Origin of the sequence: Niastella yeongjuensis, assembly GCF_900110245.1 — a bacterium.
In the GTDB taxonomy this organism is placed as follows: Bacteria; Bacteroidota; Bacteroidia; order Chitinophagales; family Chitinophagaceae; genus Niastella; species Niastella yeongjuensis.
The window spans coordinates 1-49,985 of record NZ_FOCZ01000027.1 but is presented as its reverse complement, the minus strand read 5'-3'; the positions used below and the strand labels follow the sequence as shown (position 1 = coordinate 49,985).

Annotated in this window: 41 protein-coding genes; 15 read left to right on the top strand and 26 right to left on the bottom strand. The window is 44.3% G+C overall.

The features are described 5' to 3' along the window. Both BMX95_RS34060 and BMX95_RS34055 read right to left on the bottom strand, forming a co-directional pair. Nucleotides 1-263: ISAon1 family transposase N-terminal region protein (locus BMX95_RS34060; RefSeq protein ID WP_090519593.1), on the bottom strand; the 263-nt coding region annotated here is incomplete at its 3' end. A gap of 743 nt (nt 264-1,006) precedes the next feature. Further along, the gene (locus tag BMX95_RS34055; protein ID WP_081202433.1) at nt 1,007-1,852 is read right to left on the bottom strand and encodes an N-acyl homoserine lactonase family protein; all 846 of its coding nucleotides are present in this window, start codon (nt 1,850-1,852) and stop codon (nt 1,007-1,009) included. A gap of 256 nt (nt 1,853-2,108) precedes the next feature. On the opposite strand from BMX95_RS34055, the gene BMX95_RS34050 reads away from it, so the two are divergent. The 3 genes from BMX95_RS34050 to BMX95_RS34040 are packed head-to-tail and all read left to right on the top strand — an operon-like array spanning nt 2,109 to nt 4,632. Then, on the top strand, nt 2,109-3,041 hold the full coding sequence (locus BMX95_RS34050; protein WP_165759008.1) for a sensor histidine kinase: 933 nt from the start codon (nt 2,109-2,111) through the stop codon (nt 3,039-3,041). Further along, nucleotides 3,038-3,748, top strand: coding sequence for a LytR/AlgR family response regulator transcription factor (locus BMX95_RS34045; protein WP_081202435.1), 711 nt, complete (start codon nt 3,038-3,040; stop codon nt 3,746-3,748). Before BMX95_RS34050 ends, BMX95_RS34045 begins: the two co-directional genes overlap by 4 nt. Before the next feature lie 11 nt (nt 3,749-3,759). Further along, a complete protein-coding gene (locus tag BMX95_RS34040) occupies nt 3,760-4,632 on the top strand; it encodes an alpha/beta hydrolase (RefSeq protein ID WP_081202436.1) in 873 nt (290 codons plus the stop codon). A 53-nt stretch (nt 4,633-4,685) separates the two neighbouring features. On the opposite strand, the gene BMX95_RS34035 is transcribed toward BMX95_RS34040, so the two are convergent. The 3 genes from BMX95_RS34035 to BMX95_RS34025 form a co-directional block, all read right to left on the bottom strand. Continuing rightward, entirely contained in the window at nt 4,686-5,138 is a 453-nt protein-coding gene (locus BMX95_RS34035; RefSeq protein WP_081202437.1) for an SRPBCC family protein, read from the bottom strand. Nucleotides 5,139-5,449: 311 nt separating this feature from the next. Continuing rightward, nucleotides 5,450-6,997 carry a DHA2 family efflux MFS transporter permease subunit gene (locus BMX95_RS34030; protein WP_081202438.1) on the bottom strand — a complete coding sequence of 516 codons (1,548 nt, stop codon included), beginning with the start codon at nt 6,995-6,997 and terminating at the stop codon, nt 5,450-5,452. Nucleotides 6,998-7,090: 93 nt separating this feature from the next. Beyond that, nucleotides 7,091-8,083, bottom strand: a complete 993-nt coding sequence (locus BMX95_RS34025; RefSeq protein ID WP_081202439.1) for a GlxA family transcriptional regulator — start codon at nt 8,081-8,083, stop codon at nt 7,091-7,093. Nucleotides 8,084-8,344: 261 nt separating this feature from the next. On the opposite strand from BMX95_RS34025, the gene BMX95_RS34020 reads away from it, so the two are divergent. The 3 genes from BMX95_RS34020 to BMX95_RS34010 are packed head-to-tail and all read left to right on the top strand — an operon-like array spanning nt 8,345 to nt 13,619. Continuing rightward, nucleotides 8,345-8,683: a DUF4907 domain-containing protein gene (locus BMX95_RS34020; RefSeq protein WP_081202440.1), complete on the top strand. Its 339-nt coding sequence runs from the start codon at nt 8,345-8,347 to the stop codon at nt 8,681-8,683. A gap of 42 nt (nt 8,684-8,725) precedes the next feature. After that, entirely contained in the window at nt 8,726-12,571 is a 3,846-nt protein-coding gene (locus BMX95_RS34015) for a Kelch repeat-containing protein (protein WP_081202441.1), read from the top strand. A 28-nt stretch (nt 12,572-12,599) separates the two neighbouring features. Continuing rightward, nucleotides 12,600-13,619, top strand: coding sequence for a PorP/SprF family type IX secretion system membrane protein (locus tag BMX95_RS34010; protein WP_081202442.1), 1,020 nt, complete (start codon nt 12,600-12,602; stop codon nt 13,617-13,619). 6 nt (nt 13,620-13,625) lie between these two features. On the opposite strand, the gene BMX95_RS34005 is transcribed toward BMX95_RS34010, so the two are convergent. The 4 genes from BMX95_RS34005 to BMX95_RS33990 form a co-directional block, all read right to left on the bottom strand. Continuing rightward, nucleotides 13,626-14,510 (bottom strand): helix-turn-helix domain-containing protein, encoded by an 885-nt coding sequence (locus tag BMX95_RS34005; RefSeq protein WP_081202443.1) that lies wholly within the window; start codon nt 14,508-14,510, stop codon nt 13,626-13,628. 73 nt (nt 14,511-14,583) lie between these two features. Continuing rightward, the gene (locus BMX95_RS34000) at nt 14,584-15,402 is read right to left on the bottom strand and encodes an SDR family NAD(P)-dependent oxidoreductase (RefSeq protein WP_081202444.1); all 819 of its coding nucleotides are present in this window, start codon (nt 15,400-15,402) and stop codon (nt 14,584-14,586) included. A gap of 112 nt (nt 15,403-15,514) precedes the next feature. Next, complete coding sequence (locus tag BMX95_RS33995) at nt 15,515-16,432, bottom strand: helix-turn-helix domain-containing protein (RefSeq protein ID WP_081202445.1); 918 nt, start codon at nt 16,430-16,432, stop codon at nt 15,515-15,517. 25 nt (nt 16,433-16,457) lie between these two features. Next, nucleotides 16,458-17,321, bottom strand: coding sequence for an aldo/keto reductase (locus BMX95_RS33990; protein ID WP_081202446.1), 864 nt, complete (start codon nt 17,319-17,321; stop codon nt 16,458-16,460). 209 nt (nt 17,322-17,530) lie between these two features. Here BMX95_RS33990 and BMX95_RS33985 point away from each other — a divergent pair, with 209 nt between their 5' ends. The 5 genes from BMX95_RS33985 to BMX95_RS33970 all read left to right on the top strand — a co-directional run bounded on the left by BMX95_RS33985 (nt 17,531) and on the right by BMX95_RS33970 (nt 24,571). Further along, nucleotides 17,531-20,944, top strand: a complete 3,414-nt coding sequence (locus BMX95_RS33985; protein ID WP_081202447.1) for a glycosyltransferase family 117 protein — start codon at nt 17,531-17,533, stop codon at nt 20,942-20,944. 216 nt (nt 20,945-21,160) lie between these two features. Beyond that, a complete protein-coding gene (locus BMX95_RS33980; RefSeq protein WP_081202448.1) occupies nt 21,161-22,258 on the top strand; it encodes a vWA domain-containing protein in 1,098 nt (365 codons plus the stop codon). A 33-nt stretch (nt 22,259-22,291) separates the two neighbouring features. Continuing rightward, a complete protein-coding gene (locus BMX95_RS33975) occupies nt 22,292-23,815 on the top strand; it encodes a sigma 54-interacting transcriptional regulator (protein WP_081202449.1) in 1,524 nt (507 codons plus the stop codon). 97 nt (nt 23,816-23,912) lie between these two features. Next, the gene (locus BMX95_RS34765; protein ID WP_133053979.1) at nt 23,913-24,224 is read left to right on the top strand and encodes a hypothetical protein; all 312 of its coding nucleotides are present in this window, start codon (nt 23,913-23,915) and stop codon (nt 24,222-24,224) included. Continuing rightward, nucleotides 24,197-24,571 carry an NHL repeat-containing protein gene (locus BMX95_RS33970; RefSeq protein ID WP_081202450.1) on the top strand — a complete coding sequence of 125 codons (375 nt, stop codon included), beginning with the start codon at nt 24,197-24,199 and terminating at the stop codon, nt 24,569-24,571. Before BMX95_RS34765 ends, BMX95_RS33970 begins: the two co-directional genes overlap by 28 nt. A 606-nt stretch (nt 24,572-25,177) precedes the next feature. Here BMX95_RS33970 and BMX95_RS35220 read toward each other — a convergent pair. After that, a complete protein-coding gene (locus BMX95_RS35220; RefSeq protein WP_165759009.1) occupies nt 25,178-25,351 on the bottom strand; it encodes a hypothetical protein in 174 nt (57 codons plus the stop codon). A 108-nt stretch (nt 25,352-25,459) separates the two neighbouring features. Then, entirely contained in the window at nt 25,460-26,479 is a 1,020-nt protein-coding gene (gene murB, locus BMX95_RS33965) for a UDP-N-acetylmuramate dehydrogenase (protein ID WP_081202451.1), read from the bottom strand. 22 nt (nt 26,480-26,501) lie between these two features. On the opposite strand from murB, the gene BMX95_RS33960 reads away from it, so the two are divergent. Continuing rightward, a complete protein-coding gene (locus BMX95_RS33960; protein ID WP_081202452.1) occupies nt 26,502-27,170 on the top strand; it encodes an NAD(P)H-binding protein in 669 nt (222 codons plus the stop codon). 185 nt (nt 27,171-27,355) lie between these two features. Further along, complete coding sequence (locus BMX95_RS33955) at nt 27,356-28,066, top strand: hypothetical protein (protein WP_081202453.1); 711 nt, start codon at nt 27,356-27,358, stop codon at nt 28,064-28,066. A 78-nt stretch (nt 28,067-28,144) separates the two neighbouring features. On the opposite strand, the gene priA is transcribed toward BMX95_RS33955, so the two are convergent. From priA to BMX95_RS33940, 3 genes are all read right to left on the bottom strand, one after another. Then, nucleotides 28,145-30,610, bottom strand: a complete 2,466-nt coding sequence (gene priA, locus BMX95_RS33950; protein WP_081202454.1) for a replication restart helicase PriA — start codon at nt 30,608-30,610, stop codon at nt 28,145-28,147. Between the two features lie 159 nt (nt 30,611-30,769). After that, on the bottom strand, nt 30,770-31,516 hold the full coding sequence (locus BMX95_RS33945; RefSeq protein WP_081202455.1) for a lysophospholipid acyltransferase family protein: 747 nt from the start codon (nt 31,514-31,516) through the stop codon (nt 30,770-30,772). 70 nt (nt 31,517-31,586) lie between these two features. Further along, nucleotides 31,587-32,057 carry a DUF4258 domain-containing protein gene (locus BMX95_RS33940; protein WP_081202456.1) on the bottom strand — a complete coding sequence of 157 codons (471 nt, stop codon included), beginning with the start codon at nt 32,055-32,057 and terminating at the stop codon, nt 31,587-31,589. A 158-nt stretch (nt 32,058-32,215) separates the two neighbouring features. Between BMX95_RS33940 and mtaB the strand changes: the two genes are divergently transcribed. After that, nucleotides 32,216-33,502 (top strand): tRNA (N(6)-L-threonylcarbamoyladenosine(37)-C(2))-methylthiotransferase MtaB, encoded by a 1,287-nt coding sequence (mtaB, locus tag BMX95_RS33935; RefSeq protein WP_081202457.1) that lies wholly within the window; start codon nt 32,216-32,218, stop codon nt 33,500-33,502. Between the two features lie 205 nt (nt 33,503-33,707). Then, complete coding sequence (locus BMX95_RS33930; protein ID WP_081202458.1) at nt 33,708-35,198, top strand: PAS domain-containing protein; 1,491 nt, start codon at nt 33,708-33,710, stop codon at nt 35,196-35,198. Here the strand turns inward: BMX95_RS33930 and BMX95_RS33925 are convergent. From BMX95_RS33925 to BMX95_RS33865, 12 genes are all read right to left on the bottom strand, one after another. Continuing rightward, nucleotides 35,195-35,626 carry a response regulator gene (locus BMX95_RS33925; protein WP_081202459.1) on the bottom strand — a complete coding sequence of 144 codons (432 nt, stop codon included), beginning with the start codon at nt 35,624-35,626 and terminating at the stop codon, nt 35,195-35,197. The two genes, BMX95_RS33930 and BMX95_RS33925, sit on opposite strands and share 4 nt — an antisense overlap. Before the next feature lie 157 nt (nt 35,627-35,783). Beyond that, nucleotides 35,784-37,322, bottom strand: coding sequence for a sensor histidine kinase (locus tag BMX95_RS33920; RefSeq protein ID WP_081202460.1), 1,539 nt, complete (start codon nt 37,320-37,322; stop codon nt 35,784-35,786). Nucleotides 37,323-37,554: 232 nt separating this feature from the next. Beyond that, nucleotides 37,555-38,430: a DUF4249 family protein gene (locus BMX95_RS33915; RefSeq protein ID WP_165759010.1), complete on the bottom strand. Its 876-nt coding sequence runs from the start codon at nt 38,428-38,430 to the stop codon at nt 37,555-37,557. Nucleotides 38,431-38,456: 26 nt separating this feature from the next. Further along, a complete protein-coding gene (locus BMX95_RS33910; RefSeq protein WP_242673189.1) occupies nt 38,457-40,910 on the bottom strand; it encodes a TonB-dependent receptor in 2,454 nt (817 codons plus the stop codon). Between the two features lie 338 nt (nt 40,911-41,248). Beyond that, a complete protein-coding gene (locus BMX95_RS33905; protein ID WP_081202462.1) occupies nt 41,249-42,949 on the bottom strand; it encodes a glucosamine inositolphosphorylceramide transferase family protein in 1,701 nt (566 codons plus the stop codon). A 30-nt stretch (nt 42,950-42,979) separates the two neighbouring features. After that, nucleotides 42,980-44,074: an acyltransferase family protein gene (locus BMX95_RS33900; RefSeq protein ID WP_165759011.1), complete on the bottom strand. Its 1,095-nt coding sequence runs from the start codon at nt 44,072-44,074 to the stop codon at nt 42,980-42,982. A 383-nt stretch (nt 44,075-44,457) separates the two neighbouring features. Next, on the bottom strand, nt 44,458-44,811 hold the full coding sequence (locus BMX95_RS33895) for a hypothetical protein (RefSeq protein WP_242673190.1): 354 nt from the start codon (nt 44,809-44,811) through the stop codon (nt 44,458-44,460). A gap of 173 nt (nt 44,812-44,984) precedes the next feature. After that, complete coding sequence (locus BMX95_RS33890) at nt 44,985-45,257, bottom strand: hypothetical protein (protein ID WP_081202464.1); 273 nt, start codon at nt 45,255-45,257, stop codon at nt 44,985-44,987. Nucleotides 45,258-45,292: 35 nt separating this feature from the next. Continuing rightward, nucleotides 45,293-45,640 carry a hypothetical protein gene (locus BMX95_RS33885; RefSeq protein ID WP_081202465.1) on the bottom strand — a complete coding sequence of 116 codons (348 nt, stop codon included), beginning with the start codon at nt 45,638-45,640 and terminating at the stop codon, nt 45,293-45,295. 1,295 nt (nt 45,641-46,935) lie between these two features. Continuing rightward, nucleotides 46,936-47,532 (bottom strand): hypothetical protein, encoded by a 597-nt coding sequence (locus BMX95_RS33875; protein ID WP_133053980.1) that lies wholly within the window; start codon nt 47,530-47,532, stop codon nt 46,936-46,938. 412 nt (nt 47,533-47,944) lie between these two features. Next, nucleotides 47,945-48,415, bottom strand: a complete 471-nt coding sequence (locus BMX95_RS33870) for a hypothetical protein (protein ID WP_081202468.1) — start codon at nt 48,413-48,415, stop codon at nt 47,945-47,947. A 3-nt stretch (nt 48,416-48,418) separates the two neighbouring features. After that, the coding region (locus BMX95_RS33865) for an RHS repeat domain-containing protein (protein ID WP_143067630.1) at nt 48,419-49,985 on the bottom strand (1,567 nt) is incomplete at its 5' end.

The following is a 49,985-nucleotide window of genomic DNA, read 5'->3' as shown; positions in this document are numbered from 1 at the left end:
GTAGACTGAACTTCCCAGCGGCGGCGCTTTATACTCAGTTCTACTTTGTTTTCACGAATCGGAAAATCCTGTACTCGAACTTCGGGGTAAAATCCTTTGGAGTGAAGCGTTTGGCCTGCATATTCGGCCGGAGCAATGTTCTTTTCTTCTAAAAATAAGACTAATCCTACTTTATCTTTTACAAAATGGGTTATATCAAAATACTCAAGTGTCCCTGCTGGTAAAAAATAGCCTAGTAATTCTTTTTCCTGATCCTTTTCCAATGTTTCTCGTCCGTTTTATTGGCTGCAAAACAACGACTTTCTCCTAATTCCCCCAACTTTTCAATCTGATCCTCAATTTGCCCTTCAGCTTATTATTTGACAACTTCAGCCTATTGAATCATGCAATGAACTTTTGAAGTCACGTCTTTGCCTCATTGAATGACACATTAGGCAAAGTAACCTTCATAATAAGTTATGCGATAGTTACAATGAGTTATTTCTTAATCAAAATAAGTTATGTAGGAGTTACAATCAGTTAAGTACAAACGACAATTGGATCGGGCGAGCTTACAATAAAAACAAGGGATCATGCAATGGATTTATGGAGGCTATCATGCGATTTATGGAGGCTGTCATGCGATTTATGAGGGCTATCAGCTGATTTATTGAGGCCTTCAACCATTTTATTGTAACTATAAAACAGCATATTGCCACATAAACTCATTTATTCTGTGAAATAATTGAAACAAGTCGCCAAAAAATGGACGCGGGAGGCATTGAACTCAATTATTGGAGCTGCAAACTGATTTATTGGACCTGTCAGTTAGAATATTGGCATCTCAACCTGAACTAAGAAGGCAACCTCACATTTTAAGACGGCTTACCGCCTAAATAAGCAGGCTTTCTTAAGATCGGAGATGGTTTTCGCTTTTCGGCAGAGGCAATACATTTACCAATTATCTCCATCAATTGATCAAAGAATGGCCAAAATAAAATATTACCCATCATAATAGACTTATAGCTCAATCAATCTTCACCACCCCTTCCTTTACAACCGGAAAATTTGAAAATACTTTCCCATCATGACCGGGAATAATATACCTAGGATTAGTCACCAACGTTTTCATTCTTTGCATGGCATTTACATATCCTGCGGGGTCATACGTACCACCTGCTGCTGCCGGTTGCATATGTTCCAAACTGTAATATACCCAGATATTATCGGAAGCCAAAATTACTTTATTAGTACCCGTTTCAACCAATACATACTGAGAATTGAATGTGTGTCTTGAACCGGTAAATACTTTTATCCCGGGAATTATTTCCTGGCTATCGCCATTAACCAGCGTTAATTTACCTGCCAGATTTCTATCGATCAATTTTCTTACATCTCTTTTATTAAATCCGCCAGCAGAGCCGCCTTTTTGCCAGGCAGCCCCAACATAATAGTAAAAATCATCCTGCTGCATCCATACCTGCGCATTGGGGAACAGATCAAGCCCATCTATGTGGTCCCAATGTGGATGACTTAAGATGACATCAGTTATGTCAGCTGGTTTTAATCCCAATTTTTGCAAGGTTGAATCGGGCCGTACATAGTTTACAATGGCAAATTCTTTTGCATTGGGTATATCGTTTAAAAACCCTACATCAACTAATATATTCCTGCCGTTTCCTTTTATTAACCAGATCATGAAATCGATCTGCACACTGTCATTCTTAGGCCCTTTGTCAACCCAGTCAGCTATTGGCCAAGGGTGCGCAGATGATGCAAATTTCAAAGCATACACTTCGTATTGTTTCGTTTGCGACCATACCCCATTTGAAGTAAATAAAGTGATAAGGACAATCAGAATAACGTTTTTCATTAATATATAAATTAGTGGATTGAAGATAATCTTTTACCGGGTTTTATGGACTGTTATTGATAAATAGGAGGTTTTCATCAACTGCCAGGCCAGTTTCATCAATACGAGTTGCCGCTCCACAGTGGTGTCCATAACTTTACATCCGAAAATTAACCTATTTATGATAACCGGAGGGGTGCGGCGGATTATTAGTCATATATCATTCTGGCTCGTTTATTTTCTTTTTTGGACGGGTTACTGTATGTACAGTTTTGATATGCCTTTTTTGTGGGGTTTAATGGTTACCGCCACTTACTTTGTTGCAGAGGCAAGCACCTTCTATAGCTGTTTATACTGGCTGATACCCCGTTTTTTAATGACGAGACGTTATATAGCATTTGCCGGATCACTGTTGGTTGTTTTTATAGCAGCGACATCCCTTACTACTTTTTGCCTGATGCCGGCACTCCAGTACATCTTTAATGAACAGGCCCCCGGCACACGCAGTATGCTCTTGTATAATACACTGGCTAATTTTTATACCCTGTGTCTGTTAATTGCTGTCAAATCCATAAAAAACAAGATCCAGACCGATCGTAAAACGCAACTGAATGAAAAAATGCGCACGGAAAATGAATTGCGATTTTTACGTTCGCAACTGAACCCACATTTTTTATTCAATGCCATTAACAGCATTTACATCCTGATCCGAAAAGACCCTCAGGCAGCATCCGGCACCCTGGCGCGATTTGCCGACATGCTGCGTTACCAGTTATATGAATGCAAAACTGAAGAAATACCAGTCGAAAAAGAAGTGGCTTACCTGAACAACTATATAGAAATGGAAAAATTGCGCAAAGGCAATATGGTAACCACGTATTACCAGGTAGACGAACAGGTAAACAGGTTTTCAATTGTACCCCTGATCCTCATTCCATTTGTTGAAAATGCATTTAAACACGTATCCACCTTTACCGATAAAGACAACCAGATAGACATTACTCTTACTTTTAGCCCTCCCCTGTTTAAACTCCACGTAGCAAATACGGTTGATGATACGATCACCGGCATGGAAGACAAAACCTACAGTGGCATAGGACTGGAAAATGTAAAACGCAGGCTGGAGCTTTTGTACCATGGCCGGCATCAATTACGCATTACCAATACAGGTAGTAAATATGAGGTACTTTTAAGTATACAAATAGCATGAATATACGTTGCATTATAGTAGACGATGAGCCCCTTGCCAGAGATGGCATGGAGCTTTTGGTAGCAGAAGCAGGCTTTTTGCAGCTGGTGGCAACATGCAGGAGTGCCATGGAAGCGAATGCCATACTCGCAAAAGAACAGATTGACCTTATCTTCCTGGACATACAAATGCCCAAAATAAGAGGCATTGATTTTTTAAAGACACTTACGGTAAAACCGCTGGTGATCATCACCACCGCCTATTCTGATTTTGCGCTGGAAGGATTTGAACTGAATGTACTCGATTATCTGGTAAAACCCATTACACCCGAGCGTTTCTTAGTATCTGTGAACAGGGCCCGGGAACTCATGAGTATCAAACAAACAGCAACTCAGGATGGCGCCCCTGATTATTTTTTTATCCGCGCCAACAACGGTTATGAGAAGATCCTTTACCAGGAAATATTATTTATTGAAGCGACGCAAAACTACAGCACCATTCATACTACGCGGGCAAAATTCATGACACTCACCACCCTTCGCACACTGGAAGAACAGTTGCCGGTAGGCAAGTTCCTGCGTATACAAAAGTCTTATATTGTTGCCATTGATAAGATCCAGTCTTTTACCGGCAATGAAGTCACGCTGCAGCAATACAGTCTCCCTGTAAGCAAGAACTATAAAGAAAAACTGATGACGCTTATTGACCAGCGACTCATAAAAAAATAAATTCAATTTTTATGGAGCAATTCGTATTGCCTATGTCCCTTCGGGTATCAGCATTCCTATTATCGAAATTGGGTTTGGCTTTACCGGGTGTGACCGCCCGTCTGTTCCTTTCCATGTACAGCCGCCCGCCAAAACGAAAGCTGCGGGAATCACAGTTGGCCGTTGGAAGGCTCGCAGCCTCAACGCAAATGACCTTTAGCCGTTATCCTTTTGATGAACGGGCTATCACTGTACAGATCTACAGGTGGGGGCAGTCAGACAAAAAGGTGCTGTTACTGCACGGATGGGGAGGAAGCCCGTTTGATTTTAAACAAATGATAACAACACTGGTAAATGCCGGTTATGAAGTAATAAGCTGGGATGCGCCAGCCCATGGTGCGTCAGCAGGTAAAGAAACAAACATTGTACAGTGGATGCATACGCTTGAACAGTTACTGGCACGCATTGGCCCTGTACATGCAATAATTGGCCACTCCCTTGGCGGTTTAAGCGCTGCGCTGGCTTTAGTGCACAAAAAATTACAGGTACCCCGGCTGGTAATGATTAGCGCCGCGGTAAGTGCTCCTGAATTCTTCCAGCAAACATTTCAGCAATTTGGCATTCCCAATAAGGTGATGCCCAAAGTACACCAACTCGTCGTAAAAAGACTGCAGTTCGACCTGCTGCAGCTTGATCTTTTCAAACATATCGATAAAATAAATGCCAAAAATATCCTGGTGATCTATGATGAGAACGACGGAGTTGTCAAAAAAGAGCAAATTGTAAACTTCCTGAATCAATCGACCGCTATACAATCTTTCTGTATCAAAGGGGAAGGGCATTACCGGATCATGCGGAATGATGAAGTATTGAAAAAAGTAGTAAACTTCATGAACATAGATTAGCAGAAAAGAAAAAAAGGGCAATAAGAATTTTTACTTACAGCCCCGTTATTATCTTACATACCGTCCGGGATATTGGGTTCTACCAGTTTGATCAGTTTATCCAGCGAATCCTGCCAGCCCAGGTAACACATTTCAGCGGGGATCTGAGGCGGAATGCCTGTCTGTTCAACCTTTAATTCGGTACCTGCAATGGTTTTCTTAATCCAAACCGAAGTGATCATTTCACCTGGCAGATTAGGATCGTCAAATTTATCGGTGTATTTCAAAAACTCATTCGGTTTAACTTCTACGTAAGTACCACCAAACGAATGACCATTTCCGGTTGTAAAATTGGTGAATGACATTTTGAAAGTGCCGCCGGTTTTTACATTCATCTCTTGTACGGAACAAAGAAATCCATAAGGAGGTAACCACGAGGCGATTGCCAGGGCTTCGGTAAATGCGCGGTATACCTTTTCCGGTGATGTCTTGATCATTCTGTGCAACGAAACTGAATTGTTTGACATAAAATTTGTTTTGTTCTCACAAAGATGCACCGAAAACAGGACTTGCATGGAGGGCGATCAGGACAAAATGAGGGTTATTTGCGACACGGATTGCCCCAAAAGGAAATTATTGCAAACAGAGGTCAGTTATTTAGATATACTTTCTCTTTGTGTTTTGACATGCTGAGGTAAGAAGTAAGAAGTAAGAAACTCGCGAGCTTCGTATCTCCTACCTCTTACCTCCTACCTCTTACCTCCTACCTCCTACCTCCTACCTCCTACTTCATGTCTCTTACATTGAAGGATTCTCTTTTCGAATAATGGTACTCCTATTAATGATCAGAGATCACCACATTTGCCATGGCCCTTTTTTTAGTGCGAACAAACAACAACAGGGGCATGGTAATAACGAAAAGTCCACCGAGGAAAAAGAACGCATCAAGATAACTAAGCATGGACGTTTGTTTTACCACCTGTGCATTGAGCAGCCCGATTGCCTGGGCTTTTGCTTCAAAAAAACCAGCCCCTTTCGACTGAAAATAATGTACTGCGTTATTAATACGCTCCGTTACCTCCGGGTTTTCAATGGTGATATTGGAAACCAGGTCAGTCCGGTGAACGGCTGTGCGCCGGGTATAGTACGTGTTAATGACAGCAATCCCAAAAGAGCCACCCAGCTGTCGCATCATATTATTGAGCGCTGCGCCCTGAGGTATATCTTTTGGCTGTAACGATGACACAGCCAGCGTGGTAAGCGGTACCGCCAAAAATGCCATACCCACCGACCGGAAGATCAGTGTGGTACTAATGTATCCTTCCGAAGCATCGAGGCTCATATGGGCCATATGCCAGTTAAAGTATATAAACGAGATATAACCGGCAGCCACAATAAATACGGGTGAAAGGCCCCGCTGCATGATCTTCCCCGAAAACACCAACGCCAATACCGCTAACAGGGCACCAGGAAGCATCATCAATCCGGTTTGTAAGGGTGTAAAACCTAATAACCGCTGCGCTATAACCGGTGTTATAAAAATAGAGCTGTACAACCCAACACCCGTAATAAAGGTCAGTACTGCCGCAATGCTTAATGTTTTACTGCGCAACACACCCAGGTCTACCACAGGATTGGATATTTTCAATTCCCAGATAACAAAGGCGGTCAGTGACACTACTGCAATCACTGTAAACCACGCAATGTATGCAGTGGCAAACCAGTCTTCTGTTTCACCCCGTTCCAGCACTGTTTGTAAAGTTCCAATACCTACGGCCAGCAATAAAATGCCCGTCCAGTCGATCTTTTTCACTACTGGTTTTATAGCCGGCTCTGTAAGCAATTTATAACAGGAAATGATAGCCAGGATCCCAACCGGTACGTTTACAAAAAAGATCCAGGGCCAGGAATAATGGTCTACAATATAACCACCCAGTGTAGGGCCAATGGTGGGACCAATAAAAACGCCTATGCCAAAGATGGCGCCGGCTGTTGCCTGTTTCTCCCTGGGAAATTGTTCAAAGATCACTGCCTGTGATACGGAAAGCAATGCACCTCCCCCCAATCCCTGTACGAAACGGAAAAAGACCAGCGTCCAGATATCAGTTGCCGAGCCGCACATGATGGAGCAGATCGTAAAAATGAGGATCGAGGTGATGTAATAGTTTCGCCGGCCAAACTTAGCCGTTAAAAAACTGGTAATGGGAATGATGATTACATTGGCAATGGAATACGATGTAACTACCCAGGAAGTGTCCTCGAGGGTGGCGCCCAGGTTGCCACTCATATGCGACAGGGCCACGTTTACAATCGTAGCATCTATCAGTTCCATTACTGCCGCCAGCAGCACAGTTACGATCAGCAGGTTTTTTCTTAGTGGTGTCATATGTCTGCTTTATACCAGTTGGTATATTTTTAGTTATAGCAATAACCTCCCGATACCCGCAAAGGCCAGGTTCAAAACAGGTTCAATAAAGTATTAAGCTTCTTTCAGGGAAGTTCTGAACGAACGCCTGTAATCAGAAGGTGTGGTCATGAGGTGGCGTAAGAATGTTCGTCGCATAGAGACCAGTCCGCCCAAACCACATAAGTCAGCAATTCGTTCAATGGAAATATCAGTGTCTTCCAGGTATTTGCGCGCCGCTTCTACCCTTAGTTTTTCTATAAATTTTGCCGGCGGCATACCGGTCTGTTTGGTAAACACGCGGGTAAAGTTCCGGGTGCTCATATTCATCTGTTCCGCCACCTGGTTTACATCCAGTTTTTCGTGTAAATGTTCGGTGAGCCAGGTCTGTGTTTTTTGCGCAATGTGTTGGGAATCGTAAGTCGGTAACAAATTGCCAAATTGTGCCTGGAACCCGGGCCGGTTCAAATAAAAGACCATGCGTTTGGCTACACTGCCCGCTATATCCTTCCCAAAATCCTGTTCAACCATTGCCAGGGCCAGGTCAATCCCCGAGGAACCGCCTGCTGAAGAATACACATGCCCATCCTGCGTATACATAGGATCGCCGTTCACCTGTACTTCCGGATATTCCTGCTTTAGTTTATCGGCGTAGAACCAATGGGTGGTTGCTTTTCGTCCGTCTAAAATGCCGGCTTTTGCCAGGGCAAAGGCGCCGCTGCAGACCGAAGCGATCCGCCGGGTATTTCTCTCATCCCGCGTAGCTAACCAGTCGTAAAAATCTTTCAATGCGGGCTGACTGGAATCGCGGGCGTCATATCCACCAATGATAAGGGTATCGATAGGGGTATTTATGTCCATTACCGCCTGCTGGCAAACGATGCTCATCCCCGTGCCCGTATCAATTTTTTTATCGGCCGTAGCAGCTGCTACCACCACCTCATAGCCATCGGTGATGCCGCGGCTTTCAAGGATCTTGTTGGCGATGAAAAAAACATCGGTAGGCCCGGCAATCACAACGAGCATATTACTGCTGATGGTTACAATTACAACCTGTTTCCTTGCCATAATACAAAGCTAGTAACTGTTTGCCTTGTCTTAAAGGACATAATTCATACATTTTAGGCCATCGCTCTATGGCCGACAAATGTTTCAACGTTAATCAAATACCAGATTTTTTACATACAAATTGTTCCCATTTGCATACAGCTACCCGCAATTCACATACTTTTCATTTACATATATCATTTCGCAGACTATCTTGCATCGGATTTTGTAGCAACCTATTATTGCTGTTGATCAGTACTTTACATTTATCAATTTACCCCCATGAAAAAATTGGTTACCCTGTTTGTATGCACTGGTTTCTTTAGTGCCGTATCGGCCAGCAATATCCTTCCAAAACCACCTGCCGACAGTACTCCTGTGGCCAAAAAATACCATTACCAGGTTTTTAAACAGGCCAACAACAGTTTTGGTTATGATATCTACTCGGGTCCTAAAAAAATGATCCACCAGGAAACCGTTCCCGGTCAAACCGGTAATACAGGTTTTACCACTGCAGCCGCTGCCACCAAAGTAGCCGGACTGGTAGTGAGCAAATTGCAACAAAACATTTTTCCGCCAACCGTTTCAACGGAAGAACTGAAACAATTGCATGTACTGTAACATGTCTTAAGCCCAACTAACATCAACATTCCCCATAACCACATGAAAAAGTTTTACTCTTTCCTGTTTACGCTATTCATTACATGGATGTTGTTTTTGCAACAGGCAACTGCGCAATGCATAAAACCTGTTGTGATCAGCAAAGCCGCCACGGTTTGCCCGGGCGGAACAACCACCCTGTACATTAAAATGGACCCCGCGTTAACCTATACCTGGTCAAACGGCAACGTGAACACTGCTTCCATAATAGTGGGTGCGGGTACGTACACTGTCACTGTTACTGACGGCGGCGCCTGTAACCTGACTTCAGATCCGGTAGTGATAAAAGAAAAAGCGTTATTGCCACCGGTGATCCCGGCCGATACGCCGGTGTTGTGTTCGGGACAAAGCCTTACGCTGTATGCCGACACGGGGAATATCTGGGTGCGAAAACGGGATTTTGACATAGCCGTAGGCGGTCGTACCGAAGGTGTAAGTTTTGCGATTGGTTCAAAGGGATATATTGGAGGAGGAACCAATAGCGGTACTTTTCGTTCAGATTTCTGGGAATACGATGAAGCCACCTCAACCTGGACACAAAAGGCAGATGTTCCCGGTACTGGCGGACGCGTATTTGCGACCAGTATGGTTATTAACAATAAAGGGTATGTAGGCCTGGGCAACAACGGTACTACCACTTTTGGTGATTGGTGGGAATATGACCCCTTTGCAAATACCTGGACGGCCAAAGCCGGTTATCCCGGTGGTGCTACCACTGCGGCGGCAGGTTTTTCGGTTGGTAATAAAGGGTATGTAGGCTTAGGGGCAAAGTCAGGTACTTATCCGCTTACTTTTTGGTCGTATGATCCGGCAACCGATACCTGGGCCCCTATTGCTGACTTTCCAGGCACTGGACGAAGGGAGCCAGTTGCATTTAGCCTCAACAATAAAGGTTATGTAGCTACCGGCTGGTTACTAGGCGGCGCCAATAACGCCAACGACTGCTGGCAATATGATCCTGTTCTAAACACATGGTTCGCAGAGGCTAATCTGCCAGGCCAGGGCCGGCGTACCGCTGCGGCTTTTACCATTCAGGAGCATGCTTACATAGTATGTGGCTTTGCCAACGTTATTGGCTCTACTGCAGAGCTATGGGAGTTTTATAACGGTGTCTGGGCCAAGAAATCTAATTACACCGGGCCAGCTCAATGGGGCCCCGCAGCTTTTGGCTTTCACGATAAGGGCATTGTATGTTTTGGCTCGGTTGGCAACAGACAGATCTGGGAATACCATCCCACTAATACCGTTCAATGGCCAGATGGGTCAACCCAATTATCTTTCACCGTAAATTCACCTGGTAATTACAGCGCCACTATAAGTGATATAGAAGGTTGCACACTCAGCACTGCGCCGCTTACGGTTACCGCAGCCAATTTTACCACAACGCCTATCAGGGTTTCAGCAGCAGGTACCACTTTTTGCGAGGGTACGCCTGATACCTTATTTGCAGGTGGTGATATATGGACACAGAAAGGCGACTTTCCGGGAGGGTCTACAGTATACGCTTCCGGCTTTACGGTTGGTTCTACCGGTTATTTTTGTGGAGGCAGTGCGGCCCCCAATCAGGTTTGGAAATATGACCCTGTAACCGATACCTGGGCGCAACAGGCCAATATGCTACAGGCAATAGGCGTTGCCCCTGCCATTACATGGAATGGCAAGGGATGGATCCTGGGCAGCACAGACAAAACCATGTATATGTACGACCCTACCTACAATTCATGGGTAAAAAAGTCAACCGGTCCCATTAACGTAACAAACAGGGTGCAGGGCTTTCTTTTAAATGACAAACTGATCATTGCCGGTGGATTGAATGGCAGCACTACGGTAGCTGAAGTATGGGAATACGATCTGGTGAAAGATACCTGGACACGCAAAAATGATATGCCGTTCGGCATGAGCTATGCACCAGCCTTTGCATTGAATGGCAAAGGGTATCTTATCACCGGCAACTCTACCCGCAGTAATCCTGCCGCTCCTCAATCGGCGGATTGTTTACAATACGACCCAGGTTCCGATACCTGGACCATCCTGCCTGATTTTCCCGGTGGACCACGTGGCGGCGGCATCGGTTTTACTGATGGCCATAAGGCTTATGTGGGCACAGGAAATAATGGTCCTATCAAAACCGACATGTGGCAACTGGATCCGGCTACCCTCACCTGGGCACGCATAGCCGATATTCCCCGCGGCCGCTACGGCACCGTTGCCATGGTAATTGGCCACCATGCCTACATTTCAACCGGTGCACAAAACACCGGCGGCAATGTAGATGTATGGCAATATGAAATGCCTTATAATTACCTGTGGGCGACCGGAGAGACAACCCGCTATAAAAAGATCACGCAAACCGGCGATTACAGCGTGCAGGTGAGTAACGATAATGGGTGTTCGGCCTCAACCGGCCCGGTACATGTTACCGTTCAACCCAAAACAGTGATCGGCACACCGCCTCAACCCATAACCATCTGCGATGCCGCAGCTACCGGGTTCTCCGTAAGCGCTACCGGCACCAACATAACTTACAAATGGCAGTACAATGGCGGCGATATCAATGACGGCAGTTTGTACAGCGGTACCACCACCAATGCATTGGGCGTTGCCAATGTAAACGGACTGGGCACTGGTCTGTTTCAATGCGTGGTTACGGGTACCTGTGGAACTGAAACCAGCACAGCCGCCCTGCTTACCGTAAATCCTTTACCGGCAAAACCGGTTATTACACCGGGAAGCACTACTACATTCTGTAATGGTGGCTCTGTCATCTTAACCAGCTCAGCCCTGGCAGGCAATGCCTGGTCAAATGGTAATACGGGCCAAAGTTTGCCGGTTACCGCATCAGGCGCTTTCACCGTGAAAGTAACGGATGGCAATGGTTGTACATCGCCGCTCAGTGATGCAGTGGTGGTTACGGTAAATTCATTACCAGCCAAGCCGGTTATTGCAGCCAGCGGCACCACCACTTTTTGTCAGGGCGGTGCAGTTACCTTAAGCAGTCCTTCGGCCGCTACTTATACCTGGTCGAATGGTAGTGCCAACAAACAAATTTTAATTACGCAGGCAGGCACGTATACGGTACAGGTAGCAGATGCCAATGGCTGTCAATCGCCTGTAAGCGATGCCGCCATAGTAACAGTGAACCCGATCCCTGCGCAACCTGTTATTACCGCCAGCGGACCGCTGTCTTTCTGTGATGGCAACAGTGTTACACTTTCAACTGCTGCCACTACTGCGTACCAATGGTCAACCGGCAGCCATGCAGCCAATATTACGGTAAACAAAAGCGGCAATTATTCGGTTCGCATTACAGACAACAACGGTTGTACGTCTCCGGTGAGCGATGCCATTGCAGTAGCAGTGAACCCCTACCCTTCGGGCGCTATTTCTTCCGCAGGTCCGATGATGGCAGGCAATACCCATTACTTTCAATTAACGGCGCCTGCTGTAAACAATGGCACATATGCCTGGAGCACGGGCGATCATTCCGCGGTAGCCAAAGTAACCCAATCGGGTTTGTATAAAGTAGCTGTTACTACTGCACAGGGCTGTGAGAAAGATTTTCAGATCAACGTACAGTTGATCGATCTAACCCAGGTGCCCAATACGTTCTCGCCCAATCATGATGGCATCAATGATTACTGGACGGTAAAAGAGCTAATCCAATTCCCTAACGCCATGGTGCAGATCTTTAACCGCAACGGCAATAAAGTTTTCGAGGCAAAAGGACCGGGTCTTAAATGGGATGGCACCAGCGGCGGCCATGAACTGCCGGCCGGCGTGTATTACTATGTGCTCGATCTGAAAGATGGCAGTCAACCCGTCAATGGCTGGATCAACCTGTTAAAATAATAACCACTACTCACCTAAACCTTCACATATGTTTCGCATAAACAACCATATAAAAACAGCAGCTGTATTGGGGCTGATGATCACTGGCTGCCTGTCTGCCGGTGCACAAAGCCGGCCGCAAACCACCCAGTATGTACTGAACTACTTTTTATCCAACCCGGCCATGACAGGTCTGGAGAATTATGCCGACATCCGCATTGGCCATCGCCGCCAATGGAACGGCATTCAGGGTGCTCCGGTTACCACCTGGGTTACCGCCAACCTGCCATTGGGGTATTCTGTTGAACAGGCCCCACCCCAATCGTTGCCCGAAGAAGACGACCGGGAAACATTTTTTAAACTACTGCCCGTTGAACGCCATCATGGTATTGGCATGGTGGCCTACCAGGACATAATAGGCCCCTATGTTTCCAACTGTTTAGATCTCTCATACGCCTGGCACTTACCGCTGACCGATGAGATAGCGCTTTCGGCGGGTTTGTCGGCCGGGTTTCAGCAATTGCGATATGATCCGTCGAAAAACATCTATCCCGATCAGGCGCTTGACCCGGCGGTGTTACAGGATTTCGGCACCAAATGGTCGCCCGATCTGAACATGGGTATTATGTTGTATTCAGGCCGTTTTTTCGCAGGCGTCTCTGCACAACAGCTTATACAGTCTACATTTATCAATACACAAAACTCCTTGTCTACTTACAAAAGACAGTATATACTCAGCGGCGGTTATAATATTATGCTGAATGAATACGACAACACCCAGTTATTGATCTCAGGTTTGTTACGCAGCGATTTTTCAAACCCTGCCGGCTGGGACTTCAACGCCAAATGTATGATCGCAAATACTTTTTGGGTAGGTGCCTCCTATCGTTACCAGGATGCCATCTCGGGTATGGTTGGTTTGCACGTAGCCCGTAATTTCAACGTATCGTACGCATACGACTATACGTTATCACCCCTGAAACAGTTCAGCAATGGCTCACACGAATTGATGCTGGCTTTTCAGATCTTTAAATTTGATGAACGGGTTAACCCGAGAGTGAATTGGTAAGGGAAGTCAATTTATCAACCCCTTTTTATATTGATTCGGGCTGATACCCGTTTCCTTTTTGAACAGTCTTGAAAAATAAGGCAGGTTTTCAAAACCTAAGGCATAGGCTATTTCTGAAACACTTTGATCATCGGTTTTGAGCCGGTTCTTGGCTTCGTTGATCAAATAGATATGGATCAGTTCGATGGCGGTTTTGCCGGTTTCCTTTTTCAGCAGGTCACTCAGGTAACGGGGTGATAAGTTGAGTTGTGCCGCCAGTACGTTTACAGAAGGCAATCCTTCCTCGAGCCCGTTTTTAAAATAGGCGCCCAATACATCGTTGAACTTAGAAACTGTTTTGCCCGACAACTCTTTGCGGCTGATGAATTGCCGTTTATAAAACCGCTGCGAATATTTCAGAATGGAGTCGATGTGTGTGAGAATAATATCCCGGCTGTACTCATCGGTATTATTGAAGTATTCCGTTTCTATTTTACCATACAGGTCCCACATGGTCTTTTCTTCAGTTGGTGACAGGTGCAGCGCCTCATTGGCTTCATAATCAAAGAAACCATATTTATTGATCTCACTGTGCAGGAAGTGCCCGTTCAGAAAATCTTCATGAATGAAGATGATAAATGCGTTGTCGTCATACTCCACACTTTTGAATTCAATTACCTGGCGGGGTTTTATAAAGATCATGCTGCCGCAATCGGAATCGTACTTGGTGCGGCCATACAGGATGGTACCGGCCCTCAATTTCTTGAATCCGATCATGTAAAAATCAGAAGTGAATTCCCTGTCGCCCAACCCACAGGTCCTTTCACACCTGTAAATGCTGAACAGCGGACTTTCCGGCGGCGGGAATGCATTGAAATGATGTATATCGGCCAGTTTTTTAAAATGCTCCATGATTGATACAATTACACAAATCTACGCCGAAAGTACAGCGTAGATTGCGATGTTACAAGTCTATAAAATTAAGTTACTTTCCATGGGCTTTGTCAGCCACTTCCTTCCAGGTGTCCCATTCGGCCATACGGCTTTCGTAGTTTTGTTTAACCAGTGGGTAACTATATTTACCAAGGAATAAACGCAAAGGCGGATTGTTACTGTCTATCAATTTCAACATGGCAGGGGTTGTTGCCTCAGGAATCCCGAACATGTCATCGGAAAGTGCAGCATAAAATGCGGTCTTTACTCCTTCATATTCAGGCATAGCAGCTGCATGTGATGCGGAAGAACCTCCCCAGTCGGTTGAATAAGAATTCGGTTCAACCAGGGTAATATTAATACCGAAGCCCTTTACTTCGGTGGCCAGTGTTTCGCTCACCCCTTCTACGGCAAATTTCGAAGCATTGTATACGCCGAGCACAGGAATACCAATCAATCCGACAACACTAGATACCTGAATAATATGGCCATGCCCCTGCGCACGCATAATGGGCAATACAGCCTGGGTAAGCCACAGTAAACCAAAGAAGTTGGTTTCCATTATGCTGCGGGCATCTTGTTCACTGGTTTCCTCCACACTGCCAAACAAACCATAACCAGCGTTATTGATCAACACATCGATGCTGCCAAAATGTTCCTTTGCTTTTTGAATAGCGGCATAACCCGCAGCGCGGTCAACTACATCCAGTTGCAGCGGTAAAATATTATTACCATATTTTTTTACAAGGTCATCCAGCGACTTTATGTCGCGTGCGGTTGCTATTACTTTATCGCCTCTTTGTAATAATGCTTCAGCCCATAATTTACCAAAGCCACGGGAGGCGCCGGTAATAAAGATTGTTTTTGCCATTGTTATCAACGTTTATTTGTTGAGGCAAAACTAGAAACAGGCAGGCAGGGCGATTTATACAGATGTAGGGAACATTGATACATTTTTACAGATCCACCGGAATAATGGCCAATCAATTCATTTTGCTCCGGTATTCGGTGGGCGACTGGTTGGTTTTATTCCTGAACAATTTGCTGAGGGATTGTGGTCTTTCAAAACCGAGCGTATAGGCAACTTCTGCAATGGAGAGGTTTGTAGTTGCCAGCAGGATCTTTGTTTTTTCTATTACTTTGTTCTGGATATGGCCCTGGGTACTTTGTCCGGTAATGGCCCGCAGCAGATCACCAAGGTAACCGGGCGACACGTTGAGTTTGCCGGCGAGGTACTGCACACTGGGCAGGCCAGTCGAAATGGCTGATCCGCTTTCAAAATATTCTTCCAGAATCTGGTCGAACCGGGCCAGCAGGTCGTTATTGGCGGGTTTGCGGGTAATGAACTGCCGGTTGTAAAAACGCTGACAGTATTGAAGCAGCAAAGTAATGTGCGTGATCATCACATCCTGGCTCAGGGTATCTATAGTGGCTTCATATTCCCGTTCTATCTGCAACATAATACCTTCTACCAGTTTTTCTTCTTCCTCGGATAAGTGTAACGCTTCATTCAGATCATAAGAAAAAAAGCCATAGTCTTTTAATGTGGCAGCCAGCGGATACCCTTTTAAAAAATCGGGATGGAACAGCAGGCAAAAACCTTCGTTGGCCGGAATGACGCCCACAGCGGAACCTAATAATTGTCCGGGTCCGATGAATGACATCATGCCTTCATCAAAATCATAAAAGCTTTGGCCGTAACGCATCTTCCCCTTGAAATTCTTCTTGATGGCAATACTATAATAAGGCGCGGAATAATAATTCAGTGTTTCTTCATCGCGCAGGCCCATTTGTTCGAACCGGAAAAAACTCACCAGCGGATGCCTGGGTTTTGGCAACCCAAGCACCCGGTGAATTTCAGAAATAGATTGAATGATATGTGGTGCCGTATATTTCAACATATAAATTTACCAAAATTAATGGCCGTTAAGCAGGGCGATACAATTCATCCAGTTTCTGTTTATCAGCTGCCGAAAGCGACAGGGATGCCGTTTTCATATTTTCTTCGAGGTGCGCTACATTGGAAGTCCCTGGAATAAGCAGGATGTTATTCGAGTGGTGGTATAACCAGCTCAATGCCACCTGGTGTTTCGTTGCCTTTAACCCGTCGGCCACCTGTTGCAAGGTATCAATACCGTGCACATCGCCGCCAGCCATAGGGAACCAGGGAATAAAGGCAATGCCCTGTTGTTCGCAATATTTCAGCACCGGTTCCCATTCCCGGCTATCGACACTGTATTTATTCTGTACAGAAGCCACCTTAAAGAACTGCTGCGCCAGTTTGATGTCTTCTACGCCGACTTCCGACAGGCCCAGGTGCCTGATCTTGCCGGCCTGCTGTGCTTTTTGTAAAAACGCAAAACTGATCTCAGCGGGCACTCCCGGGTCGATACGGTGTAGCTGATACAGGTCAAAGCGTTCCAGTTTCAACCGGCGTAAACTGCCTTCGAGCGCGTCCTGCAAATGCTGGGGACTGGCGTCATAATTAAAGTCGTACCAGGGACCAAAACGTACCAACCCGCCTTTTGTTCCAATTACCAGGTTTTTCCGGTAGGGATGCAGGGCTTCGGCGATCAGTTGTTCGGAGGTAAAAGGACCGTACTGATCGGCCGTGTCGATAAAGTTTACCCCTAGTTCTACCGCCCGGCGAAGGACATCGATGGAATTTTGCGGGTTTTCGGGCATTCCCCAAACCTGGGGGCCGGTAATACGCATGGCGCCAAAACCTATCCGGTTCACTTCCAGGTCGCCGCCCAATAAAAACGTGCTTTTAATCTGCTTGTTCTCCATAATCAATCATTTATGGAGTCAAAATTCGGCCTGAAAAACAGGGTGCACGTTCCCGGATCGCGGGACCTTGTTTCCGAATCGCGGTTCCTGCACAATTATTTTCTAAAAATGGGCTCTAACCCCCAAGAAATCTAATAGTTAACAAAAACTTTGAGCTAGAAACTTAAAACTAAGACCATATATTTGCCCATTCTTTAAACCAACACTTTATGAATTTTAACCGAGTGAACAACATAGTGGGTTGGGTCGTGTGCCTGATTGCTTGTAGCGTATACGTGCTCACTATGGAACCAACCGGCAGTTTCTGGGACTGCGGTGAATTTGTCAGCAGTGCCTATAAACTTCAGGTTCCACACCCCCCTGGAGCCCCGCTCTTTATCCTGCTGGGCCGTTTTTTCATTATCCTTTTTGGCGACAATCCTACCAATGCCGCACTCGGCGTGAATTTCATGAATGCCATCGCCAGTGGCTTCACCATATTATTCCTGTTTTGGACCATCACCCATTTTGCCCGTAAACTGATAAAACAAGATGGTGTTGATTTAACCAAAAACCAATTGATCACTATTATGGGTGCCGGTGCTGTGGGCGCCCTGGCCTATACGTTCTCCGATTCTTTCTGGTACAGCGCCGTTGAAGGTGAGGTGTACGCATTGTCGTCCCTGTTCACCGCCGCGGTTTTCTGGGCCATCCTGAAATGGGAACACGAAGTAGACACAGAAAACAAACTCGACGGTCATAAATTCTCCCGTGCCGACCGTTGGCTGATATTAATATTTTATCTGATGGGATTGTCAATTGGGGTGCACCTGTTGAACCTGTTGACCATCCCTGCCATCGTAATGGTTTATTACTTCAAACGCTATAAAGTAACTACCTGGGGAACCGTGGCCGCCTTCTTTATGGGTTGTGTGATCACCGGTTTGGTACAGGTAGCTATTATTCAATGGTCTATCAAAGGCGCCGGTCTTTTTGACCAGTTCTTTGTAAACAGCCTGGGTACCCCATTCTTTGTAGGATTCGGTACTTACTTTGTACTGCTTGCTGCATTACTGGTGCTTGGTCTGTTGTTTACCGATGCGCAGATCCAAAAATTCACTGTTTTCGCCATCTGGTTATCTGCTATCATCTTATTATTCTGTTTCCCCTTCATCCATGGCGGTGGAACCTTTGTTTTATTGTTAGTAGGATTAGGGGTGCTGATTGGTGTTTGTTATTATGTAAAACAAAACATCATTTCCTTTTTAAAGATCGGTCTTTGGTCTACCATCTTCCTCATACTGGGTTATTCAACTTACTTCACTACCCTGGTGCGCTCTTCAGCCAACCCGTCGGTAGATATGTACAATGTTGACAACCCCGTGAGCCTGGTGGGCTACCTGAGCCGTGAACAATATGGCGACTGGCCCATTCTGTACGGTCCTGACTTTGTTTACCGCTCGCCATTTGTTACAACCGGCGATCTGTATGTAAAAGGAACCGAAGACGGAAAAGACAAATACGTGGCTGCCGGTAAAACCCGCAAACAGGATTTCAGCGCTGCACCAAGCGAAGAAGATAAACAAGGTTTGGCCCAACAACACCCGGATTGGGATGTTGACAAGATCGGACCGCACATTTTCCCCCGCATGTGGGACAATGGCAATGAGCGTAACCAGGAGTATGTGTACCGTACTTTCGGTGGTTTAAGTGGCGACGGACAACCCTCATTTTTGAGTAACATCCGCTACTTCCTCGACTACCAGTTCCGCTGGATGTACTGGCGTTATTTCATGTGGAATTTTGCCGGTAAACAAAACGACCTCCAGGGCTTTGGCAACCGCCGCGATGGTAACTGGAACAGCGGTATCAACTTTATCGACAAAAGATTTGGCCACAGTACGCCAGATGAACTGCCCGATACAGCCGGTTCTACCAACAAAGCCAACAACAAATTATTCTTCCTGCCATTTATATTAGGTGTATTAGGGTTTATCTATCACCTGAACCGCAACAAACGCGACTGGCTCATCAACTTCCTGTTGTTCTTCTTTACAGGGTTGGCCATCGTGGTTTACCTGAACCAATCAGGCCAACAGCCACGTGAACGTGACTACGCGTATGTAGGTTCGTTCTATGCTTTTGCAGTTTGGATAGGTTTAGGTGTTATTTGGGTGAGAGAACAACTGGGTAAATACCTGAAAGGTGGTGTTACTGCAGAATATGCCGCAGTAGGTCTTTGCTTACTGGCCGTACCGGTGTTGATGGCTTCGCAGGAATGGGATGACCATGACCGTAGCAAGAAAACACTGGCCCGCGACATTGGTAAAGATTACCTGGAAAGCTGTACCAAGGATGGTATCCTGATCTCCTTTGGTGATAACGATACGTATCCGCTGTGGTATGCACAGGAAGTGGAAAAGATCCGTCCAGACCTGCGCGTGATCAACTACAGTCTGTTGGGAACCGACTGGTACATCAATGAGCTGCGTTATAAAGTAAATGAAAGCGCGCCTACCGACGTGATCTTTACACCGCAACAAATTGAAGGAGACAAACGCAACGTGGTATTCACGCCTTCTTACCTGAGCCGCGTGAACGCACAATTGCTGACTGGATACGATCAGAACAAATACTACGATCTGTACGAGATCCTGAAAAATGTTACCGCCAGCGACGATCCTAAAAATACTGTTCAGTTCAACGATGAAGACCTGGGCAACATTATACCAGTGAGCAAAGTGAGCGTGCCGGTTGATGTGGAGTGGGTGAAAAAGAACATGCCGCTGAATCCCGGCGACAGCGTGGTAAGCGAACTGAAACTCGACATCAAACGCAGCTACCTGCAAAAGAATGACCTGGCTGTACTGGCCATTATTGCGGGCAATAAATGGAAACGTCCTATTTACTTCACTTCTACACAGGAGCTGGAAGACCTGGGACTGGAAAAATATGTTCGTATGGAAGGGCTCTCCTACCGCCTGGTACCTGTTGAAGGCACCAACGTGGAACTGGATGTTTCCTACAAAAACCTCACTGAGAAATTTGCATATGGCAATGCTGTCAAACCAAACGTTTATTTCGATGAGGAAAACCGTCGTCACCTGAACAGCATTCGTCAGGCGCATGCGTTCCTGGGAATGGCATTGGTTGATGCTGGTAAAATGGACTCAGCCCGTAAGGAATTACGCAGATACGACAGCCAGGTGCTGGAAAGCAACCTGCCTTATGGTATGACCTCCAACCGTGGCAATTTCCACAACCGCGTTACCATGACGTACCTGTACGCAGCGTACCGCAGTGGTGACCTGGAACTGGCTAAAAAAGTAAGCAAGTCGGTTAAAACTGACCTGGAACAACAAATGAAATACTATCGTTCATTAGGCGATGAAGGTGGCAATAACGAAAGCCTGGCCATGAACGCCGCCGGTTATTTGAACAATAAAGGCGGATTGTTGTCAGAAAAACAGGAAGTGTTTGCACAAGACATCGTATCGAGCTACCAAATGATGATGCAAATGTCTGACTGGGAAAAACAATTCGGTGGTGCCGGTGCCGGAAGCGGCAAAGGCGGCGTTGAAAATGCTCCTACTGAATTAAAAGCGGCAGATTCACCAAAAGCCGTGGATACAGCAAAACCTTAAGAAGGTTAAAATAAACAGATTACGCGTGCCACGGTTTGAAACCGTGGCACGCCTGTTTTAAAGGGCTATGCAACAATTGCTGCCGTAGTTTGTTGTAGTGTTAACAAAAATTACATACGTCAATGAATGAATTATAATGCTTAAATTGGGTTAATCAAGCCCTGGCGATACCGAGGACAGCAGATCAATTCATTGTACCTTAAAACATTATTAGCAGTGATAGGACACCATTTCACCAAATTCGATCCCCGTGGGGAAGGCAAAACGAAGTTTGAGCAATTGCTGGATGTTTTTATGCAATTGCTTACCTATACCAATGGCGATGTTAGTGAAGCACTGGACTGGATGAACCAGCTTGATAAAGAGTATGAGCTTACGAACAACGAGTATGGCATGGGCGATTTTATTGATGAATTAAAAGAAAAAGGTTACATCCAGGAGAACCAGATCAACGGCGAGATCAAGATCACCTCCAAAACAGAACAGGGCATTCGCAAAAAATCGCTGGAAGAAATATTCGGCAAACTAAAGAAAACCAAAACCGGCGATCACCATACGTTTAAACCCGGCGGCGGTGATGAGATCAATCCCGAAACCCGGCCCTTTCAGTTTGGCGATACCCTGGAACAGATCGATTTTACCGCCAGCATTCGCAATGCGCAGATCAATCACGGCATCGAGAGCTTTAATATGCAGGAAGATGACCTCGCCATTCGCGAAACAGATTTCAAATCACAAACTTCCACTGTACTGATGATCGATATTTCGCATTCGATGATCCTGTATGGCGAAGACCGCATTACGCCGGCTAAAAAAGTAGCCATGGCACTGAGCGAACTGATCACTACTAAATATCCCAAAGACACACTCGATATAGTAGTGTTTGGCAACGATGCCTGGCCAGTTGAAATAAAAGACCTTCCCTATTTACAGGTAGGTCCATACCATACCAACACCGTAGCCGGTTTGGAAATGGCGATGGATATTTTGCGCCGTCGCAAAAATCCCAACAAACAGATCTTTATGATCACCGATGGGAAACCCACCTGTTTAAAAATCGGCAAACGCTATTACAAAAACAGCTTTGGGCTCGACCGCCGGATCACCAACCGTTGTTTGAACCTGGCCGCACAATGCAAAAAACTAAAAGTGCCAATTACCACATTCATGATCGCTACAGATCCGTATTTACAACGGTTTGTACAGGAATTCACCGAAACCAACAGTGGCAAAGCGTTCTTCGCTTCGCTCGACCGGTTAGGCGCCTTTATATTCCGCGATTTTGAAAATGGAAAAAGAAAGACGGTATATTAACATATCAGACAGATTACGAAACGAACTATTACTATGAGCATACCAACAATAAAAACCCTGGGTGAACTTAAAAAGAGTGGCTATCAACCAAAGTCGGTTAAGGATGAGATCAGAAAGAATCTTATAGGTAAATTACAAAAACACGAAAGCACGTTTAACGGCATTATTGGTTATGAAGAAACCGTTATTCCCGATGTAGAAAGAGCATTGTTGTCACGTCATAACATTCTGTTCCTTGGTTTACGCGGACAGGCAAAAACGCGTATGGCCCGGCAAATGATCGAATTACTCGATGAATACATCCCCGTAATCGAGGGCACTGAGATCAACGATGATCCGTTGAATCCCATCTCCATTCATGCCAAGGACCTGATTGCACAATATGGCGACGACACGCCTATTCACTGGGTTCACCGCAGCGAACGCTATGGTGAAAAACTGGCTACTCCCGATGTAAGCGTAGCCGATCTTATTGGCGACATCGACCCCATTAAAGCTGCTAATTTACGATTAAGCTTTGCCGATGAACGCGTGATCCACTATGGTATTATTCCCCGCAGCAACCGAGGCATCTTCGTCATCAACGAAATTCCCGATTTGCAAGCCCGTATACAGGTAGCCCTCTTCAATATTCTGGAAGAAGGTGATGTACAGATCCGTGGGTTCAAACTGCGGATGCCGTTAGACATCTTATTTGTATTCACTGCCAATCCGGAAGACTATACCAATCGCGGCTCTATAGTAACGCCGTTGAAAGACCGGATTGAAAGCCAGATCCTGACGCACTATCCTAAAACCATCGACACCGCGCTCACCATTACCGAACAGGAAGCCGATATTTTAAAAGAGCAGCAGGCCAAGGTACAAATGAGTGACCTTGTAAAAAGACTGATAGAACAGATCTCATTTGAAGCCCGCTCCAGCGAACTGGTTGACAAAAAAAGCGGGGTATCGGCCCGGTTAAGTATCTCCGCATTTGAAAATGCCGTGAGCTCTGCCGAACGCCGTGCGTTGATCAATAAAGAAAACCACACACAGGTATGGCTCAGCGATCTGATCGGTTTGATCCCTTCCATTACCGGTAAAATAGAACTGGTGTATGAAGGCGAACAGGAAGGTCCTTACCAGGTAGCCATGAACCTGCTCGATAAAGCCATTCGCTCGCAATTTATCCAGTACTTTCCCAATCCGGAAACGCTTAAGAAAAAGCGCAACCAACAGGCCGCCGAAGAAAATCCTTATCGTTCCATTTCAACCTGGTTCGACAAAGGCAATTCACTAAACCTGATGTTCCATACAAAGGACGAAGACAAAATACAGCAATTGTATAAGGTAGACGGCCTGCATGCACTGGTGAAAAAGTATTTCAAACAGGCCAATGAAAAAGACGCCGCGTTGTTGATGGAGTTTGTGTTACATGGACTGGCTGCCTTTTCCATGATCAGTAAAAAGATACTGGAAAGCCGTATTGAGTTCAAAGACCTGATGGGCTCTATGCTGGGCAATACCACTTCGTTTAGCGATGAAGAGTTAGAAGACAATGATGACTTTAATTAATATTTAATCTAATATTAAAAGTATAACGCCGTCCCGATTAAAATCGGGACGGCGTTTTCATTTGTCTTAGTTTTGGTTCCTTATTCCCCTTTCCCTTATGAAAAAGCATGTCGGCATTTTTGTAAAAACGAGCCTCTTTCTATCGGTCATCTATATCTGGCCTTCCTGCGAGAAAAAGGATAATGATCCAGCTCCATCAACCAATGATACCACAAAAACTCCCGTTGATACATCCAAGGGACCAGACGCCGACTCCGTTATCTACAAAGGCTGGGTAGTGTCAACCCTGGCAGGCAGCGGTGCGATGATCTTACCGGGATTACATTCAGCAAAACAACGTCCATATTTCCCATTGCCGCCGATTCTACAGGCAATTTATATGTGGCAGTTAACAGAGGTTCTGTCATAGAAAAAATAGATCCGCAAGGAAATGTAACCGTGCTGGCCGGATCAGGCACAACAGGTTTTAAAGATGGAAAAGGACCGGCAGCACAATTTCTAAATGTGGTGGAAGTGCAGGTTGACAATGCGGGCAACGTGTGGGTAGCCGATGCAGAGAACCATGCCGTTCGTAAAATAACGCCCGATGGCACCGTAACAACCATTGCCGGTAATGGTACGCCGGGTTACAAAAATGGCAATGCAGCCAATGCCCGGTTCAATTATCCGGCAGCGTTGGCTATCGATAAAGACGGCGTTGTTTACACGCTTGAAGGGTATAATAATGTGGTAAGGAAGATAAAATACTATAATTAAAAGATATTCTTGAATCATTCAACTCCTCCAAGTCATAAAACCGTTGCCTGTTTTTTGAATAATAGAATTTTCTTAAAATGGCAGATGGGTCAAAATAATGGAAAGGCAATACTTCAATTCTGGCAAAAGCGTTGGCACCAATTTTTGTTTTCAGGTATGCTTCCGAAACTTCATTATAACCATCAATAAACGCTGATTTCGTACCATAAATTATATCCCAATGATACACGAATTTGAATCCATAATTTTCATATCTGCATGCAAGACATGGCTTTTCCCAGTCGGGATTTCCGTATGACTGGATCAGGAAAACACCTTTTGCTACATCTCGCTTTGCCAGAATTTTTCCAACCAAGTAAAAAACTTTTGGAGAAGATTTATATTCCCAGATTGAAACTGAAGTGTCGTTAGCAATTTGGCGGGCGGAATCTTCTACGGATTGAGCGTTACTATGCAACCCAATGAATACTACAATCAAACAAGGGTACAGGAATTTCATTTGGGTTATTTATACATGTAGATGCAGTTTATATTTTAATCCATACAGGCAAAATAAAAAAGCATCCACCAGTAGGCAGATGCTTTTTTAATACATTCTCACTAAGCCTAATCGTTGAGCAACTCTTTAGGCAACCCGTATTTTTCGATTGTTTTTCTAGCAGATTCTACTTTTTTAACAATAACAGGATCATTGCTTAGATCCCTCATAGTAGTTGATATAGTCATTTCCCCATTAGCTTCACCTAGCTTTTCTTTGGAGTCTTTTTTCTTGTCAGACATATATGGCAATATTAGTTAGCAATAATTAACGTCCACATATATATAAACAAGTAAATCACCCCAAAGGACTAAACCAGCAAACGAAAATATTTGCGTACAACTATTCTGCTACACCACATTCACTTCCCTTTCCAGCTCCACACCAAATTTGCTATGCACGCTTTTCATGACGTCCTCGCTCAAGTCATAAATGTCCTGACCGGTGGCATTGCCATAGTTAACCAGCACGAGGGCCTGCTTTTCGTGTACTCCGGCATCGCCGCGGCGATAGCCCTTCCAACCACTTTGTTCAATTAACCAGCCGGCAGCCAGTTTAACAGTTCCATCGGCATTGGGATACCCAACCAGGTGAGGATATGCTTTTTTTAACTGCTCGTAGAAAGCAGCATCCACAGAAGGATTTTTAAAAAAACTGCCGGCATTGCCAATCTTCGCGGGGTCGGGCAGTTTGGATGTGCGGATGTTGATCACCGCTTGTGAAACAGCCTGTATGCTTAAGTCCTGTACCCCCATCCGTTCCAGTTCCTGCCCAATAGCACCATAGCTGGTATTGAATGTAGGCTTTTTGTTGAGGCGGTAAGTAACATTGAGGATAACAAACTGATTGCGGTATTTCCCCTTGAACACGCTTTCGCGGTAACCAAAGGCGCAATCGGCAGCCCTGAATACCTGCACCGTTTTATCATTTACATGAAACGCTTCCAGCTCCTCAAAAACTTCTTTGATCTCTACACCATAAGCGCCGATATTTTGCATGGGACTGGCCCCTACACAACCGGGTATCAGGGAGAGATTTTCTACACCTGCCCAGTTTTGCTGCAGGCAATATTGTACAAATTTATGCCAGACCTCCCCTGCTCCGGCCTTTACATAAACATGATCGGCATCCTCCTTTACGATATTCAACCCCGGAATATCATTTTTTAGCACCAATCCGTTCATATGATTTTTAAAAAGAATATTACTCCCGCCACCTAAAATAAGGGGCGCGATTCCCGTATTGGGATTATTTTCGATCAATTCACTCAGTTCATTAACCGAAGAAAAGGCGGCAAAGTACCTGGCTACTGTGTCAATACCCAGTGTGTTGTATTGCCGAAGCGGAATATTTTGTTGAATTTGCGTCATCAGCAGGGCAAAATAACAAATTATGCATCGAAAAACCGCCGTTGTACTGGGAGCTACCGGTTTAATTGGTCAGCACCTGGTACAGGAACTGTTACAAAACGATTTCTTTAGCAAAGTCAGGTTATTGGTACGCAGACCCCTAACGCTTAATCATCCTAAAGTAGACATACAGGTAGTTAATTTTAATGATGAAAAAGATATAGCAGCCAGGATAGATATCGGAGACGTGATCTTTTGCTGCATTGGCACTACCCGGAAAAAAGTAAAAGGCAATAAAACAGAATACCGAAAAGTAGCCTACGATATTCCCATCATCACTGCCCGCCTGGGCGTTCAACACGGTTTCAGTCAGTTTTTAATGGTGTCTGCTATTGGCGCCAATCCGGTGGCAGCTAACTTTTATCTGCAATTAAAAGGATGCATTGAAGAAGATATAACTGCACTTCCCTTCGAAAGCGTTCATATTTTTCGCCCATCCCTGCTACTGGGCAGAAAAGAAGAATTCCGCCTGGGCGAACGCCTTGGTACCTTCCTGAGACCAGTCCTTTCTTTCCTGCTGATTGGCGCCTGGCGTAAATACAGGCCTATGCAGGCTGCAGCCATTGCCCAATCGATGGTGGCCGCCGCCAACAAAGAAATAGCCGGCATACACCTGTATGAATACGATGAAATGAATACCCTGATCAAATAAGACCGGAATTTCTGCAATATATTAGTTAAAAAACATATTAACATTCGAAGTATTACGATTGCCGGGGTTAAAAATGGCGCTTACTTTTGAACGGAATATAATATTTAAGGCAGTTAGGTAGATACACTTACACATGCTTTAAATATTGACCATGAATCATATACCCTTCGTAAAACACTAGAATTATGAAAAAAACGTTCATCCGTTTTTCGGCGACCGTTATGGCATCCACATTCCTGTTTGCGTGTCAAAAAGAAATGTCGAACAAAGCGAAAGCCGATTTAAGTGGCACTGAGATTTCCGCTAAAAAAACTGTTACCATTGCTTCTTCATGCGGACAATTAAGCACCTATACCCAGGGTGGCTGGGGCGCTTCACCCGCTGGTAACAATCCCGGTACTTATTTACATGCCAATTTCCAGTCAGCATTTGGGGAGTATTTAACGGTAGGTTGTCCCGACAAATTTTTTGTAAAGTTGACTTCGGCCCAGGCCATTACGAACCTGTTGCCTGCCGGTGGAAAAGGCGCTGCGTTAACAGCCAGCTACACCGATCCGGCTTCGCTTAAAAATGTACTGGTAGGACAACTCGTAGCCCTGAAATTATCAGTTGGCTTCGATTATGCTGATGACAATTTTGGCCAGTCGCCCGTAGCATTGGGCGATATGATCATTGCCAGCGGACCATTCAAAGGCAATACGGTGTCAGATTTCCTTGCCTTGGCAGAGGAAGTGCTGGGCGGCTGCAGCAAAGATTTCAGCGCAGACCAGATCGTTGAAACAGCAACTTCCATCAATGAGAATTTCGACAACGGCACTACCGACAAAGGCTTCCTGACCTGCCCCAATGATGATGGCGGCGGCGACAATGGCGGCGGCGGTGGTAACCCTGCTTAAGAGTTAGAGTTTAGTACAAGCATAAAAAAAGCCCCGACGTTACTGTTGGGGCTTTATATTTTCAAATCCTTTATTGCTTTACATAGTGTCTACATCAGGGATCACCACTACATTCCTGAATCTTTTGTCATTATGCAGTATGGCGATCTGCTCAAGGATCGTTCGTTTGCAGCGCTGTATAAGCTCACCATCCTTGGGCAGTTTTACCAGCAATTCCATCAGGTACTGGTTGCGTACCCGGTTTACCACCGGTTCTGCCGGGCCAACCAGGTATTTTCCATAATCGCCCTGTAACGAAAATGCCATCATTTGGGCGGCCGCCTCTACCACTTCTTTCGATTTATGCTTTAACGTAAGCATGATGAGCCGGGCAAAGGGCGGATAAAAGAACACCTTTCGTCCTTCAATCTCCTGGTTATAAAACAAACCATAATCGTGCTGCTGCACATAATATAACACGGGGTGTTGCGTGTTGGATACCTGTATATACACCTTACCTTGCTTATCTTTCCTGCCTGCACGGCCACTCACCTGCTCCATTAGCTGAAATGCCCGTTCGTTCACCCTGAAATCCGCAAAGCTCAGCAGGCTGTCTGCATCAAGGATCCCCACCAGGTTCACGTTCTCGAAATCCAGACCTTTTACAACCATTTGCGTACCCACCAGAATATCGAGCCTGCCCTGTTCAAATTGCTGGATCAGGCTATCATGCGCGGTTTTCCCCCGCACACTGTCAATATCCATACGGGCAACGCGCCCTTTGGGGAACATTTCTTCCAGTTGCTCTTCGATACGCTCCGTACCAAAATTGCGCTGCGCGAATTTATCGCTGCCACAGGCTTCGCAGGCATGTACCGGCGGATATACAGTACCGCAATAATGGCAATGCAGTTTATGCGTATTCTTATGAAAGGTCAGTGTAACGTCGCAATACCGGCAATGCGGGATCCAGCCACAGGTTTGACAAACCTGGTAAGGCGAATACCCCCGCCGGTTCTGAAAAAGGATCACCTGTTTTCCCTCCTCCAGCGACTGATCGATGGCTGCTTTTAAGGGCGGCGTAATAATGATCTTGTTCTTATCGGCCCCAAACATTCTTTTGGTATCGATGATATCGATGGCAGGCAATTGCACCCCGCCAAAACGTTCGCCAAGAACGGCCAGTCCGTATTTTTGAGACTGGGCATTGAAATAACTTTCTACCGAAGGCGTGGCGCTGCCCAGCAATACATTTGCCCGGAATAAGGAGGCGTAATAAATAGCGCCATCACGGGCATGGTAACGCGGTGCGGGGTCCTGCTGTTTATACGACGTATCATGTTCTTCATCCACCACTATCAAACCCAGATCGGTAAACGGCAGAAAGAGAGAGGAGCGGGCGCCCAGGACTACTTTCAACTCGCCGGACTTTACTTTATTCCAGATCTCCACCCGTTCATTCTGGTTGAATTTGCTATGATAAATACCAATATAGCCGCCAAAATGCTTTTGCAGGCGGCGGATCACCTGCGAAGTAAGGGCGATCTCAGGCAACAGGTACAACACCTGTTTTCCCTGGCGAATATATCGCTCTATGATCTTGATGTACACCTGGGTTTTACCGCTGGCGGTAACGCCATGCAGTAAACACACGGGTTTGCTTACCAGCTGTTCTGTAATGGCATCAAAAGCCCGTTCCTGTGCAGGGGTTAAATCAAAATCTATTTGAATATTGCGCGGCAGGTATTGCAGGCGGTCTACCTGCCGTTTCTCCAGCCACAAAATGTTTTTGTCTACCAGTCCTTTTAACTGTGCATCCGAAGCACCGCTTTTCTTCAGCAATTCGGGTTTGGTTACTTCGCCTTCTGTTTTTACCAGATGCAGGTAGCTGAGCAACAGTTCCAGTTGCTTTTCGGCGCGCTGTAATTTTTTATCATCGTTCAGCAGGGCCGACAGCTCCTCTTCATTGTCGTATTTCTGATTCAGCAATACAAAGACTTCCTTTTTGGGCGACCAGGTTTCTTTCAGGGCTTCCCAAACCGTACACACTTTTTTTTCAATGAGCCGTTTTATAACAGGATATACCCTATGCGAATCGAGCAGTTGTTGTACCTCGCCGATCTTCAGTTCTTTTTTCAGCAACAGGGCTTCCCCTACCAGGTATTCATCATGATCGAGGGTAGAAAAATTATCGCCAAACTCCTCATTGAAAACCAGCACGGTTTCGCTGCTTAATTTAAAATGGGCTGGCAGGGCTGCCGCCATCACTTCCCCTTCGCTGCACATATAGTAGCGGGCCATCCATTCCCATAACTTCAATTGTTCCTGGAAAATAACCGGTTCGGCATCGAGGATGTTGAGGAGATCTTTTGCATCAAACGCCTCGGGTTTTTCGGTATGCAACCGCTTAACCACGCCGGCATATTTCTTGTTCTTACCCAATACCACTTCTACCCGTACGCCGGGTTTTATTTGGTCGCGCAACGACTCAGGCACCGACCAGGTATAGTTTTTGGGTAAGGCCAGGGGGATGATGACTTCTGCAAACAAAACGGAGGTACTCATTCGTGGCTCAAGATACGAAGTTCTGACAGAAGGCAGAGGGCAGAAGGCAGAAGGCAGAAAAGCCGCGACGCGGAATTGAAAACCCGGAACTTAGAACTAAAAGCATTAAACTTTCAACTTTTAACTTTCAACTTTTAACTTTTAACTTTCAACTTTAAACTAAGAAACCCAACCCGCTTTGTATTCCCTGAGCTTTTGCTCCATTGCGGCAGCAACCTGTTGTTTTAAAGATTCTACATCCTTTCCTGTAAGTCCGGTAACGGGTATTTCCTTCAGGAATATGGTACGTGAGCGGCCGGGGGTTAAACTGAAGATCGAACGATAGTGCATGCGACGCCAGGTGTCTAAGAACAACAATGGCTTTATGGGGGTTTGCGTTTCGATGGCTATGCGGAAAGCGCCATCGTACAACTCCTTTAGCGGCTTACCGGTTTCATTAAACGTGCCTTCGGGAAAGATAAAGATCGAAATGCCTTTTTTGATCACCGACTTTAAAATACGCACGCTGTTGGCCCGGTGGGCAGCACTGCTGCGATCGACCGTTACCACGGTATTGCGGTAAATAAATCCAAACAGGGGCACTTTCGACATTTCCACCTTGCCCAGTACCCGCACCCGTTGTTGCAGGGCCCGAACGATCACCGGCGCATCGAGGTAAGAAATGTGGTTGGCTACAAAAATGTATTGTTTGTTTTTATCGTGGGGGTGCTCATAAAAATTCCGGTGCCTGATACCGATCAAAAAGAACCATGCCCTTGCCCAGTAACTGCATAGCCGGTAAATAAAATTCCCCCCTCTCAGTTTTCCAAAAAACGAGGCCACTACTACCAGTGGTATAACCAGCAGCATACATGCGACAAACATAACCAGTGCATACAGGCAATAGATAAAACGCAGGATTCTCATGTGTGTTGAAGGTTGAAACGCGGGAAGATTTTAAAAAGTATTGAGCCAGATCAATTTATGACTGGTTGTTTCATTTACAATCGCAACTCCATTCATGATCGAGGTCGATGACGGTAATGACCACCATACCCCGTTTGGCGGGTGCAAAAATGATGCGCACCTGCTGCCCGTCGTGCGTAGTGCCTTCGAGCGCATATTTGGGGTCGGGCCGGCCGGCGGGCTCGCTTTTCCGGTAATTGATACGTCCTTTTTCGAGAATCTCCTCTACTTCAGCCTCATCGATATTACGGCAGCCCATGCGACAACGGGCGTGTTTCGTGTAAATCAGATGACCAGGATGTCGGTTAATAACATCCTCATTGTCAATACCAGTACGGGGATTATCTTCTCCTTTGCTGTAATTATGAGGAGCTGGAGCTTTGCCCTTTTTACTGGTGTTCACGGTTTCATTGCCCGAGTCGTTTCCGGTACCGGGCGTGTTTTGGCAGGAAGCGACAAAAAGAAAGGTAAGTAAGAAAAAACCGGTTAGTATTCTTTTCATAAGGAAAGCAAGTTACGGGTGGAAATGGTCACCAGTTACCAGTTGCCAGTTACCAGGCCAGAAATTCTTAATTAATAAGTAATTGTAGCAGGCTATCAGCGGGAAAACCGGGAACCGGTAACCGGCAACCGGGAACTTAATGTATCTTTGCGCCCGCTATGGGCTCAAAAAAAACAGTGGCATTTCATACTTTAGGGTGTAAGCTGAACTTTTCAGAAACCTCTACCCTTTCGCGTATGCTTGAAAATGAAGGGTTTGAAAAGACAGCTTTTGAAAATATTGCAGATGTGTATGTGATAAACACCTGTTCGGTGACCGACAATGCCGATAAGGAATGCCGGCAACTGGTACGGCGTATTCAACGCAAATCGCCGGAAAGCCTGGTGGTGATCACCGGTTGTTATGCCCAGCTGAAACCACAGGAAATTGCTTCCATCCCCGGGGTGGATATGGTGTTAGGCGCTGCTGAAAAATTCAACATTGCGCACCATTTAAAAGAACTCACCAAGGGTGATGCCGCCAAAATATGCAGTTGCGATATCGAGGACGTAAATGGATTTCATTCTTCCTTTTCCATCCACGACCGCACCCGCACCTTTTTAAAAGTGCAGGACGGCTGCGACTATAATTGTTCTTTCTGTACCATTCCCATGGCGCGGGGTAAAAGCCGCAGCGACTTAATTGAAGGCGTGGTAGCCAATGTAAAAAAACTGGCCGCCAATGGCGTAAAAGAGATCGTTCTTACCGGGGTGAACCTGGGTGATTTTGGGAAGGGAACGCAGGATGATGGGACCAGTCCGCGTAACCGCGAAGAGAACTTTTACGAACTGGCCCTGGCGCTCGATAAACTGGAAGGCATAGAACGGTACCGCATATCTTCCATTGAACCTAATTTGCTGACAAACCCCATCATTGAACTGGTAGCCAACAGCAATACCTTTATGCCGCACTTTCACATTCCCCTGCAAAGCGGCAGTAACCGGGTGCTGGGTTTAATGAGAAGACGCTACCGCCGGGAACTGTATGCCGAACGCGTTAAACTGATAAAAACCCTGATGCCGCATGCGGCCATCGGTGTTGACGTAATTGTCGGTTTCCCGGGCGAAACAGCCGAAGATTTTCAGGAGACATTCAACTTTCTGCACGAACTGGATGTAACCTATCTGCACGTATTCACTTACTCAGAAAGGGATAACACCCACGCCCTTACGCTGGGCCCCGTTGTTCCCATACCAGAACGGCACGAGCGCAATAAAAAGCTGCGCAATTTGTCGTACATGAAAACCCAATACTTTAACCAGCAGCATGCCGGACAAACACGTAAAGTGTTGTTTGAAGAAAACGAAAAAAGCGGCATGATGGAAGGGTACACCGACAACTACATTAAGGTGGTAGCTCCATACAAACAGGAATGGGTAAATCAAATAGTTGACTGGAACCTGTAAAAAGCGGGTATACCACGTAATTACAACACAAACAGATTATCTATTTTCCACATAGGTAAGTAGTTTCCTTTATTATTTGGAACCTATAATGCAAAATTATTTGCACAAAAGGAGTAGATTACACCCGGTTACAGGTAGCACGGTGAATGATTTTATTATTGCCGGCCATAATGCGGTTATAGTAAAGGTTCACTAACACAATTACATGGTTAAAAGCTCTGGGGTAGTACAAACATCCACTACTCAATACAATGCTATGCTCGCAGCGTCCCATCCCTTAAACATATTGGTGGTAGAAGACAATGAGACTGATTTTGTTCTTTTTTGTGAGTACCTGAAGTTAAGCAAACTTCCCACTAACAATATATTCCGGGCCGAACGACTCGGAGAAGCCATTCAATTGATACGTGAACACCAGCCCGATCTCATTTTTCTTGACTTGAGTTTGCCCGATAGTGATGGCATCAATTCCTTTGAACGGTTGAATGCGGAAGCCCGGCATATACCCATTATCGTTTTATCGGGTTTATTAGACAAACAGGTTGCCTTACACACCATTTCGCTGGGCGCTCAGGATTACCTGATGAAAGATGAACTGGACGAAAAAGTACTTACCAAATCCATTCAATACAGCATTGAACGTAAAAAGATCCTGCAAAAAGTAGTGGAGAATTTTGAACGGTACAACACCCTCATCAAAGCTACCAGCGATACCATTTGGGACTGGGACCTTCGTACCAACGATGTGCTTTGGAATGAAGGCATTTCTTCCATCTTTGGTTTTGTTGCAACCGACGTTCAAAATAATATTGAATGGCATCAACAGAATATTCATCCTGATGACCGCGAACGCGTTCTGCAAACCATCGATGATTGTATGCGGGAAGGCCGCGACCACTGGCAGGAAGAATACCGGTATAAATCGGCCAACGGCGTTTACAAATCTGTGTACGACCGGGGGTATATCTTAAAGACCGAACACAACAAACCTTATCGCATCCTGGGCGCCATGATGGATATAACCGAGCGTAAGAAAATGCAGGAAGAACTGGTGCGTAACCAGATAGAAACCCAGAAGCTGATCACGCAGGTGACCATTCAAACCCAGGAACAGGAACGCCGGGAAATTGGCCGTGAACTGCACGACAACATCAACCAGATACTGGCTACTGCCAAACTCTGTGTTGACATGGCGTTGAATGAAGAAGACCACCGGAAGGAATTACTGAGCAAGAGCTACGAAAATATTTCCAAGGCCATTAACGAGATCCGCATCCTGTCAAAAACACTGGTACCGCCCTCCCTGGGCGATATTGGCCTGAAAGAAGCTTTACTGGAACTGATAGAGAACATAACGATCTCCAATGAACTAAAAATAAAAATAAAAGCTACCGATCACCATATTGAAGATATGTCGAACAACAAAAAGCTCATTATGTACCGGATAGTACAGGAGCAGTTGAACAACATCTTAAAACATTCAGGCGCCACGGAGGCATTGATAGAATTAAAGACCATGCGCAACTGGCTTCACTTGAATATCAAAGACAATGGTGTTGGGTTCGATACCCGTAAAAAAAACCGGGGTATTGGGTTGAACAATATCATCAGCCGCGTTGAAATGCAGAATGGCAAAATGGAGATCATCAGTTCACCGGGAAAAGGTTGCGTTTTAAAGATTGAAATACCAGGTTAATATTTATCAGGAAAGTACTTCTGTAAAATATCCTGCAACAAGTCAGGCGTTAATGGTTTATTGCGAAACTCCGTTACCGATTGAATATTGCGGGCTTTCAACTCATCCTCAGGATTAAAGGAGGTAGTTAACATCACCACAATGATACTGCTTTTATGTGCCGCAGGCAGGGTTTCATATTTCTGCAAAAACTCCCAGCCGTCCATAGCCGGCATATTGATATCGAGAAAAATAATTTCGGGTGCCGGGCAATCCTGGTTTAACGGAGCCGGTTGACCAGCACAGGTTAAATAATCCAATGCTTCACGGGCACCCGGAATGATCCTGATGTGCTCGGTACATTCCAATTCCTCCACCGCCAGCTTGTTTAAAAAGTTAGTGGGTTCATCATCATCAACCAGTAAAATACAATTCAGTTTCATCTTCATAACAAAGATGGTTTCAAAATAGGTTAATTATTCGATGTGAGGGGTGTTTGGATGGGTTTATGGTTTCAACAGCGGACGCACTAAAGATAGAATTTTAACCCGAATTAAAATCTAATTAATTTATATCTTATACGTTTTCTCCTATGCGTTAGGAATACTAAAGCGATTTAACAACAGGATCACTTACAACTTCAGCAATGGTGAAATAAAATGTGCTTCCCACACCAGGTTCTGACTGAACCCAGATCTTACCACCATGCAATTCTGCAATTTTTTTACAATGCGCCAGCCCTATCCCCGACCCTTCGTACTTCGACCGGGTATGTAACCGTTGAAAGATGATAAAGATCTTATCCTGGTATTGTTCTTCGATACCAATGCCGTTATCATGTACGGAGAACTGCCAGTAACCGTTGGTTTGAAACGCTTCAATGTGTAAGACCGGTCTTATGCCCGGCTTTCTGAATTTGATGGAATTGATCACCAGGTTTTGAAAAAGCGACTTTAGCTCGGTAGGATATGCGCTGCTTAACACCGGTAATTGTCCGGCATTGATCAACACATCGTTATCGGCAATCATGGTATGCAGATCGGCCAGCACCTCTTTAATGATTGCGTTGCAATCAACCTGGTGGCTTTGGTTGCCGCGGCCAATGCGGCTGTAGTCGAGCAGGTCTTTGATGAGGGTTTTCATTCTGCCCGAAGCCTGCACTACGTAATCAATATATTGATCGGCCCGCTCGTCGAGCTGGCCCTGGTATTGTTTGCGTAATAACTGAACAAAACCCGAGGTTGTTTGCAGCGGCTCCTGCAGATCGTGCGAGGCTACATACGCAAACTGTTCCAGCTCTTTGTTTTTACGTTCCAGTTCAGCGGTACGTTGCTGCACTTTCTTCTCCAGGGTAATATTGGCCTCGCGGATGGCTTTTTCCATCAGCTTTTTTTCAGAAATATCCCGGATAACCGCTGCCATCAACAGGCCTTCTTCCGTTACAAGGGGTGCCAGGCTTATCTCAACCGGAAACTGCGTTCCGTCTTTACGGGTACCCATCAGTTCTTCCCTTACGGTAATCCGGTTGCCGGGCGTTTGCAATAGTTTAACATCCACAAAATCGAGGGGCATCAGCATACGGACCCTTTTGCCAATCATTTCTGAGCGGGTATAACCGAACAGGCTCACCGCCTGCGCGTTTACCAGCTGAATACCCCATTCCTCATTCATTATCACAATGGAATCTGGTGCCAATTCCAACAGGTTACGGAATTTTTCCTCTGCCTTCTTACGTTGTTCCACCTCCGCTTCCAGGTCGGCCGAGGTACGTAAATTATTGGCCAGCGGTAATACCCTGATAATGCAGATAACGGTTGTCCAGCTTAAAATACCGGTAATGGCCCGTACCAGGGCATTCAAGCGGTATACCGGATACCAGAAAGTAACCGCATCAAAAAAATGGGTTGCGCCACAGGCAAGAATAAAACCCGCAAATAAAAAGTACAGCCTGATAAAACGGGCATCGTGTTTTTTGGAAATATACCGGATAATTATAAATGGAATAGCAAAGTAGGCGCTCCACACCATCAGATCACTGACGATGTACAACCACCCGTGAAACTCACTCCATTTACCACAATGCCAGCGCGGCGGCCAGTCGGAATAATCAAATAATTTTCTAAAGAATTCGGCAACCTGTTTCATGAATAAAGATTTAGTTTTTGGTTGCTACTGATGGGATCTAAGGGAAGCCTAATCCTGGCTGTAAGTAATTCGCATCGTAAGATAGGGATAATAGTTGATATGTTGATAGGGTTGACAGGTTGATGCGGTTAACAGGTTTATATGGTGAATAATAAAAAAGGCGGCCTTCCCATCTATCGGAAGCCCGCCTTTTAAACTTGTCAACTTGTTAACTTTATCAACGCTTTCAGCCCTACTCTACTTTCTTACTGGCCGAAACCTCCGCCACCGTACCAAACCAACCGTAGATCTTTGTTTTGCTGGTTGATTGCTGGTTCACCACGTTTGCGGGCACATTAGTTAATACTTTACCGAATAACCCATCGTTGGTTAACTGTGCCTGTACCTGTTGCATGAAATCATACGAAGGTTTTGACATGGAGCGGAACAATACTTCAACTACATCTCCTTTTTCGTAAGGCTTTTCACCAGAGGTAACGCCATCGCGGAAAGGCGGTATAAATGCAAAGCCGTCGGACAGGTTATCATCGCCATTGCCAAAGGCGCCATCAGCACTGAGCATTTCGCCTACATGGTAGTTCAATTCGCCATTGCGATAAGTACGGATCCAGGTAAAATCAATTCCACCAGTTGGGTCATGCGCATACAGTTTTACATAATAACCTTCTTTATCTTCTCCGTCTGCTTTTTTGAATTCAGAAGTAAGCGAATCGATGATGGAAGAGCGCTTTAGTTCGTCGGTTGCTTCAAACTGCTCGCCGTTCCAGTTAATATTTAATTTATAAGTATGGCCTACCACACCAATGGGGGTTGAAGTAGCATCATAATTGTAAGCCCCATTTTGAAAGGTGAATGGGTACGACTTACCGGCCGTAACATCCGTTACCGTGATCTGCGCGTCACCGATGGCTTCAGGCGCAGTCTGGCTCATATATTCGGTAGCTTTTAAAAGCTTGATGGTTTGCACGCGGGGTTGATCGGTGATCCAGGCATCGACATACGGGAAGCCGCTTCCATCCGGCAGATCGAGATCGATCACCCGTTCACAGGCAGTTAAAGAAGCACCTAAAAGAACAACAGAAATATATTTGATTGCTTTGTTTCGCATCTTATTATTTTTTAAGAATGAACGCATTAGAATTTGAAATTCCAGGTTACAGATGGTATCAGTGAGCCGATGATCGACAGGCGGATCGCTTCTTTCTTTTCTGGTTCATCCTGGTTTTGCTGGAAATAGATGCTATAGGCATTCTTATGCGCGTATACGTTATAAATACCAAATACCCACTCCTGCTTCATTTTTTTACCCTGGTGCCCCTGCATGATAGCCGATACATCCAGGCGGTGATAAGCTGGCAATCTGAAATCGTTGCGTTTATTGGTACTGTTGTAAGGAATAGGCAGACCCTGAATATCTAACTTCGAATCGGGGAAGGTAGAAGGTGTACCGGAACCGAAGGTAAAGTTGGCCGAGAATTGCCATTTTTCACTTCTGTTATACATTACGCAGCTGTTGACCACGTGTGTACGGTCGAAGCGGCTCAGGTACCAGTCATTATTGCTGATGCCCGGCGTTTGACGCAATGATCTTGACAAGGTATAATTCACCCAACCCTGCCATTTGCCGGTTTCCTTTTTCACTTCCACTTCTACCCCATAAGATTTTCCCTTACCGGTAAGCAGGTCGGCTTCTACCACCTGGTTCAGGTTGAGGTTGGCATTGTCGATATAATCCAGCAGGTCATCCATCTTTTTGTAGAAAGTTTCCACAGAGATCTCTACCGGCAAACCAGTGGGCAGCGTAACAAAACCAACAGAGTACTGATCGGTCAATGATGGTTTTATGTTGTTGGTGCTGGGGAAGTATAAGTCAACCGGAGTTGGTGAAGCCGTGTTGCTCAACAGGTGTAAGTACTGGGTAGTGCGGCTATAACCAACCTTGAAGAAAGTATTTTTCTTTAACTCATAGCGCAATGATAAACGGGGCTCAAAGAATACCCAGTCGTTAACCGCTTTTTTGCTGGTTACTTTTTCAGCATAGTCGAGCGGCTTGCGCACGTTGGGCGTGGTATCCCTGAAATGATATACGGTGGTGTTGCCCAGGTAAGCATAGCGGTTCAGTCGCACCCCGGCCTGTATTTGCCATTGAGGATTCAACTTCCAGGTATCTTCCAGGAAAGCGGCGGTTTCTGCACCATAGCGGCGATCGAGAATGATCTGGCTTTTGGCACCTTCACTGCTGGCCTCGCCTTTACCAGGGTAGAAATTATAATAGATGGCGTTCACCCCTGTTTTGATCGTATGCTTATTGCTGGCAAACCAGGTAAGCGAAGGTTTTACGCCATAGGTTTGAATGTCTGAGGTCCAGTCGTACCCCTGTTGCACATCATCATCAGATTTAAACGCCAGGCTGTAATTGTATTTAGAATAATAGATACTTGTATTCAGGAATAATTTGCGGTTAAACAGGTGGTTCCAGCGGAATGTACCGGTGGTATTGCCCCATTTGAATTTTACCTGGTCGCCAAAACCAAATACATCCTGACCAAAATAACCACTGAGATAAATGGTATTCTTTTCGTTCAGCTCATAATTCAATTTGGCAGTTATGTCATAAAAATACATGGTGCTGTTGCGGTCTTCTGCTTTCAGGAAAGGTTTAGCCAGCACATCGATGTACGAACGACGGGCAGCCACCACAAAAGAAGACTTGTCTTTTTGAATAGGACCTTCCACAGCCAGCCGGCTGAACACGTTACCGATACCACCATTTACATGATATTTCTGGTTATTACCTTCTTTCATGCGAATATCGAGTACAGAGGAGGTACGGCCGCCATATTCAGCAGGAAAAGCGCTTTTATACATGGTCACGTTCTTCACCGCATCAGGATTAAATACAGAGAAGAAACCCAACAGGTGCGAAGAGTTGTATACCGGCGCTTCGTCCATGATGATGAGGTTTTCATCGACATTACCACCGCGCACGTTGAACCCCGAAGAACCTTCACCTACGGTAGTAACACCGGGCAGGGTAAGCAGGGCTTTTACTACATCAGGTTCGCCCATAAAGGCGGGGATCTTTTTTATCTGGGCGGCACTCAGCTGTTGAATACCCATACCTACGGTGTTGGTACGGCGTAATTTCCTTTCCCCGGTGATCACCACTTCCTGCATATCCTTGCCACCGGCAGCCAGGGTAATATCCGTGGTTGTATTGCCTTTCAGCTCAATTTCTTTTTGAATCGTTTTATAGCCCGAATACGTAATGAGCATGGTATATTTACCTCCTGGCAGGGTTACGGAGTAATAACCGTAGGAATTGGTTATTACAGCCACTCCGCCGGGTTGCATGGTAACGGTTGCATTGATCAGTACTTCACCACTGCCTTCGTCTTTAACATACCCGCTAATGGTGTATTTACCAGTTTGAGCCTGTAACGGGCCCATAGCAAACAACAATACCATACAGGTTACACAAAAGCGCAGGGCTTTATTTGATGGTGCAACAATCCATTTCAGTAATCCATGGCTTTGATTACTTTTAAAAACCGGAACAAAAGAAAAACACATCAACTGTCGAATCATAAAAATTGAGGTTTGAGCATATTTGACAACGGGGATGATGGACACCCCTATTTCTATACAATATTTTTTAAAAAATAGCTGAAATCAGGCAATGGCGCACATATGAGGCAAGAATCGCATACATCGTTGCAAAGAAAAAACAGTTTGTAGCAAAGTCCCCGGAAATGTTACATGATAAATTCCATACTACCCAATCGCCTGCCTATAAACGGGGAGACGAATCATTTCTTATCAGATTGTAAAATTCAAACAAAAAGGTTGTATAACCGACCATTTGGCCGATAACTCACCGATAATTTACCGGGACGTTGAGGTTGCTCAGCACTAACGACTGTAAGCTATTTACGAAACAGCTTCCTTTGAAGTTTTTTAAGTTTTGCGGTAAGAATATTAATGAAATTTATCCGGGAGAATTGGTAATACTTGGCGTCTATCACAGTAAGGGCGTCACTAACTGAGATATTATGCAGCCCCCTGACATGATTAAATTGTTCAGGAGTTATTTCCGAAATTTCTTTTTCTGCATAATCTGTGGTACTAAGCTGAGTTACTTCCATGAACTTCAGTTTCCACCCATAGGTTTTTGAACAATCCTGGGCCGGCCGGATCAGTTTGCCGTTCCTGACAAGTACCCCCCCGCCGGGCCTGGCGCAATGAATATCGGAAACAATAGGATTTTTAGGATGGCTCCGGAAAGGACCATCTAACGTATCGGCATGAAAAAGGTATAAATGGGTATTAAAACATTCTTCATCACGGGTGCAAAACAGCCAGTATGTATTATTAAAGTAAAACAACGTGGGGTCTATTGCGGGAAAGTTTTGTAAGAGCTGTCTTTTAAACAGGAAGGTATTGGCCGTTGGATCTAAAAGGTATAAACGTACACTGTTGTCACTCGCAGTTTCAGGCAGGCAGTAGATAGCCCCATCGATATTTTCAAAGATGTAAGGGTACGACAAGTGAAAAGGCTCTTCAATGCATATTTCCTGTTTTTCAGGTGCATCAACGGCGAAACGTGTTATATGTGCCTGTTGTTTCTTGTAACTATATTCCTCGGCCAGCACATACTCTTTTCCCTGCAAACTGTAAACAAATGGATCTGCCAGGTATGACAGCCGGTCTTTGGCGGTTACCCAGGTAATATTACTTTCATTGATCTGCCCAGTTGAAATGGGATCGACATTTTTTTTCAACAACCCTGTTTTCCAGAATTCCGTTTTAAATAATTGCTCATAATGAAAAGCAAATTTTCGCTTTAATTGTTTCAGGCCAAAAAGGAGAAATGTAATATTGGTTGGAAATTTATATATAGGTGCTGTAGTTGTAATATCAGGCAGGTTGTCAAATGAAGAAGGGTTTGTTTTTAGATCTATAAAAGCCTTTTTAAGTAAAAAGGAACTTTCATTCATTATAAGATTTAGGTGATAATTATAGGAATGAGAAAAAACCGGGAAAAGGGCTTTCTTTATCAATTTTCCTGCATCCAGCTTAGAAGCTATTCGTTGAAGTATAACTCCCTGGTGAAGATGGTTATGGTATATTTCCCAAAAGCCCGGCGGTCCGCCCCGGATTACCTGTTCATCATCGTGGTGGTACGACCAGATGCCATACCGGGCGCAATTCAGTATTTCGCCCCTGATTATACCGAACCCCATTTTCACCACAAAATCAAGTTCTAACGACTTTATAGTAGTTATATCCTCGTCCGAAAAGTATTCTGAATATTTCTTTTGGGTAGTAACGCATTCAATTACCGGATATCTTGAGGGATCAAGCAATGCTGTCAAGGGCTTTTTTACATAGGCATCATTGTAGAGGAAGAATCTTTTATGGAAGCGGAACAATAAATGTTTATAAGGATACTGGCTGAGTTTTTTTACAAATGAGGTCGTGGGCGCCTGAACGTCCTTTGGAACAATAAAAGCTACAAACTCTTGTTGAGATTCCTGCAATAGTTGTTGTATAGCGTTATAAGCCCAGGTTTCTAATTCGAAGTCATTACACATAATGGCCCAGCGATATGTTCTTTCCTTGTGCATTGGCCGAAAATAATTTATTTTTTGGTGTAATTAAACCCTTTTAAACCGGTTTTTGTAGGCCAGTATTTTCCTTTCATACAGATAATACGACATCCAGGCTATTATTCCCAGGGCTATGAGATTTGCTGTAATGAGTAATAGATCGGTTCCGGCCTCGTGCCAGGGTTGTTTATAAGTGAAAATTTGCTGCCAGATGTACAGGCTATAAGATAAGATACCAATCGTTTTTAAAGGTTTATTTTCCAGCAGCCGGCCCATAAGAGACCGTTCTTTCAGGTTAAGGATGATGACGAATGCCATCATTATTCCGAAGACCGTTGAAGAAATCAGTGGAGCATGCCAGGGGAATACCGGGGTTAAGATAATAACGCCCAATAGGAATAATAGCAGGGAAAGGAAATCAGGGGCTTTATTATAGACAAGCCTTATAAATTTGTTTTGGGTTACCAATAAAATTGAAAAAAGCGAACCAATCAGGATCAATACGGTCCCTTTTCCAAAAAGGTTAAACAGCCAGCTTATTAATAAATGAACTGACACGGGCACGTGAAAGAAATCGGTATCCAGCTTTTTTACACATACATAAGACAGCAGCAAGATCATCAAAATTGAATATTGCACTAATCTTTTATAGTTACGTAAACTAAGCCAGACAATAAAAAAGGGGAAAATCAAATAGAATTGTTCTTCTATTGCCAGGCTCCAGAAATGCCCGGTAAAGATCTCACCGTGTTGTTGGAGTGGTAAATTTCTTACAAAGAGGAAGCTCGATAAAAAGAAGGATCTCTCAATATTCAGTTTATAAATCGTATTTAAAAAAGCCATTACTATCAGGTAAAGAAAAGCTACTGGTAGAATACGGAAACATCTTCGCAAATAAAATCCTTTCAAATTGATGTTGCCATATTTCAATCGTTCTTTAAGCAGCAGGGTGGTAATTAAGAAGCCGCTGATCACGAAAAAAATATATACGCCGATTAAACCGATATCATTACTACCGGGAGGAAAAGCCCTTAGTACGTGCGAATAAATAACTATTAAAATAGCTACACCTCTAAGGCCGTCCAGGGCCCGGAAATTTGGTTTTTGGATCTCAGGGGGCAGGTTGATTGGTAAGTCTTCCATTGAACTGCGATGTTGGCTCTTTTGCCTCGCAAATGTATAGTATTGGGATTGACAATACGAATTGATTAACAATTGGTTATAAGACATGCGCCGGTTTAAAAGGGCCATATTCAATTGAGACACAGCTATTTAAAGTGCCTCGAATTCAAATTTGTTCGGGATTTGTTCGGGTTTCTCTTAGGAGATTACCCTGTTTTCTTTGGGAAAAGCAAAAGAAATTCCGGACAAGACCCTATGCAGATCAAGTGCAGACCCGAAGAAAGAGTCGGTCTAACAACCTTGTCCCGAACAAAACTTAATATTTGCTTATGCCCACCCAGGTGCTGCCTGTGTATTTAACGGTGATGGCGCCATGGGCAGCGATGTTATTTGACTCACTGGTATCAAGGCCCCCCAGCGGGGTTCCCCGATGCTCCCACCGACTGCCCTAACTGAACAGTTTTGGCGGCCATGCTTACCCCATTGTTTGCAGTGGTACTGCCACGAAGCACCAAGGTGTCACCTTCCAATAACAGCGAAGAATCACTAAGGCTTAGTGCCCGTCTGAACTCCGTTCTTCCCCGGCCCTTATTGAATAAAAAACCAGGTACGGTTTGGGTATGGTTCTCGATGATCAACTCCGCTGTATCGCAGGTGTTGGTGATCTTTACACTATCGGCTTTGATGGTGTAGACATATTGGGCATTGAGGGCCTTTTCGAGGCATAGGAGTGCCAAGAGGAACAAAATTCTTTTCATATATGGTTTATGCTGTTACTAGTTCAACTATTTGGGTTGGCCATTTATAGTTCCGTCTATTAAAGTTTCCATGTACTGTGAGGCGTCTGACAATATTATCTGTCATACGAGCCAGGACGAATAAGAGTATATTTATGAACAAAAGTTATAACACCTGGATTTAATACATCCTGCTAAGTGGCTGGCATATGATCAACTCCATTGATAATCCAATATTTTTCATTGGCCGGAATTAAACCATAGAAATTTCCATATTCATCCTCTACCGGCATTAATTCACCCACACCTGATTGCAAATGTGTTTTACCTGTGCCACTGCTTCCCAAACTGATTACATGTAGTGGTTCTTCCCTTTTCCTACTGGTAAAGACCAGGTACATCAGTAACCGGTTATTCTCCTCACCAATTACCCCACTTTGCCCGATCAGTTCATTGGTACGTCTCAATAGATCGGGCTGCTTCAGGAATGCCTCAACCTCTTTTATTTCTGCTTCAGTAAGTTGCCGTGCCGGTTCTTTTTCTTTGGCAGTAATTTCAGTTGTTCCAGCCGGTACGCTTCTAACAGGTTTATCAGGGTGGCAAAGGCCCCTGAAATATATGCTGTACCCAGTGTAAACCTTTCAGCGCACCGGCGTACCAATTTGTCCAGGCTTTCATTGTTGTACAAATCCAGGTTATGGCGTACTGCCTGTTGTTTATATTCCACTTTCAGGGTTACCCGCATCCTTTCCAATCCTTCGATTTTAAGGCCACCCAGAAAACCAAAGTTGATTTGTTCGTATTGCCAAATAATATGTTCCCGGTTTTCCGTATTGAGTTCTATTGCCATATAAAAGCGTTTTAATGGGGTGACATGAAAAAAAGGAGGCCGTATTGACCTCCTTCAATTATATGATTTATTATTATCTCTATTATCAACAAGAAATTGCCACATATTAACCTAATACAAACGGACGCTTGTGCCTGGTTACTGAAAAATGGCAGCCTTACGCCAGTTCGGGGGATATTGCGCCATTATAGCCCCAATTGTCACTTAAGTTGTACAGCTTTTATTAATTTATGTCTTAGCTTTTGGTCCACCTTACTATCCTGTGATATTTTTCTTATAAGCTCAATAAAATTCTCATCCATTTTAACACACTTAATCCACGGTATTGACAAATCTAACCAATAAAGCAACCTATTAGTAATGCAAAAAACAATCAAATCTTTAAGGGGGAAATGATTTATTGCGCTAACCGGTAAATCATTACTTGAAACGGCCTCCTGGATTAGACTTTCCAGCCTGCGCGTTGGTCATTCCAGATTTGCCAATCCTTGCTGGCAAGTTTACTTCTTTTGTTACAGATCAACCCGATACTAACGGACACTTGCGATTGATTACTGAACATTGGCATCCTTGCGCAATTAAAGGGGCACTATCTGCATTCAAAAAACACCTTAGGTCTTTTGTCTACCCGTACAAGTTCTACAGAATTATTCACTATTTTAACAAAACCTTTATTTGGCGAAAACACCACGTATTCATTAGGATTTCGGTCATTATAATCGTTTTTAATCGACATATAATACTTGTATAGCTTCTTACCATTCTCATAAAAAAATTCCCATGGAACAAGCATGAAATTGTAATTCTCAAAATAAAGAACACGCTTTTTAAATTCTTTTTCCAAAAAAAATAATTTCCATTTGCCTTCCTTTTTTACATACCATATCTTTTTTTTTTAAGAAAAACGTTATTACCAAATAAGTTCTTTTCCAAAAATGAATTTGCATCAAAGTACTCTCTATATACACAAAACGACCTTAAATACCCTATACTTTTCGGAGATTCAGCCTCTACAAGAGTATCAGAACCAACCACAAAGTAGCTTGTATCAGTTTTGTTTTGCCCATTCAAATGTTAGCTTATTAAAAATTGAATATTTAATAGACAAATAAAACTCATTAGCTTATTCATTACTTATAGTTTAAGTATTGGTTAATTACCTCCCGTGGTAGTATCTTTCTCTGAACCCTCTTGGGATTCTTGCCTTGTAGTTTTACCTACGTTAAGTGACAAATTGGGTAGCCGTGCTTTATACTTATCAATTTCTTCTTGTTTTGTCGTATCATTTTTATTGGCTAACTCTTCAAATTGTTTATTAAATTGTTCTGAAGCTTCTGTACTTCCCAAACCATATCCTCTATATCTTGTTTTGAATAACCTAACTTCATTTTAACAACGTATTCAGTTAATGCTTTTACAAATAGATCTCTATGATTATTAAGCAGGGTATGATTTGGATCCCTAATACCCACCTCCTTCATATATTTCTCCACATCAGCAGCAACCAAGGCATGAATTGATTCATGAATAATTGTAGCAGCTATAAAAAAATTGTTATAGTCAAGAGTTCTTTGATATGTGTTTCCGTGAGACTCCCAAACATCAATCCTGCTCAACAGTTCGTTTGAATAGTTTTCAGAAGCGGATGTTACCCACTTAAAGTCATGCGGCGCTTTAACCTTCCATGTGCCTCTAGCACCATAGGTTCTTGCAAAATCCCCTTTTTTCAGCATCGATGGGTTTATATCCAAAACAAGGTTAAGTTTACTACCTTGATATGGTTTTAGTATTTCAATAAACGAAGGTAATGTTTTAAGGTCCTCATAACTAGTATTATACTTTGAAGCCAGGAACGCAGGAGTTGGTTTTACTTCTCTCCCATCTATATCCATATAATAAATTGGATTATCTAAACTATAATTATAAGGCGAATACGAAGGGTATTTATTTTGTAACGGGTCCACACTAAACCACTTTGCCAACCTCCATAACAAATACAATAAGATTGGTTTTAGGTTAAATAATAAAAAATAAGCCCGCCGAGTAGAAACCCAGCGGGGTGTGCACATTACTCTATAACATAATGAGTGAAAACTCACTCATCATCTACACAACATTTTAAATATAGGTTTTGTATAGTAGGTTAATTGAAAGGTAAAGAGTGCTGTCATGTAATAGGTTTTAATGGGGTGAAATAAAAAAAGGAAGCCCGTTAAGACTTCCTTCAATTGTTATGATTTAATATCCTTCTGTTATCAACTAGATTGCCACATACCTACCTGGTACAAGCGGACGCTTGCGCCATTATGGGGTAAAGTTTATGGAGATTGCACTGGGTCGCCAATATCTGCTTTTAAAGAACTCAGAATTGTAATTATGAAAAGTGTCAATCAGAACACCTTCCTTAAATAACCCAATCGGCATTCGCATATTCTCAAACATAACTAGACATTCAACCTTCAAAGTCGCTGAAATCATTTGAGCTAAGCTAAAGACATAAGATTCTAGTACTAATAAATACTTATAACTTGGTACAACGGTAAAGTCAACTTGCAGGCTGTATGGCATCATATCAAACTCATTAAAAAAAGGATCATCATCTTTTAAATCATTTTCTATGAGGAATTTTTTGACCATTAAGAGATCGTCCCGTACATCTTCGATTGTAACATCTACATTTGAAAGCTCAAATACTTTCCCCTCTTCATTCAAAAAAGTTTCCAATTTTTGAATATTAGTATCTCGCACTCCTATTATTAAATATTTCAAATTCATATCCTAATCATTTAATTTGGGCAAATCTGCTTCGTTTACAACCCTAATAGAAACGGGTTTATCTGGCTTAAAAATATTAATAAAATCTATATATTGCGCATATGTACCTTGTGCATCTGCAGGTCTAACAACTATAACTTCTCCGCCAGCTCCCACCTGATTCACTCCCTTCTTAAGCATTTTAGCCATTTCTTTAAATGCTGAAATTCTTTTAACATCTACATTTCTGGGAGCAATCTCCCAAGAATAAACTTCAAAATCAAAAGTTCCGGTTCCGTTTTTCATGCCTGCCATATCATCCTTAATATAAACAATTTTGCCTTCTCCTTTAAGCATTTTCGATACTCTTAATTCTGCTGCAGTCGACAAATCACCATCTAATGCAGCCTTATATTTTTTGGCTACAACTCCAGCATCTCCATAAACAAGTCCCCTAATATTTTTTGCCGCTGCTGCATTCCCACCAGCAGTTGTTTGTTCGTATTCGCTAGCAGTTTCATGAACCCTTGTGGTAGCCTTATTCATTTTAGCAGCTGCATTCTCAGCCATTTGCTTCTCTAGGGTAGCAGCAGAATTAACAGGAGGGGTACTTGCGTGAACTGCAGATATATGAAATATGCTCCCAATAACAGCTTGTCCCAGCCCGTCCATTCTTGAGGCACTTTGTTGCAAATTACTTGGATTTCTGCCTGTTGCCGCCTGAATTGTTCCATTAATGATAGATGTTGCTGGTACTTGATTATTTATGTCTCCTGCCGCAGCGTTTAGGTCATCCCAGGTTGTACCAGTCATTAGCGTATTTGCAGGATCTGTAAGAAACCTATACCACCAACTTGTTCCTTCTAGACCATCAAGATCAATATTGAAAATCGGGCTATTACTTCCAAACTGATAAGGCGTCAACTCAGGATACTGCTTTGTAATCGGATCCACACTCAAAAACCTCCCTAACCTCGTATCATATACCCGCATCCCATAATCCTGTTGATTCCCCTCTCCCTTCACCTCATTATCATTCTCTTTACCATTAAACCCATACCTATACCCACCTACATTTACACTCCTACCCCGCTGCAACATTCCAAACGGATAATAATCCTGCGCACTTACGACCTGCGGATTAAAATAATCAACGGTATTATTATTAGATGAAACACCCAACTTTTTATCATTCAGCGTCACCAGTACGTTCCCCAAGTGATTACTCAATTCAAAGAGCTTGTCACCACGAACAAAAGTAATACTATCGGCTGACCCCAGCAATGGCATGGTGATTTTCGTCGGATAAGGATTATTCTCCAACTGATAAGCCACATCCAGGCTCCGTCTTAGCAACCCAAGCCTGCTGCTGCCGTACAAATGCAGCTCCGACTGGGTCAGATGGCCGACGTTTACTGTAGGTTTACCGGATTCGTACACACTCATCACATTGCCAGTGGCATCACGTACATACCAGGTTGTTGTTGCTTCGGTTTCCCCTCCTTTTACAACAGATTTACTGATGCGGTTTCCATCTGTACCGTAGGTATAGGTGATAACCGTATTGTCATCCTTTTTGATCCGGCTGATC

Excerpts from the sequence above, each read along its gene's own strand:
- BMX95_RS33910 (WP_242673189.1), bottom strand. The coding sequence starts at position 40,910 with ATGATTCGACAGTTGATGTGTTTTTCTTTTGTTCCGGTTTTTAAAAGT.
- BMX95_RS34025 (WP_081202439.1), bottom strand. The coding sequence starts at position 8,083 with ATGGCAAGGAAACAGGTTGTAATTGTAACCATCAGCAGTAATATGCTC.
- BMX95_RS33985 (WP_081202447.1), top strand. The coding sequence starts at position 17,531 with ATGAATTTTAACCGAGTGAACAACATAGTGGGTTGGGTCGTGTGCCTG.
- BMX95_RS34045 (WP_081202435.1), top strand. The coding sequence starts at position 3,038 with ATGAATATACGTTGCATTATAGTAGACGATGAGCCCCTTGCCAGAGAT.
- BMX95_RS34050 (WP_165759008.1), top strand. The coding sequence starts at position 2,109 with ATGCCTTTTTTGTGGGGTTTAATGGTTACCGCCACTTACTTTGTTGCA.
- BMX95_RS34040 (WP_081202436.1), top strand. The coding sequence starts at position 3,760 with ATGGAGCAATTCGTATTGCCTATGTCCCTTCGGGTATCAGCATTCCTA.
- BMX95_RS33990 (WP_081202446.1), bottom strand. The coding sequence starts at position 17,321 with ATGGAGAACAAGCAGATTAAAAGCACGTTTTTATTGGGCGGCGACCTG.
- BMX95_RS34035 (WP_081202437.1), bottom strand. The coding sequence starts at position 5,138 with ATGTCAAACAATTCAGTTTCGTTGCACAGAATGATCAAGACATCACCG.
- BMX95_RS33915 (WP_165759010.1), bottom strand. The coding sequence starts at position 38,430 with ATGCGAAACAAAGCAATCAAATATATTTCTGTTGTTCTTTTAGGTGCT.
- BMX95_RS33940 (WP_081202456.1), bottom strand. The coding sequence starts at position 32,057 with ATGAAAAGAATACTAACCGGTTTTTTCTTACTTACCTTTCTTTTTGTC.
- BMX95_RS34055 (WP_081202433.1), bottom strand. The coding sequence starts at position 1,852 with ATGAAAAACGTTATTCTGATTGTCCTTATCACTTTATTTACTTCAAAT.
- BMX95_RS34005 (WP_081202443.1), bottom strand. The coding sequence starts at position 14,510 with ATGGAGCATTTTAAAAAACTGGCCGATATACATCATTTCAATGCATTC.
- BMX95_RS34765 (WP_133053979.1), top strand. The coding sequence starts at position 23,913 with ATGAAAAAGCATGTCGGCATTTTTGTAAAAACGAGCCTCTTTCTATCG.
- BMX95_RS33870 (WP_081202468.1), bottom strand. The coding sequence starts at position 48,415 with ATGAATTTGAAATATTTAATAATAGGAGTGCGAGATACTAATATTCAA.
- BMX95_RS34020 (WP_081202440.1), top strand. The coding sequence starts at position 8,345 with ATGAAAAAATTGGTTACCCTGTTTGTATGCACTGGTTTCTTTAGTGCC.
- mtaB (WP_081202457.1), top strand. The coding sequence starts at position 32,216 with ATGGGCTCAAAAAAAACAGTGGCATTTCATACTTTAGGGTGTAAGCTG.
- murB (WP_081202451.1), bottom strand. The coding sequence starts at position 26,479 with ATGACGCAAATTCAACAAAATATTCCGCTTCGGCAATACAACACACTG.
- BMX95_RS33885 (WP_081202465.1), bottom strand. The coding sequence starts at position 45,640 with ATGGCAATAGAACTCAATACGGAAAACCGGGAACATATTATTTGGCAA.
- BMX95_RS33905 (WP_081202462.1), bottom strand. The coding sequence starts at position 42,949 with ATGCACAAGGAAAGAACATATCGCTGGGCCATTATGTGTAATGACTTC.
- BMX95_RS33930 (WP_081202458.1), top strand. The coding sequence starts at position 33,708 with ATGGTTAAAAGCTCTGGGGTAGTACAAACATCCACTACTCAATACAAT.
- BMX95_RS35220 (WP_165759009.1), bottom strand. The coding sequence starts at position 25,351 with ATGTCTGACAAGAAAAAAGACTCCAAAGAAAAGCTAGGTGAAGCTAAT.
- BMX95_RS34000 (WP_081202444.1), bottom strand. The coding sequence starts at position 15,402 with ATGGCAAAAACAATCTTTATTACCGGCGCCTCCCGTGGCTTTGGTAAA.
- BMX95_RS33895 (WP_242673190.1), bottom strand. The coding sequence starts at position 44,811 with ATGAAAAGAATTTTGTTCCTCTTGGCACTCCTATGCCTCGAAAAGGCC.
- BMX95_RS34030 (WP_081202438.1), bottom strand. The coding sequence starts at position 6,997 with ATGACACCACTAAGAAAAAACCTGCTGATCGTAACTGTGCTGCTGGCG.
- BMX95_RS33900 (WP_165759011.1), bottom strand. The coding sequence starts at position 44,074 with ATGGAAGACTTACCAATCAACCTGCCCCCTGAGATCCAAAAACCAAAT.
- BMX95_RS33995 (WP_081202445.1), bottom strand. The coding sequence starts at position 16,432 with ATGTTGAAATATACGGCACCACATATCATTCAATCTATTTCTGAAATT.
- BMX95_RS33960 (WP_081202452.1), top strand. The coding sequence starts at position 26,502 with ATGCATCGAAAAACCGCCGTTGTACTGGGAGCTACCGGTTTAATTGGT.
- BMX95_RS33925 (WP_081202459.1), bottom strand. The coding sequence starts at position 35,626 with ATGAAGATGAAACTGAATTGTATTTTACTGGTTGATGATGATGAACCC.
- BMX95_RS33945 (WP_081202455.1), bottom strand. The coding sequence starts at position 31,516 with ATGAGAATCCTGCGTTTTATCTATTGCCTGTATGCACTGGTTATGTTT.
- BMX95_RS34010 (WP_081202442.1), top strand. The coding sequence starts at position 12,600 with ATGTTTCGCATAAACAACCATATAAAAACAGCAGCTGTATTGGGGCTG.
- BMX95_RS33920 (WP_081202460.1), bottom strand. The coding sequence starts at position 37,322 with ATGAAACAGGTTGCCGAATTCTTTAGAAAATTATTTGATTATTCCGAC.
- priA (WP_081202454.1), bottom strand. The coding sequence starts at position 30,610 with ATGAGTACCTCCGTTTTGTTTGCAGAAGTCATCATCCCCCTGGCCTTA.
- BMX95_RS33955 (WP_081202453.1), top strand. The coding sequence starts at position 27,356 with ATGAAAAAAACGTTCATCCGTTTTTCGGCGACCGTTATGGCATCCACA.
- BMX95_RS33875 (WP_133053980.1), bottom strand. The coding sequence starts at position 47,532 with ATGGATATAGATGGGAGAGAAGTAAAACCAACTCCTGCGTTCCTGGCT.
- BMX95_RS33975 (WP_081202449.1), top strand. The coding sequence starts at position 22,292 with ATGAGCATACCAACAATAAAAACCCTGGGTGAACTTAAAAAGAGTGGC.
- BMX95_RS34015 (WP_081202441.1), top strand. The coding sequence starts at position 8,726 with ATGAAAAAGTTTTACTCTTTCCTGTTTACGCTATTCATTACATGGATG.